The organism is Dawidia soli (assembly GCF_018598185.1).
GTDB classification, from domain to species: domain Bacteria; phylum Bacteroidota; class Bacteroidia; order Cytophagales; family Cyclobacteriaceae; genus Ohtaekwangia; species Ohtaekwangia soli.
Genome location: NZ_JAHESC010000055.1, coordinates 1 through 43,037, shown reverse-complemented (window position 1 = coordinate 43,037; position 43,037 = coordinate 1). Strand labels below are relative to the sequence as shown.

Genomic DNA, 43,037 nt, shown 5'->3' with positions numbered 1-43,037 from the left:
CGAGACTGGTGGAGATGGCGGGGGGGGAGAAGGTGGGGGCGAAGGCGGCGGTGGGGGCGGTCAGGGCTGGCAGTGCGATTGCAAGACATGCTGCGGGACGACGCTGACGGTGCCACGCATTCCATCGCGCGACGGTAGTCCGGTAGAATATCTTCTGGAACAATACCAGGGATCCATACGACAGCGTGAGCTACTCTCAGCACAGATCAACAGCAAATTGCAAGAGCTCAGGCTGAATACGATCAGCCAGGCACGCCTGGCGAATCTTTCGGCAACCTCTGCTGCGCAGCAGAACGACAACGTGCTGCAGGCAGGCAGTTATCTGTTCAAAAAGGCGACGTTGCAAAGAGACATTGTAAGCACGCAAAACAGGTTGTCGAGCCTGGATAACTATATCAACCAGCTTCAGCCGCTCGTGGCCCTTGTTAATGCAACAGGCAATAAAAACACGACAGAAGCGATCGCGTTGGCCAATAGCATTCTGAATGGCATCGGGCAGACCGCAGACTTTACTTGCAAGACCTTGTTCTTCCAGGCCTGCTACCTCTCGGTAGAAGACTATCTAAAGAATCAGGCAACGCCGACGACCGACCAGGTTATCTTCGATCTGAGCGCCATAACCGATGGATATTCAAAAACCATACACCCGTTATGGCGGCCGGATACAACCTATGCCATATCGATCAAGACAAAAGACGAGGTGACAGTACCAGAGAGGTCATCGGCTAACAGGGTCTATGAGCGTTACTTCCATTGTGGGTTCCGAACAAAAGGCCCGGTAGGCCATTTCCACTCCTATGTTCAGAAATACCAGGCGCTGAAACAGGCAGACCGTGAAGATGAATTTCAACTGGCTACACTGCGGCCCTATATCGACTATGCCAAATCGTACCCTAATGCCGACGGAAGGCTGACCAATGCCAAGCCGCTCTTTTTTGATGAGCCCAAGCTATACCTGTTCTACAAGTTCGCCTACCTCTACAACATGTATGGCAACTTTGATGGGTATAATGGCAACGCGGCAACGAATGGTAGCCTGAAGGTATTGATCAAAGACCCGGTAGAGCCACCAGGCGCTGATTCTGAACAGATCATCGAACAGACGGGCGTAGGCTTTGTGACCAACACAATATCGGTACGACAGCCGGATCTATCCTTCTTCAACAACCTTACGCGCGGCAGTACCTGTGTTCAGGTGGTGCCCATAAACCCGATCGGGATCAATACCGCTGTGGACCCGGGTCCGCTGAAACCTCAGAAACTGTATTCCGCCATTTTCCTGGCGCGGTATAACGGCAAAGACGAAGAAGTGCACCGGTTCGTATTTCAAACCTCCCGGTATGCTGATTTCGATGGACAGGTTAACAGCTACAAGCTTTATGATGACAAGGGCGTTTTCCTGCGTAACGCTGTGTATGACACCCTGGGTAAACCTTTCAGCGGATCACAACTCTCAAAAGCAGCGCAACTGCTGACCAACACATTGCCGGATACAGATCCGCTCTTCAATACGTACCAGGACCCATACGATCTGTTGATGACCGGTATTTTTGAAATGCCCGCATTGCCTCCGGCCGTAACGATGGAAGTGAATATTATACGTAACACTTCCGACAGCACAATTATGGGCCTGTTGATACGGAACCCTGAACCGCTTAACGATCCCAAAATACCGGCTTCGATTTTGGCAGGGAGCGTGACATTATCGGTGAACGGCGGTCCGGTGGCTGATCACAGGGCGATCTTCTCGAAAGACAATACCCAAGTGTTTATCAGCAACGTTCCGTTAAACCTTGTTGCAGGGCCGGTAGTCTTCACATTCCGCTATTATCAATTTAATGGTGCCGAATATCAGGAGTTGAATAGTGTATCGGTAAACCTGACTATTTGATACAGTAGAAAAGTATAGTAAAAGAGTACATAAAAATATCGATTATGACGCTGTCACAGCAAGACATTATTTCAGGAAGAGCGAGGATACAGTCGCCATACCTATACATTCAGGCGGCGGGCTCGGATGGAACTGATCATTCCGCGCCAGGTGTGCACCTGCGCTGGGACTTCCTTCGGACACTCGGCGACAACCACCTGCCCAAAGGATCGCTGGCAAATCCTGGCGGCCCTTTCGCGGCAGCCGGGGGATTCAATAAACCCAATGATTTTGTTACGGTACTTCGCGCACCTTATGATACGACGTATCCGGCAACCCTTGACCTGCGAAGTCAGGATCCCAGTACGATATTGGAGAGCGGCGCCGCACGGAGCTGGCGATTCAACACCACGGTATACAGCCTTCCGGAAGGTGAACTAGTAACAGTAGTACTCCGGTTCGCGGACGTAGCGGCGTATGACGCTGTCAGAGCTACCGTTAACCCCACCACGAATGCGCTGGATTTTATCGAAGCCTACACCGGCGTGCTGGAGGTAGAGGTGCTGAACAATCTCGCGTTTGCCATTACATGGGTCATGGAGCAACCTGAGGCTGCCCCCGTCGGACAGTTGCGGGTAGAAACCGTGTCTGCGGAAGAAAATCTGGCAACCTCTGCAGTATACCTTTCCACCAGAAAGACTTTTCCGATAACAGGCAAGCAAAACAGCGCCTCTTCTTCAAGACCCATCGCTGAGCAAGTGGTCCAGCTGGACCAGGAGGGGCTTGTGGACGCGAAGAAAGTCTACGGTGAGAACATGCGGTATGCCCGGTTTGACTACACACAGTGTTTTCCGGTGGTCATCAAGGTGGAAACCTACCGTCATTTTATACAGGGAAAAAATACCCGTGGCCAGTGGACTGCCGTTCGCGAAGATTTTGCATTGTCGCTAAATGACACCGACGTATTCCGGAGGCTGCAAGATGCTTCTTATTCCATCAATCGGGCATGGCCCAAATACGTCGGAGCCAACCCGGCGACGGGCCGTTTTACCGTGAATGTGCCCAATTACGTTGACCGTTGGATTACGAAGGGGCCGGGTGAAGAAGGCCTGAAAGATCTGGTGATGCAATATCTTGACCTGAGCCGCAACCCCAATAACCCGACCGGCATAAGAGTTATCCACCCGGAACGGGACCCGAATGATCCGTTTGACCAGGATACAGAAGAAGACTACGAGTTTGAAGCGCCACCGGCACCGGAAGAGGCCGGCGGTGTTGACGAAGGAGCAACTAGTATTGACAGTCTTTCAATGATCAAGTTGATCGCTTCCGATTATCATGTTGCCCGTATGTTTGGTTTCGGTCATATTGACGGTAGCGTGGGAGAAGGCGATGAAAAATACGTCTACCTGGCCCTGTACGAAACACGGGCTTCATTGGAGCCGGGACAGGCAGCAAGCACGGTTATTCATGCGTCTATGACATTGCCTACGGGCAGACAGGACCAGCGCCTCCCGGTAACTACCATGTTAAAGCCGCTAAGCTTTGGACTAAAATCATTGAACGGCAGCACACGGACCATCACAAATGAAGAAGGCTATATTCCCAACGCGGCGGTTCGTATCATAAACCTGCATATCGACCCGATCGTAGCGGATACGGCAGTTGGGCCTTTCTATGAAAGCGCAGAAACATTCGCGACGGCCGATACCACGCTCCCGATTTGTTATGGCGTAAAATACAAAGCTGTGGATGAGCCCGACTGGCGTGTACCCGAGCTAAGCAATGACCCCGAGTACCAGGATGAAGCGGGTGTGAACGAAACAGTACCCTTGACCATTGAGACCTCCGACTATGAAGAGGTAGACGAAGCCAAGGTATATGTGCACACCGAAGAGGAACAGGGTCGACATCAATATGCCGTCTACGGCATCAACTGGTTTTCGCGTGCCTCGGGGCTGAGCAATATAGAAGAGACCGAGACCACGTTCTCGCTGGCAGATATAGCCACGCTGCTGCCTCCCTTAAACTTCGCCGTGCAGCTTGTTCAACAGGAAGACCCGCCGGTACTGACCACGGTAAACGAGCAGGCAATGCTCCAGTCCATGATCACGGCCAATCCATCAGGTGACCATACACTCATCCGGATAACGTTTGACTGGACGCATGCGCACAGCATCGCCCATCAGTGGGCAAATAAGGTGCAATTGTTCTTTCGGCAGAATCCCGTCCGGGTCGTACGCGGCGAAATCAAGAGCATTACTGAAATCTCGGCTGATATGGTTGAGATCAGGACCATCGGGTTCTCGGCGTACAGCTCCACCGAAATACAAACCTTTAATGCGCGCGTTGTGGCGGGTGACGAACCCCGGTTTAAGGGTAGCATTTTTGTGTCTGACCAGAACCAATACATCGTAGACAAAGTAGAGCAATCCAATGTTCAGGAAGAAGGCTCTGTTTTCACCATCAGGAAAATCGTACAAGGGTCCGCACAGGATGTCGATAACAACGATGGCTTTATCATCACCGACGATTTTATCTCGCCGGCGGTGGGAGATCGTTTCTTCGTAACCGAGAATCTTGGCGAAGCCGCAAACTGGACGGATGTTGCTCCGACCACGGCACAGCCCCTGGCAAAGGAGATCAGTGTCGTAAAATTCAGTGAGCACCAGGAGCAGGTAACCGAGTATGACGGTTCGATCACCACGCTCAATATTGGTGGGATTTACGATACGGCTACTGTAACAGAGTTGCCGGACGTCGATGAAAATGGAACTCCCATACCGGGTTCGGTAACCGGCATCTATGAAATAACATTCGCCGGTTTTGTACTGGCCGACCATCCCGATGCCGATATTGATTGGTATCGTGGGGTGGCGCGGGTGCCACTGGCATCGTCGGCCAGCGAGAAAAAAGTGCTCACCGTAATTGATATCGGCGCGCAGGGCGGCTTCCTGAAGATCCTGGCCACTGACCCCGAAGGAGCGGGCGCGGCAGAGACCATCCAAACCGGTACGGGCATTCAGGTTAATTTTCACCCGGGCTACCGTGTCTATCTGAAAGCTCAGGCAGGTGTGCTCACCAAATCAACGACGTTACCCGCCACCGGGCAGCGCATAAAGCAAACGTTAATGGGCGGACGCTCGGTCGATACCACCTTGGGGGCTGTGTCATCTGTCTCTACAGCATCTGTTTTGCTCGCTCGCGAGATCATTGTTCCGGTAGCACCCGGCCAGCCTACCGGCGCGGTGTTTGCGACCCGTCCGGATTTTTATGGCAAGGCTACCTATACATTCGACACAACAGTAAACACCGAAGGAGGAAGAAAACCGCTGGCGTTGGTTTTTTACCGTGCGAATGAACGCGCCATACTCGACACACTTTATATGCCCGCCACGGTACGAGCCATTCTTACCGCGCTCGAAGCGCTGCCGCCGGAAGACGCGGCATTTTACTTCGACCGTTTCCGCGACCTTATAAAGGTTACCCTGGCGGGGGATGGAAAGTTTAAGGAATATGTACCCGGCGGCTATCGCTTTCCGAATCCCGACAATAACAACTATATAATTCCGGATCCTGATCCCACGCACCCGGCCGTGAGGCCATTCGCACAGGCTCCCAACCCGGGAACGATCGTCAGCACGGTGAGGGCCGCCATAGAAGGTTCCTTCTTTCCGCTGACCGAGCAGCCTGTACTGTATTCTGCGATCCGCTCGGGCAGAAAAACGGTTAACCGGAGACCGGTGATCCGCAATAACAACGGAGAATACCTGCTTCCCACAGATCCCTTGTATGACCCTGCGCCCATGGCCGTCGTACTGCCCGCAAGCAATACGGTACGGTTTACGGATTATACACTTGACGGATCTTCCAGGAACATCTATTTCTACTTCGTTCGTGAGCTGAATGATCTCTTTCAGTTCAGCGCTCCGAGCCCGGCGCTGGGGCCGGTACGCCTGATCAACACCTTCCCACCGGAAGCACCCGGGATAAAAAAGGTGACCACACAGGTAGAAGATGCCTTGCTACAATCCAGCACGGGCGTGCGTGTAGAGCTGAACGCGTACCTGCCTGCAGAAAATATCCGAAAGGTTCAATTGTACAGAGCAACCAGCATACAGGACGCAAGCTCGGTAAGAACCATGACCCTCGCGGCCGACGTAACAGTCGACCAGGGCAGTACAACCATTGTGGATGAGTTTAATGACCTGGACATCGTTCCGTACGGCGACCCGCTTTTTTATCGGGTAGTGGCATTGCGCGAGATCCTGAACGAAGGAGAGGACGTTGAGTATGTGCCGTCACTGCCTTCGAAAACGGTAATGGCGTCTGTTATTGATGTAGTTAATCCGGTGGCCCCTGCGTTAAACGCAGTTATAGGAGTAGATACAGGTACCACCCTGGAAGACGTAACACTAACCTGGAACAGGACAACCTACAACGGTACATACTATCTCTATAAGATGACGGAGACAGGCAACTGGTACAAGATCTATGAGACAAGCTCAAACGAAGAGACTATAGCATACGAGTTGCCGGAAAGCCTTCTTAAGATCGACAATGAGGGCAGAAGGATCTATCACCGCTTTAAGGTTGACGTAGAAAACTCCTCAGGTCTCCTGAACTTGGAAGAAGCACCTTTGACTGTATAGCAAATGAGCGTATAACGAAAATGATATATTGATTATGGCATTTATATATCCAATCCATTTTTCAGGTACACGCTGGCGGGTAACCGACGGCGATGTGTATGTGAGCTATCTGGGCAGCAACCTGTCCGGTAACGGGAGTCCGAAAAAGCCGTACAAGACCATTCAACAGGCGGTGAACGCGGCGCTTACCGGCGCCAGGATCGTAATCGGAACAGGCACCTACACCGAAGCCGTAAACGGGCAAGGCAAAGGCTGCAGGCTGGTAGCCGACGGCACAGTGCTGATGAGCGGAACAGCGTCAGCAACGGCATTCATGAATCTGGGTGCTAACGGATCGCTGCAGGATATTTCGATCTCGGGTTATCAGGCCGCGGTGAATGGCGTGGTAAAAGAGCTGGTCGGATGTTCACTCCGCTCGCCGCTGACGGCATTTACAGGTACCCTGAAACAGACCCTCCTTTTGAATACCACGCTCGCCGGCAGCGCACCGGTACGACTGATCAATTGTACATTGGTGGGTGTGAGCAACCCGTCGGCAACGGTCATCGCGCACCTGGAGAGTTGTCATCTGGGAAACACGACCAATCTTCAGCTCAACACGCCGACGCTTACGTATTTCGACTACTGTAATCAGGAGGCGGGTTCGGTTATACAGATCAATGGAACATCGTACAATACGCCGACAGCAGTGACGGCAGCATTCCCGGCGTTCCAACAGTTCGGGGTAGGCGTCGATCCGAAGTTCAACCGACCAACCGCGGGTGACTATACACTTGATCCTGCGAGTGCGCTTAAAACCGCGGGCCGCAGAAAGACGGCGATCGGTGCGTTCGCGGAAGCGATCTCCTGGGGGACTTCTCAAATCCTTTCCGGTGGCGGGTCGATCTCGGCCGTAACGATCAACGCAAGCAACTTCTTTGAGCTGCCCGTCGGGATTCATACCGGTATAATTGAAACTCCTGTGGTGGACTTAGGCTCCGTGCGGCCGGTGCGGACGCTTCGGCTGTATGCAGACCAGGTGTTCGATGAAGCCACGCTGGGCATTGTTTCGACCGATCCCAACCTGGCGTTGCCGGGCGCTATTACCGTAGAGATGCGATATGCTGATACAGCGGCAGGCATTGCCGGAGCAACCTATCAGCCCATGATCTGGGACAAAGTAGTGTCGCATGATTACAAACTTGCAGGCAACGGGCAGCTCAGCTTCGGCGTGAGGACAATGAGCTACATCACCACGCGTTGTATACAGCTTCGGATCACCCTGCGCGGTGCCGGCGACCCCGTGCTATTGGCGCAGGAGAATAATGACCTGTTGCTGCAAGAAGATGAAAGGCAAATACAGGTATAACAAAAAAGATTCGTAAAAACGTTAACAAAGAGTAAATATGGCAGTGGTATTCAAAGGTTTTAGCATAGAGGTACTGAATTTCGGGTATACCGTAAACGTACAGGACGCCTTTCGTAACCATGTTGCGGGAGCAAAGGTAGTCATTACCGACCTGGGCGACTTTCTGGAAGAAGGTTTTACAGACAAGCAGGGATGTTATTATGGAAATGCTGAAGAGGGCATAACCCATAGCATGGTAGTGTCGAAAGACGATTTCTTTACCTACACGCACCGGTTCAGAATACTTCCGGTAAGTGCATTGACATTTCCGCTGAAGAATTTTCCCGTACTAGTATATAATGCTTCAAATGCCCCCGTTTCAGCAGCACAGGTAACCATCGCATCACCCTCCCACAACAACGCTGGGACAACCAATGCCAGTGGTTTGTATGAGGGAACGATCCACGCCGACCGGGAAAATACAGTTAGTATTTCGAAGAGCGGTTTTACAACCTATCAGCAGGTGATCAGCCCCTATATAAAGATCACCTGTGCGCAGAGTAACGTTGTGGCCGTACCGGTAGTGATACTCCAATAAGTATGTCTATTATGATTATAAATGATAAACCGAAACAATAAAAAACAATAATTTTGTATGGCAGTCAAACGAATTTCAGATCTGGACAGCGCTGTAAATATACAGGAGACTGACCTGCTGGCCATTGTGAACGGAGGTGAGACACGCAAGACGACGGTCGCCGACCTGAACATTGCGATCTCATCCGGCAGCAGCCCGAATGCTGCTTGCATGGTGGCCACAACAGCCAATGTCAACCTCACGGCAGGCGGCTTGCTTACCATAGACGGGGTATTACTCCAAGCCGACAACCGGGTGCTGGTATGGCGGCAGAGCAATGCCGCACAGAATGGCATCTACCTGGCCAAATCAGGTGCCTGGGTACGGGCCACGGATGCCGATGAGACTGCCGAGATCCGTCCGGGGGCGCTCATCTCGGTTATCCGGGGCAATGCGTACAAACAATCCATCTTTCAGGTAACCAATACCGGCAGTGCAATTGTAGGGACCACCGCGATTACCTACGCCCGGCTCACGGGATGGACATTTAATGAAACCACGAACATTGTATCGCTTACCGACCGCGCTATACACATCTCGTCGCTACAGGTAAACGGTGGCCTCGCCAAGTATGATGCACAACGGCATAGCCAGTTTGACGCGCGCACGCTCGTGGATAAAGAATATGTGGATAATAAGGTCAGTACGGTAAATGCGCAATGGCTTGTTACGGGAAACGATATTTACTACCATGCAGGAAATGTCGGCATAGGCACCAGCACGCCGGCCGCAGACCTGCACGTCGAAGGCTCGTTTAAGTTTATCGACGGGAATCAGCAGAATGGAAAGGTACTGGTGTCTGACAACAGCGGAAACGCCAGCTGGCAGTCCGTTTCCAGCGATGTATTCACGTCGGATTTCACCGTCGTGCTATCGGGCTCGAAGACCCTTGGTAAATACACCAATGGTCAGGTGGTGCCTGCACAAGGCAAAACGGCGCGGCAAGTCCTGCTGGATCTGGCAGTAGAATACCTGGCGCCTGCATTCAACAGCTTTGTGCTGAGCGGGCAGAATCAAACCGTCGAGCTCGGAACGACCATTGCGGCGGGTAATAAAACGTTTACGTGGAGTACTGCGAATGCCGGAAACATTGTAGCCAACACGTTGAGTATACGCAACGAGACCGCGGGCACGAACCTCGCCACAGGATTGGCCAACGATGGCAACCAGGTAGTGAGCTTGCCCGGCGCGATAGCGCTTCTAAATGAAGGCAGCCAGGTAGTATTCAGAATTACAGGTCAAAGTACACAGGTCGGCAATTTTACCCGCGATTTTGCGATCGTCGCCGACTACCTGCGCTTTTACGGTACCGCCGCTACCGTCCCTGCTAACAGCGCGGCGGTTCGGGCGCTTGCCGGCAGCACGTTTGGCAATACCTTCTCGATCAGCATACCGCAAGGACAGACGATCATTGCATTCGCCTACGAAGCCACGCGACCGGACATTACCGACAGCGCGGTAAAGTACGTAGAAGGCTTCAACTCCAACGTGGGGAATACATTTACGAAATACACGTTTACCGTAAATGATGCTGCCGGAACCGCCCGTAGCTACAAAATTTATGTATCACAACTGGGTGCCCCTTACCCAGCATCAGCAACGTATAACATTACAATACCCTAGACTATGGCAAATACACCGTTAGGATTCCCCTTTGGCTTTTATGTAGCAGACAACTCTCCGATAGATGGAAAGTATGGTGTGCTGGACGCCGGCGCATGGAGGCCTTACACAACGATGGCGGAGGCTCTCGCAGCAATTCCCCAAGGCATACGGCACATTGGTCTAACCATTAATATTGGCGGCACCGAGTATTGGTGGGCACAGGGCCTGACCGACCAGAACCTGGTCGTGAAAAACAACGGCAGCGGTGGCGGCGGCGTTATGGCCTGGAAGAACTCCGTACGTGCCGCCACCACAGCGAACATCACATTATCCACAACACAGACGATTGATGGCATCGCCCTGGCGGCCGGCGATCGTGTGTTGGTTAAGAACCAAACCACACAAAGTGACAATGGCATCTATGTCGTGGCATCCGGAGCATGGACGCGCGCGACCGACGCCGATGCTTCCAACGAGCTGCAGAACGCCGTGGTAAGCGTAGACCAGGGCACTGTTAATGCAGATACTTCCTGGAGGCAAAACACAGATTCGGTTGTTATCGGGACCTCGGCAATCGTCTGGAGTTCCTTTGGTGCAGGTGCTGCCATTACGGCAACAAACGGGTTGACAAAAACCTTGGACAACATCAAGCTGGGGGGAAGTCTAACCGAGAACACGACCATCGCTGCGGGAACACGCAACCTGTCCATTACACGCGGAGCATCCCAGATCACGATGAATCAGGACATCCTACTGTTGTCCAGTGGTTTTATGTTCTTATCCTCGACGAATAGCATCTATATGGATGCTGGCGCAAACACCGTCAATATCAGTGGAACGAACTTAAACATAGCAGACATTGCCGGCGGAGGGGGGCGCTTTCTTCTCGCCTATACCAACACCTCTCTTTTAACGACGACCAATGCACCGGCGATCCTCTATACACTCGATATTCCAGCCGATAGGAATGTGACCATACGTGCAACTGTTACGGCACGCCGCACCGGGGGATCATCCGGTGCCAACGGTGACATTGCCTCGTTTGAGCTGGTCGCTGCATTCAAAAATCCGGGGCATGCGGCAGCGACACAAGTAGGAGCAACGTTCTATCCCTATACGTTCAAATCGCAGCCGGCGTGGGATGTTATTTTTGACACCAGCGGCAATGATGCACGTATTAGCGTAATAGGAGCCAACGGCAATAACATAACCTGGTCCTTGAATAAAGTAGAAGTATTCAGAGATAGTTAAGAACACACCAATGCATCGCCTGGGTTGCGGGGTGCTTTTGTTCCAGTGTTTTCAAGCAAGAAAGCCTTTTCCGCTGAAAGCGAAAAAGGCTTTCTTGTTGCCCCTCTGTACGATATATCTAAAAAGGCCGCCTCGTTAAACGGATCCGTTTGAAAGGCTAAAAGTTGGTATTACTTCGCCAGCAACGCCTGCCCTTCAAAAACTATCCCCGGCCAGCCATGGATCATAAATTGCCTGATATTCTGGTGATCTGTCCCTTCAGGATCCCTTAGCACCGATTGATAATGCTCCGCAAATAAATAAAGGGTATCTCCTTTGTCCAGCTTATTTAGCTGAGCGAAAGTAAAAACCTTCGCGCTGCCCTGATTTTGGTTTGCTTCATTATGGAGATCTCCATTTTTAAAGGCCGTTGGCTGATGTTGGTAATACGTTTCTATAAACTCGATCACCTCTTTAAACGAGAGTGAGTTGTCTTTTAACTTTTTTAGCAAAGTTGCCAGCTGCTCTTTCATTCAGTTTTTTCTCAAATTTAAACAGCCTGTCATAACTGCCAGCACGACAGCGGTCATTTCTTTCTTGAGACTACTTAAATAGATGCTCCTCCAGGGCGGCCAATAGTGCTATTTGTCTTTTAATTTAAAAGTACTTTTTATAACTTGGGCATTATTCACTACTCCCGCACGCGTATGCTGAATGGACTCAATCAATGGTATCAGGAAGCTAAAAGCAACAGATGGTTCCGTTACTTCACCGTCTTTTGCCGGGTAGTGCTGGCCCTGGGATTTATTCCTTCCGGCATCGTAAAAGTTTCAGGAGAACGGTTTACGGCGTTGCCGGCCACCCACCCACTCGGTCAGTATTTTGATGCTTTGCACCTCACCGGTTTCTATTACACTTTTATTGGTGTGGGGCAGCTCGTAACGGCACTCTTGCTGCTCATTCCCAGGACAGCTCTACTCGGTGCAATCTTCTACTTTCCCATTATCCTCAACATCTGTGTCCTGACCTATGCCGTGCGTTTCGAAGGCACCCGGATCACGACATTCATGCTGCTGGCAAGCCTGTATCTGCTTGCCTGGGACTTCGATCGGTTGAAGCACATTTTTTTACCCAAACAATCTCCGCCCCCGACAACCTCGAGCAACAAGTTCCCCGTGATTTTTTTTGGATGTGTTCTCGCAGCGCTGATATCGGTGGTCGTGATCAACCAGTTTATGTTTGATATTCGGCCGGGTAATTCGCAGCTCGAATGCACCAACGGCTGCGCCGGAAACGACAACCCGGCGGCATGCAATATCTTTTGTGACTGCATTTATAACCAGGGTAAATCGCTTGACGCGTGTCTTGATGAATATGAGCGCGCGAAGGTAGCAGGAAGCCGTTAGTTAGCGATAACCACCGCACACCCTTAGTTTTTCACGATCTCTACTTCTATCCGGTCGTTGGCAGCGGCCTGTTCATACACTGCCAACAAGGTTCCATAACCTTTGGTGCTGATACGTGCGGCGTCAACGCCTTTGCTGACGAGGTAGGCCTTGACGGCCTCGGCACGAAGTCTTGATAGTTCTTTACCCGAGCCGTGGCGGGTGGTGTTGGTGGCCGGGTCTGGCGCAAAGAAATTGCTTGCCGTTCCGAGGGTGGTGATGTCGGCGCTCTCATTGCTGTGGGTGTGACCATAGACGCGCACGCGGCAGCGCGGATTGCCCATGAGATTTACAAGCTGCAGAAGCTCGTTCTCAGAGGCCGGTGTGAAGATGGTCGTATGGTCAAAGAATTTGACGTTCTCGAGCTCGATATAATCGCCTTTGGCTACGGGTACCAGCTTGATGGGAACAACGGTTGCTGTTGTATCGCCGGGGTTGTCGTATGCTACGATCCGCTTAGCGAGCTTGTAACCTACCACGTTGCAAACAATTGCCAGTTTACCCGATGCCGGCGGAGGGATAAGAACCTTCTCATCAGAGACGATGCGACGGGGCGGTGTGCCGGCCTCTTGTGTGAGGTATACGGGGCCGGAAACCGCGGTGTTATCGGTTCCTGTCGTAAGCCGGAAGATAAATTCTTTGCCGGCGGGTTTAGCGGGCGCTGTTTCGATAGCCACCGTATTCGCAGCAGAGTCTGCTGTCGGTATTCCGGGCGTTGCGGCGGACTGGGCGGCAGCTATGGCGTTGTAATGGGGGTGGGGGGCACCCGTTTCTGTATCATATTCTGCGATAGCATGGGCTTCAATCGCTGCGTTTCCTTCCAGGGAGCCCTGGTAGATCCAGGCTTTCGTGAATTCAGACTCCAGGCGCAACTGATAGGCCAGCTGCCGCGCGCGTTGCCGATCAGCCGTAACCCGTACATATACATAATAAAGCTTGCGGACGGGGTTGAACGCATATCGTGCCGGATAGTTTCCGGCCAGCACATGCTCTGTAAACAGCTCTGCGTTCTTCTGAACGGCAAAGCCTCCTACAACCACATAATAGGTTCCCCCGGAATGGTTTTGGGCCTGGACTACACCCGATGTAACGAAAACAATCAGAATGAGGATATTCCGCAGGGCGGTAACGCGGGCAGGATCTGGAGACATGGGCGCGAATGTAAATCGAAAAACAGAAAAGATCGACGACACTATACGCCTTTCAAATCTTTTTTCGATAGCCTATCATCTGTTCGCCCCGCACAACCCGCCCGGTATGCTATTTCTTCATATTGCGTTAACATTATCGTGAGGATGCTCCATCGGCAGTGTTGAACAGCCCGTATACTATAAGCGCCCAGGGTACGGTAATTATTCCTTCATAAACCGTAACGTTTTTTGTTCCTCTCCCGATATGATATGTAATACATACATGCCCGGTTTCAACGCTTTGATATTCACAGACGATCGTTCAGGCAATAGGGTTGTTTTACCGATCACTTGTTCGCCGGCCAGGTCACACACGGTGATTTCAGCCTTTGCCGTGAGTCCCAATACCTTTAATTCATCGGAGCTCGGGACCGGGTAAACCGCGAGCTCATATGTTTCCGATGGTTGCGTCGTGCGTACAACGGGGGCCTGCAGGCGGCTTGCGGAAGGCGAGATACCGAATAGTTCAATTTCCGCCAGTTGCAGGATCGAGCCGCTGTTGTTGGTCATGTTAAGCCGGTAGTAGGTGTATGGCGTGCTGTTGGTAAAATTGAATGTCCTCGTCTGGAACCTGCTGGGAAAATCTTCATTTGACCGGCTGTCGAGCGTCGTCCAGCTCGTGCCATTGGTTGAGCCTTGTAACGTCCAGAGTAACGGATCCCGCTCGGGTGAATCGTTTGCCGAGGTAATGGTATAGCGGGTAACGACATAAGGCGACGCCGCCTGGTATTGTGTCCAGGCCGATGCGTGGAAGGTGAGATACTTGGTGTTGGTGTTGTTGTCGACCAGGTTTGTATACTCCTCACCGGCAGGGGAGTCTGCCTGGTATTGTGCGCTGACCGTGCCGCCCAGGTTCGTAATATCCTGACCCAGGTTGGCGCCCGGGTCAACGGGAAGGCCATTGGCTTCGCGGATCAGCTGAAAGATGTGATCGGGACGCACCACCACATAGTCTGCGCCCAGAGAATTAGCAACATTTTTAAAGCTGGTCGGGGTAACGTTCTGCCACGGTTGGGCCTGAATAATGATGAAGCGCGGCGAGGTCCCGTTCCATCCGGAAGACGCCGAGGAAATATGATCTTTCATGGCCTGCTCGTTGGTGCAATAGTTGCAGGACAGGGCCATGCCGGGCAGGCTTTGATTGTAAATGGTCAGCCCGCCCCCGGTATTCTGCGCGGTTAGGCCGAGCAGCGTCGGCGCATGGTTGGCAAAGCTCTGACCTACATTCTGATTGATACCCCCCGTAATGGTGTTCCAGATGGTCACAACCCGCAGACCCGCACGGCGATTGTAGTCTTCAGTCTTGGCGACGAACTGGTTTAACGATTGGATGGGCCAGTTGTTGGGGTATGCATAGCCGTAGCCCGAAGGCCCGGAGATCAGGTTGTCGTTATTCGTGGAGCTTTGCCAGTAGTAGTTCAGCGCCCCCGGCATGGCATCGAGCATCGCGGGCGACAACGTCCATCCGATCGGCACCGAGCCGCGGTCGGGGTTGCTCCAGAGTTTTCGCATGAGGTGCTCTACATATTGCAGATTGTCGCCGTCGCTCAGGATGAAGGCAACATAGAGCTTGTTTTGCAGCACAGGCTTGGGCGGAATGGGCTTGGTATTGACGGTTCTGGGCATGCCGCTATGCACCGTGAGGTTGGTCGCAAAGTCGCTGGCAACGGTGGCAATACCGTACGTTGACGCCCGCGTTACGCCAGGTTCCTCTTCGGGCCACCAGCCCATAAAGCAGGCTCCGGATGTCATAGACGATAAAAAGCTGTTCAGCAGTGTGCTCTCCGCCGCGACGTTCGGATCAAGCCAGATCACGGCTGCCCCCAGCGCAACAGCGTATTCGCGCGCAGCGGCTTTATGAACCTCCGGGTTCAGTCCGATCAACAGGCGATGGTCGAGGCCGGACCAATAGTTGTTATAGAGGGCTTGATATACCTGCAGCTTGCTGGTGAACTGCCCGCGCAGGTCCAGCACGACCGGTAAATTATATGGCGCTGCGGTTAACCGCGCGGCCAATGCCGGTGAAGCAATCAATGCCTGGCGATCTTTTGCGAGAACCGTGGCCAGGTTGACGGTGTGGATCTGCGCGGGATCATATACGATCAGCCCCGCCAGCTCACTCCTGTATTTGGTGATCAGCGTCCACTTGTCGGCAGGTTCGGTCCAGCTCAGGCCCAGCGATTGCAGCCAGGTGTAAGGGCCTTCGGCAAACGCATCGCCTTCGTACGAAAAGATCCGAGGCTGCGTACGGTTTACAATACCTTTTAGAGAAGCAAATAGATACATCTCGGCCGAGGAACCGTTTTGCTGAACACCCACCCAATCAACCTTGGTATACGATGTGCCGCGCCAGTATACGCGTAACTCAAGCGATTGATTGTCGGCCGGCATGTTAAACGGAAGCGTGAAGTTCGTATAGCTTCCGGCCACGGGAAATTGCTGGCGCGTCAGGGTTTGCATGGCCAGGATCTGGCCCGTAGTAGCGTTTCGCACGTCGATGTCTACAATGGGATCATTGTTGGCCGTGTTGTTGTCAATTTTCATCCGGAACTCGGCCACGTTGGGACCGGCAGGGATAGTCGTGTTATAAGGCCCGTAGATCATGTGCTGATTGGCAGCGTCGATTCCCGTTTGGCACAACCAGCCGTCGGTCTCCAAACGCCCGGTATTGTGCCCCAGCGACGAGCCCTCGGCCTCCCAATGCGTGGAAGTTTCGCGCAGGGTGATCAGATCCTGTGTCGATGCGCTTGCCGGAAAAGAGGGTAGAAGCTGACCCGACGGCCAGGTTATCTGGGCCATCGAAGGTAAGATGATCAATTGAAGCAGAAATACGACGGTGATCGTTGTGGGTAGCGTGTTTCGGGTGGTCATAGGCATCGTGGTTATTAGGGAACGAGTGAAAATGATCTCGGCTATGGAATAAAATACAGCACAGGACCACCCGTTTCAAAAACAAATTCCGTGGAGGGCAAAAACAGGGAGACCACTGCACCGTAAGCCCCACAGATGGTCTCCAGGTCTTAAGACATATTCAATAGCTACACGAATTTACACATCACTCTTAAAATGTAGGTGGGGGAGCGTTAAGATCGGCATCGAGAAAGTCATTGATCATAGGTATCAGCCAATCCATTCGCTGCATCATACCGATGTGCGTCGTGCCCGGTATGATGGCCAGACGGGATTGTGGCAACCCATGGATATCGCCCATTTTTCCACCACCCCTGGCACGGAACAGCTCCAGGGCATGCTCATACTGTACGCCGTCGGCATCACCGATCGCCAGGAATACCGGAGTCTTCATGGTCTTTACATCTTTTGACCAGTCGTAAGGCTTCAGGTCAATGCTGATCACCTTTTTTACAAACTCCGGAAAATGTGCCGGATCGTTTCCCAGGCTGTCATACTGCTTTTCGATTTGGCTGCCCTTAAACATTTCCGGCGTCATCGTAGCGAAGCTTGCTTCAACATCAGGCCACCATCCATCATGGGTATAGGTGCCGGACAGTACCACAAGCCTGCGCACCTGTTCAGGATGACGCACCGCCATCTGGAACGCAACGCCGCCACCCATGCTATACCCGAGAATGTCAGCACTATTGATCCTAAGTTGCTTGAGCAGGCCGGATACATCGTCGGCCATACCTTCGTAGCTCAGCGCGCGGTCTGTATCCCGTGTACGACCGTGACCCTGCATCTCCAGTACAATTACTTTCCGGTCTTTGGCCAGCCGGGGTATGATGTGCGACCAGTTCAACGGTATACTCATGAAAGAACCATGCAACAATACAATGGGGTTGCCATGGCCGTATACCTCATAGTACATTTTTAACCCGTTCACATCGGCATAGCCGCTTTCCGCCGGCTGTATGTTCTGGCTGGCGACCGTGTCTTGGTCGTTGGTGGATGCGTTTTGCCCATCCGTTGGGCGTGGCTGGCAGGAAATCATCACCGCCACAGCGATGATGATCAGAAGACTGGTTATAAGCTTGTTCATATCGTCAATTTGTTATGATACAAATCTCGCCAACAATGTGGAGCATCCGCAGGGCGTATGCGACAATCGCAGGGGCAAAAAGCGACAATACGGCCGAGGCGTTACCGTTCGCCGTTGAATCTCGTTTTAAAGGAGAAGTCGCGACCATGCATGGCTGTTTCGTTCTTGCTTGTTTCGAGTTGCGCTTTTGTAGCATAGACGATCATCTTTCGTTCGTAGTCGCAGATAGCAGCTTCAACAGCGCTGAATTTACCATTCGTGAGATTCTCCGAGAGCACGAGTGCATCCATCAGCCCGGTATTCACACCTTCCCCCGCAAAGGGTGGCATGATGTGGGCAGCATCGCCTACGAGCGTTACCGGCATCGGCCGATCCTTTTTCCAGGGACGACTCAGCGGGAGCCTTCTCGTTGGCAGCCCCGTGTAAAAGGACGTTGCCCGGAATAATTGCCGGTAATGCTCGTGCCAACGTGAGAACCGGGAGAGAAGGAATACGGTGATACTGCCCGGGTCCCGGAAGTTCAGGGCGGTGCTATGATCCCATCCCTCGGGTGTTCTAAACGTTACATTGTATGTCAGTGCGCCGTTGTTTCTGGGGTTGGCAACGATGTTCATGCCGTTGTCCGCCGTCATGAGAATGTTGTCGTTACATAGCTGGTAGAATGCCAGACATGTTGATTCAGGTTGAGGCACTTCACCCTGTATGATAAAGGTTCCGGTATATTCTGCTTCCGCATCGGTTACATATTTCCGTACGGCAGACAATCCTCCGTTTGCGCCGATAACAAGATCCGCGGTTACATCGGGGTTATTTTCGAAATGCAAAAGCCACTTTCCATTTTGTACTTCAAGTCCGGTAAATTTTCTGTCCCATACCACAGTGTCCTTTGTCAGGTTGTCAAGCAACAGCGTTCGGAGATCGTTCCTGTTTATTTCGGGATTGTCGTAGTGAGGTTGTACCGCGAGTAACAGGTTGCCCTGCTCGTCTGTAATGGTTCTACCCATCGGTATGGCCCTGGCAAAATAGCGGTCCAGCAGTCCGGCCATGTCCAGGGCTTTCTGTCCCGAATGTTCGTGCAGATCAAGCGTTCCGCCCCAGATCCTTGTCAGTGGGTCTTTGTCTCTTTCGTAGACTGCTACCTGTACGCCTTTTTGCTGGAGCAATGTTGCCAGGGTCAGGCCAACGGGCCCCGCGCCGATGATCGCCACGTTCTTGTCTTTCAATAACATTGATTTCTGGTTGGTTACAGTGCAAAATTGTCGATCAGGTTAGAGGTAAAATACCTACTTTAGACTCAAAAATAGCTGTAAAAGACTTTTTCAATGGAAGCTGACGGACAGCAGACGGTTCCGGACATCTTATGGAGGTTTGCACGTTTGTTGGGAACAGACGTCAAAGAAAGGCGCCTGGAGATCCCTGAAAAATTCGGTACGGGGTATTGCGAGGGGTACGTTTTTAATGATCAGATTCGGATGCTGATCCTGCACTATGAGCTCCGTGAAGATTTGATCATTGAAAATCCGGGCATCAACACCGCTGCGCGAACGATCCTCTTTAAGTTCCAGAATGTTTTTACAGAAGCCGGCACGGCCTCGATAGAAAATACATACAGGGCTGCCCCGTCCGTTTTAATTGCCACCAGTAGCATGAATACAGACGCCGTTATTCCCGTCCATACAAATACGGCGGTCATCAATATAGAAGTAGACGCCAACTACCTGAACGGGCTGCTAGGCTCATCAGAGCGGTCACCGGTTTTGCAAAGCCTGTTACAGAACGCGCAGCCGTTGTTATTCGAACAACTGCTGAATCCTTCGCTGCAGAAAATTGTGGATGAAATTGTAACCGGGTCAGTGGATGAAACTTTTAAACTGTTCTATCGGAAGATAAAAGCCGAAGAATTGATCTGTCAGCTATTGATAGCGTTGAAGAAACGGGATGAAAAACATCTTTACCCGGTAAACATCCACGACGTTCAAACAATCTACAAAGTAAGGGAACAAATGCTGGAGCATCTGGAAACTCCACCGGTGATCGACGCGCTGGCGATCCGTGCCAACATGAGTCCCACCAAGCTAAAACGGTTGTTCAAGCAAATTTTCGGCAACAGTATTTTTTCTTACTACCAGGAATTCAGAATGAAAGAAGCTGCTGTTTTACTGAAGGAGGGAAGGCTCTCGGTTTCAGATGTGGGGGCCCGGCTGGGCTTTACAAACCTAAGCCATTTCTCGAAAGTTTTTAGAGAACATATTGGCATGAAGCCGAAACAATATAGCCAACGTTGACAAGTAGATTGCTGTACCAGCGTTGCTGACGTGCTGATGAGAGCTGCAGCGGATGGACTAAACGTAATGCTCAATGGACGAAAAGCTTGTGTTGTTTTGTCGGTTGTAGCAGTGATCTGCCGTCCTGATTTAAGGTCCGGCATTCCGATTCGTCCAAAAAATCGCAAAAAATGTGGGAAAGTGAATGAATCCGGCGTAAATTAAAATCGATATTGCCCAGGTCTTTCTATTCGAGGGGCTGCCCTTCTGAGCCCCGACGACCTTCCGGCAATCCCACGGTGTTTCGCGTGCGTTTGTTGGAGCGCAGGATTATTGAAACATCGGAAAGGAGTATTTGTATTTAACGGAACGAACCCAAAACCTGTTGATGCCGATGGCAAGCAAATCACAAAAAGAGGCATTTCTGCAATACGAAGCCGATAATTACTTTAACCGGAACAAGAGCGTGGCCTATGTGCCGGAAGACGATGTAGTGATCAAACTGTTGAAAGAATATAATTATACACCCAAAAGCACGTTGGAGATCGGCTGCAACACCGGCTATCGCCTGGAGGCTATCCGCAACTTAACCGGTGCATCGGTGGTGGGTATCGAACCCTCGCAGGAAGCGATCGACGCCGGTAAACAACAATATCCGCTCGTACCCTTTGTCAAAGGTACAGCCGATAACCTCTCGGCTTTTCCGGCAGACAGCTTTGACCTGATCGTGATTGGGTTTGTGCTCTACGTAGTAGACCGCGAGCTGCTGCTACGGACCGTAGCGGAAACAGACCGGGTCTTGAAGGATGGGGGTGTACTGATGATCATCGACTTCTTTGCCGAGCGCCCGCGTCGCAATGCGTACCAGCACATCCGCGAGATGGAAGCCTATGCCTACAAACAGAATTACGACGAGATCTTTACGGCCACCCAACTGTATCAACTGCTGGACAAACGCAGCCTGAGCCACGTGAGCAAGGACTTGGACCTGACAGGCGACTATTATAACAAATATGCTATCACTGCGCTGCGCAAGGACCTGCAGGCAGCGTATAAATAACGGCAGCTGCTGTCCACCACATCGTTCCTTCCCGGGTTCAGTTAGGCCTGGGAACGTTTCGCATCGTTAACGTAAAACTGCTCACCCTCGCCGAGCTTAACTACATCGTCCAAAATGGTCCCGAAGGAAGGATCAAGCTCGGCGTGGTCTGCCCCTCCAATGCCGCCCGTGCCATTGCGCACAACGTGGTATTCCGGTCCATCATTCGGCCCTTCAAAGCGTATTTCAGCCATCGTCGCGCCAGTATCGGACGCATTGATTTCCGAATCTGCAAAAACGTTGCGTAATCGGTTGCGCATAAATACCCCGTGGTTCCGCGCACACGCGGCCTGTAAACACCGCCTTGGACCAAACGACTCCAAAATCGTTCAAATTAAGCTCTAATCGATCGTTTGCATAAATAGTGATCCTTTTGTTTGAAATGTCTGATCTGAGTCGTAAATATGCAATCGATTGCGCATAATGATGCTCATTCTGACCCAATTTCAAACCAATCTAACCTATATGAATCCATATCCACATGTTAAACGATGGGTGTCGAGAGGTTCCGGTCTTATCCTGTTTTGCCTGGCCCTGGCGCTGCACGCCGGCGCGCAAAACAAAGTCGTGACGGGAACGATCAAAGACACCGACGGGGCACAAATGCCCGGCGTTTCGATCTTTGAAAAGGGCACCAGCAACGGCACGACGTCCGACGTTGACGGTAAGTTCAGCCTCTCGGTGTCGCCCGGCGCAGTGTTGACGTTCACCTTCATCGGCATGGCCGTAAAAGAAGTGGAGGTAGGCAGTCAAACCACGCTGGATGTCGTGCTGGAACCCGACGTCAGCCAGCTGGACGAAGTGGTCGTGATCGGCTACGGTACCGCTAAGAAATCAGACCTCACGGGCTCGGTCGTGTCGATCACCGGCGACGCCCTTCGCAAGGTGCCGATCTCGAACGTAGCCGAAACGTTGACCGGTCGCCTCGCCGGGGTACAAGTAACGTCCACGGAAGGATCTCCCGATGCGGACATCCGCATCCGTGTTCGCGGCGGCGGCTCGATCACACAAGACAATAGCCCCCTCTATATTGTCGACGGCTTTCAAGTCAACTCGATATCCGACATATCGCCGTCGGATATCCAGTCGATGGACGTACTCAAAGACGCGTCGTCAACGGCCATCTACGGATCACGTGGCGCCAATGGTGTCATTATCATCACCACCAAAAGCGGAAAGCCCGGCAAGGTTTCTGTCACCTACAATACATTCTATGGCGCAAAGCGCATCGCCAAGACGTTAGATGTACTCCCCGTGGAGGACTACGTCAAGTGGCAATACGAATATGCCGTACTGGACAACGAGCCCGGCGAGCTGGAGTCGTACGAAGATTACTTCGGCACTTGGGCCGACCGCGATCTGTTCACTGGTATGAACGGTAATAACTGGCAGAAACAGGTATACGGCCGCACCGGCCATGTCTTCAGCCACGACATCAGTGTACGGGGTGGGGGCGATAAGTTCTCGTACTCCGCCAACTACGCACTATACGATGAGAAAGCCATCATGATCGGTTCGGGTTTCCGCCGCAACAACGTAACCATGAAGTTCAACAGCAAGCCCGTGGAGCCCGTCGAGATAACGTTCTCCCTGCGCTACTCGGACACCAAGATCGACGGCAGTGGCGCGAACGAACAAAACGAAGTGTCGGCGTCCGACTCACGGCTGAAACACGCTGTGACCTATGCGCCGATCCCGCTGGCCGGGTTAACCACCGACGACACCAACGAAGAGATCGCCAGCTATCTGATCAACCCCATCGTGGCCACCAACGACAACGATCGCGAGCAGTTTCGCAAGAACTATAACATGGTGGGCAGCGTGGCATGGAATATACTCGAAAACCTGCAGTTCCGCTCGGAAATAGGGTTGGACAATATACGGTCGCGCGACAATCGTTTTTACGGAATGACAACCTACTACGTACAGAACGCGCCCAGCAATGAAAACCAGAATCACCCCGCCGTCATCATGACGCAGACCGAGCAGATCCGGTTTAGAAATGCCAATACCCTGAACTATAATTTCAAAGGCATGCTGGGGCAAGAGCACAACCTCAACCTGTTGGTGGGCCACGAAACGATACGCACGGAAAATACACAGTTTACATCGGTGGTGCACGGCTTTCCCACCTTGTTTGACGCCGACCAGGCGTTTAAGCTCACCACGCAGGGCAAGTCGCAAACCACGAATAACTTCTTAAGCCCCGACGACAAACTACTCTCCTTCTTCGGGCGCGCCAACTACGAGTTCAAAGGCAAATATTTGCTCTCGGCTACCTATCGTGCCGACGGCTCCAGCCGCTTCCTCGGCGACAACCGCTGGGGATACTTTCCGTCCGCCGCCGCGGCCTGGAAGATCACGAGCGAGGAGTTTATGGCCGGCGCCAGCAACTGGCTCGACCAGTTGAAATTACGGGTGAGCTATGGGGTAGCCGGTAATAACAATATACCGGTGGGCCAGACGGTACAGTCTTTCGAGTCGAATACCAATACCTGGATCAACGGCTTTAGCAGCTATTGGTCCGCATCCAAGATCCTGGCGAACCCCGATCTGAAGTGGGAGACCACCCACACCCGCAACATCGGTTTGGATTTCAGTACCCTGCAAGGGCGCGTCAGCGGTACGTTTGATGTATATAAAAATAATACCACCGACCTGCTGGTGGAATTCCCCGTGCCGGGTACCGGCTATACCAGTCAGTTCCGCAATCTGGGCGAAACCGAAAACAAAGGTCTGGAGGCATCGCTGAAATACATCGTGCTGGAGAAACCGGACTATGGTTTTGATGTAAGCGTGAACATCAGCTTTAACCGCAATCAGATCAAGTCACTGGGTATGATGGAGAACTTCGGCCGCAACACCAACTGGGCTTCGACCGAGATCGGAAACGACTTCCTCATCGAAACGGGCAAACCCGTCGGGATGATGTATGGCTACGTAGCCGACGGCCGGTACGAAGTATCCGACTTCGAAGGCTACGATGCTGCGACCAGCACCTGGATCCCCAAGGCGGGCGTGGCAACGGCCGACGCCATCGTCGGCAAAGCGGCGCCGGGTATGATGAAGTTAAAGAACATCGCCGGCGACGAGTCTATTACGATCGACGATCGCGGCATTATCGGCAACGCCAACCCCAAACATACCGGCGGGATCATCCTGAACGGCTATGCCTACGGATTCGACCTGACCGCCGCGTTTAGCTGGAGCTATGGCAACGACATATACAACGCCAACAAGATCGAATATACCTCGTCTACGCCGCGCTACCAGTATCGCAACCTCAGCACGATCATGGCCGACGGCCAACGCTGGACAAACATCGACCCGTCTACAGGCAGCCTCGTAACCGACCCGACCGCCCTGGCGAGCCTCAATGCCAACACCACCATGTGGTCACCCTACATGGACCGGTACGTGTTCAGCAGCTGGGCGGTAGAAGATGGTTCGTTCCTGCGCCTCAATACATTGACGATGGGATATACCATTCCGTCATCCCTCACCAGCCGGCTTCACATACAAAGCCTCCGGTTGTATGCCACCGCATACAATGTATTTGTGTGGACGAACTACAGCGGATTCGACCCCGAAGTATCGACACGCCGGAACACCGCCCTCACCCCCGGCGTGGATTATTCGGCGTACCCCAGAAGCAGACAACTCGTTTTTGGTTTGAACCTTAACTTCTAAGCGCGATGAAAGCAAGTATACAAAAATTCCTATATACAGTCGCGGTGGTGGCGGCTGGCCTGCTGGCCTCTTCCTGCAGCGACTACCTGGATGCGCCCACCAAGTCGTCCCTCGACGAGTCGGTGATATTCTCAACCCCAGACCTGGCGAAGGGCGCCGTCGATGGCATCAAACTCCCCTTCGGAGAGACAAACTCCTACCGCGGCCGGTTCCTGCCCTGGTACGGTATGAACACTGACGTAGAGTGGTATAACTCGTCGCAGACGGCAGGCGACAATGCCGACCTGGCGGTATACAACGCCAAGCCTAACAACAGCAATATGAATACGGAGAACAACGCCTGGGCCATGATGTACTCCGGCATCGAGCGGGCGAACATCTGTATCCGCGGGCTGCGCCAGTATGGCGACCCGCTGCCCGGCACCGAGCTGGGCTACCTCCTGGGCGAATCGCTGACGCTTCGCGCCATTATCTATGCGGATCTGCTCAAGACCTGGGGCGATGTGGTGGCACGCTTCGAACCTATATCGACGGCAACCATCTACTTGCCCAAATCCAGCCGTGATGAAATTTACAAGCAGCTTCTGACCGACCTGGAAGAGGCAGCAACCCTGGTGCCCTGGCCCAACGAAACCAGTGCAACGTCCAGCGTCGAGCGGATCAACAAAGCATTCGTCAAAGGACTCCGTGCGCGGCTGTGCCTGGCCGCGAGTGGCTATTCGCAATACCCGGATGGGATCCGCCGGAGCAACGACCCGGCCCTGTCGGTAGCAACGCTCTATCCCGTGGCCTACCAGGAATGCCTGGATGTGATCAACAGCGGAACGGCAAAACTCGAGCCGCTGTTTGAGACCGTGTTTAAGAAAAACAACCAGGACAACGTGGCGGCTGGTGGCGAGACGTTGTGGGAGCTGCCATTTGCCGACGGCCGCGGCCGCGTGCTGTTTACATTCGCCGTGCGCCACATGAGCGCAGACCAGCACACCGACCAGGCCCGTGGCGGGCAAGGCGGCCCCTTGCCTTCGCTGTTCTACGACTATGATCTCAAGGACACGCGCCGCGACGTTACCTGTGTGCCCTACCAATACGGAACGGCCGATCAAACGAAATTCGCCAAGCAGGAACTGGTCAATCTCAACACGTGGTTCTTTGGTAAATACCGCTACGAATGGATGGCCCGGCACGTCACGTCCACGAACGACGACGGCGTGAACAAACTATACATGCGCTATGCCGAAATCCTGTTCATGGCGGCGGAGATCGCCAATGAATTGGAAGGTCCTGCCGCCGCCGCACCCTACCTCAAGCAGATCCGCCAACGGGCCTTTGCCGCCAGTGACTGGCCCGCGAAGGTAGATGCTTATGTAGATGCCCTGAATACAAAGGAGGCCATGTTTAACGCCCTCGTAGAAGAGCACAAGTTCGAGTTTGCCGGCGAAATGGAGCGCAAGCAGGCCCTGATCCGCTGGAACCTGCTGAAGACAAAACTGGACGAAGCGAAAGCCGACATGCACGCGCTCCAGGACAGAACGGGCGATTATGCAGATGTACCCAGCACCCTGTATTATACCTACGCCGAGGATAAGGAAACACTCCTCGTATACGGCTTGAACCGGGGTGAATCCGGCAGCGCTCCAGCAGGGTATACGCAAACCAAGACCTGGACAGAGCTGGCGGATACAAAGATCGAAGCCCTCTACGCCGCCAACCCTGATACGCGGCAATTCTGGCCCATCTGGCAGGTGTTCCTCGACGGCAGCAATGGCAAATTGGTAAATGATTATGGCTATTAACCCAACCGCGCAGTTTATGAAAAACAGATATATACGCAAGGCCCTTTTTGCGGGTCTCTTCTCCTGCGCTTGTATAGCGTGCGATGACCTGGCAGATCCGGTTATGGAAGAGCTGGATGTAGCGCGGGCCTATACACCCACGGCATTGACCGCCATGATCCGGAACCTGACATCGATCGAGCTGACCTGGAAGACGCGTCCGGATGTTGATCACTATGTGGTGGAGTTCAGCCAGGACAGCCTGGCTTTTAGCTCCATCATTCGTACCGTGACAGTAAAACCCGACGAATTGCCACTGCTGGAACCGTTTGGCAGCGAGACGCGGTACTCGGCCCGGGTCAAAGCGGTAAGCGCCGTGGGCGCGGCCGATTCAAAGTGGGCGGAAGTCACCATCGCTACGGCCATGGAGAATATCTTTCTGCCGATAGAAGACGGTGCCATCGATAAAGCGTCCGTCACGTTGACGTGGCCGGCCAACAGCGAAGTAACACACTTCCTGATCAACCCCGGTGCCGTACGCCGCGACATTACAGAAGAGGAAGTTACGGCAGGAACTGCCACGATCACAGACCTGTCTGAAGCGACCCGCTATACCGTTACGCTCTACAATGCAGCCAAGCAGCGCGGGCAAGTAGCATTTGAAACATTGGTGGATGGCACACCCGTACATCCCGAAGATGATTTGGCTGCTTTCATTGCGGCGGCAGCGCCGGACGAGGTATTGGTACTATATCCGGGCGAATACAAGGTGTCTACAGGCGCAATCAACATCAACAAGGCGATCTCCATACGAGGTCTCTACCCCTATGATAAGCCGGTCGTGCACGTACAGTTTGCGTTGCAACCGGGTAGCGGCAACGTGACGGTGGCCAACCTGAACATGGACGGAACCTTCACGGCAACCGAAGGCACCCCGGAAACCTCCCTCGACTATGCCTTTGTACATAGCGCATCCGGTAGCTATGGAACGCTGACAGTAACAGGCTGCGAAATTCACGACTACGTCAAGTCGCTTGCCTCCGGCGCGAGCTCTGTCGTGGCCGAGATCCCGGGCATCTCGTTTGATAATTGTGTGGTGACCAACATTCAAACAGTCTCTGCGGACTTCATTGACTTCCGGGGCGCATATGTCGCCAGCGTGACATTGACCAACAGCACCTTTAACAAATGTGCACCGGGCCGTGACTTCATCCGGCTGGATGCCAGCGGACTCTCCGGAACCGGAAAAACGTCGGCAGTAGTGATCGACCACTGCACGCTCTATGAGGTCTCTAATACACAAGACCGTATCGTCTACGTACGCTTTGTCAACAATACCCTGGACATCCGCAATACGCTGATCGCCGCTACCGACGGATACTATACAAACCAATCGGCGTCGTCGCAGCCCAACTGCAACAACAATAATTATTTTAACGCAGTCGGTTTTTATACCGATGCCTACGTAACCGCGGCAAAGATCGATCAGTCCGGAAACTATACAACGGCAGACCCCGGCTTTGCCGACGCGGCAGCGGGTGACTTCACCATCAGCAACCAGTCTCTGATCGACAGAGCTGTGGGAGATCCGCGTTGGAGAGACTAAACATGGGATAGGGGTGTGTTTGTGGGACACACCCTTCCTTCCTATAACGAAAAAAAAGCATGAGGTTTATAAAGATAGCATCCGTTGCCCTGGCCGTCATAACGTATAGTTCCGCTGCCGCACAGCAAAAGGTACTGGCGTTTCCCGGGGCAGATGGCTTTGGTAAATTTACCAGCGGTGGACGAGGGGGAAAGATCTATACCGTCACGACGCTGCAGGACGACGGCCCGGGAAGTTTCCGCGAGGCGGTCAAGGCAAAGGAGAAACGCATCATTGTGTTTGCCGTCTCCGGCAATATAGCATTGAAGTCGCCCATTACCATTCATCAAGGCGATGTGACTATCGCGGGCCAGTCGGCGCCGGGCGACGGTATTTGTATTCAGGATCAACCGGTCGCTATTCAGGCGAACAACGTTATCATTCGTTTTCTTCGTTTCCGGTTGGGCGATCTGGCCGGCGTGGAGACCGACGCGCTGGGGGGGACGAAGTATTCCGAGAACGTGATCATCGATCATTGTTCCGTCAGCTGGGCCACCGACGAATGCGCGTCCTTCTACCGTAACCGGAGCTTCACGTTGCAATGGTGTATCATTTCGGAGAGTCTCAACAAATCGGTGCACACCAAAGGTGAGCACGGCTATGGTGGTATCTGGGGCGGCATGGGGGCATCGTTTCACCACAACCTCCTGGCGCACCATACCAGCCGCCTGCCGCGCTTCAGCGGCTCGTCTACAACGCCCAACCCACCCGACGAGATCGTCGATTTCCGGAACAACGTCATTTACAACTGGGTGGGTAACAATACCTACGGCGGTGAACGCGGCCGGTACAACGTGGTCAACAATTACTACAAGGCCGGCCCCGCCACCAAGCCCAAAAATAATTGGATGCTGAATCCCAGCGCGCCATACGGTAAGTTCTATGTTCAGGGCAACATCTACCACGGCAACGAAGCCATATCGGCCGATAACTGGAAAGGCGGTGTAAAAGCGGATAATCTCGATTCCGCACGTGCCCCGGCGCCGTTTGATGTGGAGGCCATCCGGGAGCAGACAGCTCGGGCGGCGTTTGACGACGTTATAAAATATGCCGGCGCCAGCCTGCAGCGCGATGCCGTGGATAAACGCATCGTGCAGGAGGTCCGCACAGGCACCGCCTCGTTTGGACAAGCGCACAACGGGATCATTGACTCGCAGCGCGATGTCGGCGGATGGCCGGCATTACGGACGGCACCCACGCCCCAAGACTCCGACGCCGACGGCCTGCCGGACGCATGGGAAAAAAAACATCACCTCAGCGCCAACGATCCATCGGATGCGATCAGGCAATCTCCTGACTCGGAGTACACCTATATCGAGTGTTACCTCAACGAACTGGTAAAAGATGTTATCCCCTAACAAGATGCCGGTCGTGGCCATCCGGAAGTGGATATGGGTATTGGCCCTGATGAGCGCGTTCTTCCCGCTTTGTGCCCAGCAGCAAGCCGTGGTGGTCGCCCAGGATGGCACGGGCCAATACCGAACCATCCAGGAAGCTATCAACGCCGCCGCCAATCATTCGCAGACGCGTATTGTGATCACCGTAAAGAAAGGCACCTACGCGGAAAAGGTGGTGGTCCCTTCCTGGAAAACCAGGATCACGTTAAAAGGCGAGGACAAAGAAAACACCATCATTACCTGGAATGATTACTCGGGCAAGGGGGAGATCAATACCTTCACGTCGTACACCGTGCTGGTGCAGGGAAATGAGTTCCAGGCAGAGAACATTACATTCGAGAATTCGGCCGGTACGGGGGTAGGGCAGGCCGTGGCGCTGCACGTGGAGGCCGACCGTTGTATGTTCCGCAATTGCAGGATCGTCGCCAACCAGGATACGCTCTATGCCGGTGTCGACAACAGCCGGCAGTATTATAAAGATTGTTACATCGAGGGCACCACCGATTTTATCTTTGGCCCGGCGCTGGTCGTGTTTGACAACTGCCGGATCCATGGAAAGAAAAACTCCTACATCACCGCGGCCTCGACGCCACAGCGACAACGTTTTGGCTTTGTGTTCCTGAAGTGTACCCTCACAACATCGCCCGAAACGACAAAACTTTACCTCGGCCGGCCCTGGCGTCCGTATGCCCGGACGGTCTTTCTCGAATGTAACCTGAGTGCGGGCGTCCTGCCCGAAGGCTGGCATAATTGGAACAAGCCCGATGCGGAAGGCACCGCATTCTATGCCGAATATAGATCCGCCGGCGCGGGTGCCAGCCCCGCCACGCGGGTGCCCTGGTCGCACCAGCTTACCGCCCGCGAAGCCCGGGAGTACACCTTGGAAAATATCTTTGGTGATTGGGAACTGAAATAAGAAAGCGCCACGCAATACGCGCAACGCTTTCTATAGGCTCTGAAAGTCGGCAATAGTTAATTAATAGAGATACTGCAGCGCGGTCCTATCGTCTGCGTTGAACGGTCTGTCGCTGCCATCGGTGCAAGCCAGCATAAACGATCGGGCTGCCAATGTAGCGCCCGTCGGCGTATTGGGAACGTGGTTAGCGCCTACGCCGCCATTTCCCTCGTTGGACGCTGCGCCGCCGCAGCTGATCGCACGGTTAAAATAATCGGTGTGACGGAAACCAATACAGTGGCCTACTTCATGCGCAATGATGGTAGCAATGCCATTGGTAGACAGTCCATAGGCGCTCTGCAGAATACCGCTCAGCCGGATACTGCCGTAGGGGTTGCCCGCATTGGTCGGGAAACCGCCCGAACCCAGCACACCACTGTTTTCCTGCGACGACGACAACCGCGTGATACGGATCGTCGCGCCACCGCTGCTGGTGGTTCTGGAGAAAGTAAGACGCAGGCCTTCGGCATTATAACGGGCAATGGCCGTGTTCAGCGCCGTCACATAAGCCGAAGGGAAATTGGTACCGATATAGATCGATATGTTGCGTGTGCCGCTTACCAGGTTATCGGTATGATACTGCTCCGCCGTGGGCACCGGGGAGCCGGGCTTCATCTCCGCCAGATCGGCGTCCGTCAGGTAGATATCGCCCTCTACCAGATAACCGTCTTCAAACTTAAGCGGAGCTTTATCGGTAACATCAAAGCCAAGGTCGACAAGCTTGTTCAGTACTTCTTGCGACACTTCATCTCTTTTTACCGGAGCTTCGGTCTCAGATTCCTGGCAGGAATCAACGGTTATCAGCAGTGCCAATAATAATGGGGTAATTGAAAGATACTTTTTCATGGGTTTAAAAATTTAGGTTAACGAATCGTTGCGCCGACTCTGGAGCGCAATTGAAAGTATCATTATTCTCTCACTTATGAAAATAATCGGTTTGAACTCTTTGTTGATTTATAGCAATTATATAATTTTTGATATGTTATATATACTTCATACCGGATATGTAGGGTATTTCAGTGCGGGAATACCCGAGTAGTCGGGTAGGTATGATAATGTAAATACCCGATATGTAAGGTGAGGAGTTATCGGCTACAGTAATTATGAAGATTCACCAGGAAGTTTGTTTGTGTTTGATTTTTATCGCGTCGGGCGTTTTGCCGTTGTGTGCTCAAAATAAGTTGTCGCCAAAATTCATCAACCCGGGTACGCGTATCAGTGATCAGGAAATGACCTTATCGGTTACCTGTATAGACAGCACGGTCTTTAAACAGAAGTATGCGGCCCAGGGGCACTTGCTGTATCACTACCCCGCAACGCATGCTTTTCGCATCAGGACTACCTACGCAGTTGCGAGGGAAATGGCGGAGGATGCAAACATTGTATTCATAGATATCCAGCAAGCACCCAGGACAGAAGCAGGGGCCGAGTATGCAGATCAATCCTACAACAGAATAAAAAAAGCCCATCGTCATTTTCCAGACGTGCGTGGAGAAGGTGTTTCCGTTTCCATCCGAGAGCAGCGGTTTGATACAGCCAGCATCGACTTCGCAAACCGCTCGTTCGAAACCCCGCTGTCATCGTCGTTCATGTCGCAGCATGCTACAACCATGGCAACCCTCGTCGCCGGCGGCGGCAACACCGCACCCAGCGCAAAGGGTGTTGCCCCCGCCGCATCCATCACATCCGCCAACTTCGAAAACCTTCTTCCCGATCCCGACGCCGTGTTTATCGAACATAACATTCGGCTACAGAATCACTCATACGGTGTGGCGATCGAAAACTACTACGGCAATGAAGCCGCGGCGTATGATCAGCAGAGCGCGGCAAATCCCGCGCTCATGCATGTGTTCTCCGTCGGCAATCTCGGCGCGCAGTCGCCCGACCACGGCACCTACGCCGGCATGGAGCAGGCCAACCTGTCGGGGAATTTTAAGCAGGCCAAAAATCCCCTCGTCATCAACGCCGTTGATACAACCTATACCGTGAACGCGGCGAACTCGAGGGGCCCTGCGTACGATGGCCGGCTGAAGCCCGAGCTTACGGCTTTTGGCCAGGATGGAACCTCCGATGCGTGCGCGCTTGCTACCGGCGTAACGGCATTGTTACAGGATGCCTATTACCAGGTTTATGACACGTATCCATCCGCCGCGCTCCTGAAAGCGGTGCTCATAGCCAGCGCGGACGATGCCGGACAAAAGGGAATCGATTTCACATACGGCTACGGCAGCATCAACGCCGACCAGGCATTGCAAACGGTCTATGCACAACAGATCCATACCATCACGCTCAGGAGCCAGCAGCCGCAAACCGTGCCCATCACCGTACCGCCGCATACCGTCGCATTGCAGGTCGCCGTTACGTGGACAGATCCTGCCGCGCAACCGGGGAGTACGCAGGCCCTGGTGAACAACGTCGATGCCTACCTGTCATACGCAGGCAACACGTGGTACCCCTGGGTGCTGAGCACCTATCCCCACGCCGACTCGCTGGCCGCGCCGGCCACACGAAAGAAAGATTCGCTCAACACCGTAGAATACATCACACTCACGGCACCGCCCGCGGGGCAATACGATCTGGTGGTGACGGCCCCGACACATACGGAAAGCCAGACAGTAGCAGTAGCCTACTGGTTGGAAGAAACGATCGCATTTCAGTGGGACTACCCCGTGACGGCGGAAACGCTGCACGCCGGTCAGAAGATAAAGCTCCTTTGGAAATCGCAGAGCACGCTGCCGGGAATGTTATCACTACAGCTCGATAACGGTGAGTGGAATGTCGTGCAACAAAACGTCTCACTCCACGAACCTTTTTCCTGGCAAGTGCCCGATACACTCGCTACGGCACGACTTAAAATGACCCTGGGCACGGAAGAGTATCTATCCGGCGAGTTCAGGATCGCTGCCCAGCCACGCATGAAAGTAGCCTTCCATTGCACCGACGACTTCGCCCTGGCATGGAGCCCGATACCGGGAGCGCAGCAATACGAGCTCTACACCCTGGGCGAACGTTATCTTGAAAAAAAACTCGTTACCGCCGATACGCTGGTCGTGCTTTCTAAAACATCGTCCAAACGCTTCTTTGCCGTTGCCCCCGTGAAGGGCAACACATCGTTCCTGAAAAGCGAAACGATCGATTACACGCTCCAGGGTGTCCAGTGCTACATCAATCTTTTTGAAGCGATCCGATACGATGCCGGGCAGGTGAGGATCCAGCTCAACCTGAGTACATTCGCTGGAATCGATCACATCACGGTCTATAAAACAACAACAGCGGAGCCACAACGTGTATTTGCCACACACGCCATGGATCGCTCGGTTGACTTCCAGTGGTTTGACGATCAGCTCGTCGCCGGCACAATGCAGTACCAGGCGGAGGTAGTATTAAAAGACGGTACGATAATCTTGTCTGATCCATCCGCGATAACGATCGAGACAAAAGGAAAAGCAACCCTGTTTCCCAATCCTGTTCCTCCGGGGGAGCCACTTCATATACTTTCCGAAGGCGCAGGATTCAGGATTGTGATCTTTAATAATACAGGCAGCGTCATTCACAGCCAGACACTGGCAGAGATCCTGGATGTGATCAATCTGCAGGAGGTTCGTCCTGGATTATACCTGTACCAGTTTCGCGATCCGGCAGGGAAGATGGTTGATTGTGGTACGTTCGTCAGGCTCTGACCAGTGCTGAAATACCGGTTGTCACGTTCACATCGCTACCAGGGGCTGATCCCTGTCTCGGGCGCGTTGTCGTCGCTAAAGAATTGCCCTGTCGGGCCATCGGGGCCAATCATAGCGGCTTTTACGATGCGTGCCGCAGCATCAGGTACGGTACCCGGACCGGAGTGATGGTTGAAGTCAGTGGCAGTGTACCCCGGATCTACGGCGTTTACTTTAAAAGCGGTGTCGCGCAGGTCATACGCAAGAACAATAGTATATGCATTGAGGGCGGTTTTAGACGACGTATAGGCGGCACCCTTCACATGATAATACTTCCAGGCAGGATCGGTGTGTAACGTAAGCGAACCCAGGCCCGAAGTGACATTCACAATGCGCGGCGCCGGCGATTGCCGCAGCAAGTCGATGAATGCCTGCGTGGTGTTGATCACACCAAAGAAATTCGTGTCAAACACCTGCCGGAAAACATGAGGGTCTGTTTCCAGGGACGTTTGAGGAAAGCCGCCGCTGATGCCGGCGTTGTTAATCAGCACGTCCAGTGATTGGGTTTTGGCGCCCAACACCCGGCGGGCAGCGTTAATAGCGTCTGCGCTGTCGACGTCGATCATGACAGGCTCTATATGCTGCAGACCTTCCGATTTTAGCTGGTCGGCAGCTTGCCGGCCTTTTTGCATATCCCGGCTTCCCAGGTATACATAGTACCCTTGTTGTAATAACTGCCGGGCGGTTTCGAGCCCGATGCTTTTGTTTGCTCCTGTGATCAGTACTGTTTTCATAATGTTGAATTGTAACAGTACGAAGGTATCGCGAGGCGTTAGCTCGCCCGTGACACATTCAACGGTGTTAGTGGTACATTTTCCGGATGTTTGTGCGGTAGCCGGCGGGCGTCACACCGGTCTCGCGTTTAAAAAATCGGTTAAAATAAGAGGCATCCGAAAAGCCGAGGTCGAAAGCAATCTCCTTCAACGGCTGGTTGGTGTGAAGAAGCATGCGTCGTGCTTCCATCACCAGCCGGTCGTGAATGTGTTTGATGGCCGGCTTTCCGCTCTGGCCTTTCACCACGTCGCTGAGGTGACCCGCCGAAATGTTCAGGATGGAGGCATAGTCGCTTACTTCGTGCAACTGGCGAAAATGGTCGTTGATCTTTGCCTGGAAATCCGCCAGCAATTGTTTGTCGGTCGTCACGGTATCGTCCTCTTTAAATTGCTCGGCATACAGGCGGCTTAGATACGTTAGCAATACCGTGAGGTGCGCTGCCAGCATGCGTTGTTGCCATTCGCCGGGCAGCAGATACTCGGTGCGAATCTTTTGCAGCGTCTCTTCCACGACCCGCGCATCTGCCGGCGTGAGCTGCAGTTCATGCCTGTTGTAATAATTTTGAATGAGTGGCAGTGTGTTGAGCGAAGCGTTCTGCAGGGAAAGGAATTCGGCGGTGAAGGCAATGCCCGTACTCCACACGCGTTTGGATTCCTCTTTCACAATGATCTGCCCGGGGCGCAGAAAATACAGCGCGTTCTTTGTAAAAACGTAAGGCGTCATGTCCACCCAATGACGGCCGGTGCCACGCTTCACAAAGACAAGCAAGTAATGATCCTTGCGGTGTGGGATCAGAAACTCCGCCGGGTTCGGAAAATCCCCCTCGTAATTATACACCCTGAACTGTTTGTTGCCCGTGGCATCCGGTTCCAGTGGAAGCACGGGTATGGCCGGATTAACGTGGACTACTTGCATGCCTAAAACTAGGACTTTTTTAGTAGTTACCCGCGCCGGCGGACCTCGTACGTGTTCGGAAGAGATCTTATCACAAACGTATGGGGCGTGTGGATTATTTGCCAATATGCCCCAAATGGCCGGTTACTTCTGTGGAGTTTTGTGGCCGCACACCATTCCCGGTTTTGAATATCGTTCCGAACCAGACCCTTTCTGGCGGGAACAGAATTTTTGTGATCCGTTACAAACAATCTCCTTTGCTCATATGAAGCTTTTCATAAATCCCTTGCGAAAGTCACTGGCGACAATCGCCTGGACTTCTATCGTAGCCGTTGCACTGCTGGTCGCGTGTGATGAAGATGATGACGATAACGACGATGGACCGGATCGCGGAACAACGATTGCGAGCAACCTCGACACACCCTGGGAGCTGGCGTTCGCGCCCGACGGTCGCCTGTTCCTGACGGAGCGGCCTGGCACGGTAACCGTGATCGAAAACGGCACGAAAACCAATTGGCTGAAGCTCGACACCGTGGTGCAGGAAGTAGGCGAGTCGGGGTTGCTGGGATTGACGCTCGATCCTGATTTTACCAATAACGGATATATATACCTGGGCTACACCTACGCGGCCAGTAAAGGGCCGCTACAGCTCGTGAATAAACTGGTGCGCTACCGCGAAGATGCCGCTACCAGGAAGCCGGTGTTTGATAAAGTTTTGCTCGACAGGATCCCCGGTAACTATATTCATAACAGCGGCGGATTGGAATTTGGTCCCGACGAGATGTTGTATTGGGGGATGGGCGAGCGGTACGAGCCCAACCTCGCGCAAGATGTGGATGAACTGGCCGGCAAGATCCTGCGGCTGACCCGCGACGGCGCCATTCCCAACGACAATCCCTTCCCGGGTTCGTATGTATTTTCCTACGGGCATCGCAATCCGCAAGGGCTGGCCTTCCAACCCGAAACCGGCGACCTCTGGTCGACCGAACATGGCCCCTCCGACGAGCAAGGATGCTGCCGGGATGAGATCAACCGCATCTTGCCCGGACGAAATTACGGCTGGCCCGTGATCCGCGGCAGTGAGCAACAAGCGGGCATGGAAACACCGGTATATCACAGCGGCGATACCACCACATGGGCTCCCACCGGCGGCATATTTATCAGGCAGGGCGAGTGGAAAGATTCCTTTGTATTCACAGGTCTGCGCGGGCAGGCGCTGTATCGCGCTGTTTTTCATCCGGACGATCCCGCCAGGATCATGAACGTAGAACGTTATCTCTATACGCAATTGGGCCGTCTTCGCAATGTAGCCGAAGGCGCTGATGGCAGGTTATACATCGCAGTCAGCAATCAGGACGGCCGGGGGAATCCTTCATCGACCGACGATCGCATCGTGGCCTTTACGCTGGAAGAGCTGAAAGCATCGCTTTCGCCGATGTAACCGAAATTTTACGTTTGACTAACGCCGGCGGTTACTCGTCGCCAGCCTGAATTTAATGGGAAGTACGAAGCGGCTCTTGACGGCTTTGCCCCCCACCCGGGCGGGTAGCCAATGCGGCATGGCGCTGATGACGCGCAGGGACTCGTCGTTGAGGTCGTCACTCACGCCGCGTACCGTGCTCAGGTTGGAGATCTTGCCGTTCTTGTCGATGTCGAAACCCGTAAGGACAGAACCCTGGATCCCGTTCCGGCGTGCATCGGCAGGATACTTTACATGGGTTTGAAGGAACTTCATCATGGCCGTCATACCCCCCGGAAACTCGGCGGGCTTCTCTACATCGGTATATACCGTATCTCCGCCCTTTATGCAGTAGCTGTTCAGCAACAGATAATTCTTAATCTCGAGGTTGCAAACCGTTTCGCCGTCGGTAGTGCTGATGATTCCGTTGCCCTGGGTTAGCTCTTCCTTTCCGTCGGGAGTATAATGTTGGAGGATGAGCTCTTTGTCATCGGACTGATATTCCTTGCGTTGACATATAGTACCCGTTTCATAATATTCCACAAAAACGCCCGTGGCATATCCTTCCTCGTATCGGCCTTCTCGCCGCAGGATGCCGTTTTCATAATAATGTTTCACCGTACCATGATATACGATTTCCGGTTCATACTCGATACATTCGGCGATCACGCGTAGTTTGCCGGAGGGCTGGTAATATTCACGCAGGATAAATCCGTCACCTGCTTCTTCGATCGTTCGGGAAAAGGCAGCGTCACCGGCACCAAAAACTTCCTTGCGGTCCTTCGACAAATAAGCGATTCTTTTTTCCGATGACTGAGCGCACCCTACGCGGGCGATTATGACAATAACCAGGAGTAAAGCAGATGTTTTCATGGCAGGCAATTATAACAAAATTAGCAATTACCACGGCCCGGGCAACGGTCTTCCACAAACGAGGCTGCCTGCGGGCAGCCTCGTTTGTATATAGAAATGGTAGAACGGTTAATTCAACACTGTAGGATCGTCGCGGCTGGACGCTGTCGCTTACACCGTTGCGGGTTTAGGTTGGCGATTCGCAAACCAGGCTTCGAACGTAATATTACCGAGACGCGCCTGGTAGCCCGGTGTCAGCGTATTGTTTTGCAGCGTGGCACCAAAATACCGTGCTTGTGCGTCCACTTTTATTGTACGCGTGTCGCCCGTCTTTTTAAGGTACCGACTGGCGAGGTCGGCCAGGCTGAATGACTCGGGGCCGGCGATCTCGACCGTCGTGTTTGCCGGTTTTTCCAACGTCACCTGCGCCATGGCCGTCGCGACATCGTCGGAAGAGATCGGTTGGATCGCCGCCGGCGATAAATGGATCTCTGCATCTTTCGCCGCCGAGGCGACAATACTGCCGAGGAATTCAAAGAACTGGGTAGAGTGCACGATGGTATAGGGAATGCCCGATTTTTTGATCAGGTTTTCCTGCGCCTGCTTGGCGCGAAAGTATCCGCTTTCCTGTAGCCGGTCCGTACCCACCACCGACAAGGCGATGTGATGTTTTATCCCCGCGGCTGCTTCCGCGGCCAGAAGATTGCGGCCGGAAGTTTCGAAGAACTCCATCACCGCTTTGTCTTCAAACGACGGCGAGTTGGCGACGTCTACTACCACGTCCGCACCGCGGAGCGCATCGGCCAGGCCTTCGCCGGTAATGGTGTTTACGCCCGAGGCCGGCGAGGCGGCGTTTACGTCGTGTCCGAGGGTGCGCAGCTTTTCGGCCAGCTTTGATCCAATCAAACCTGAGCCACCAATAATGATAATTTTCATAGAGATGTGTGTTGTTAAAGATTCGTATGTAGAAAGAGGTTATTTTAGTATGCCTATCGACAACTGAACATGTGTGATTGGACAAAGCCTGCGGTTTTTTTACCGGAAATTATACAGGCGCGTCCCGGAACGTATGCAGACGCTTAGTGTGTTGATGGTGAGTGTGTTGATTGCTGGAATGTGGGCCGTGTGAAAAAAAGATGCCCCGAGATGTCCAATAATCGAGCTTCGATTGTACTCCCAAAAAAATATATCATATGAACTGGTTCTCCCGCGCACTCACAAGCTCTGTCGGCAAAAAGATCGTTATGGCACTGACCGGCTTGTTTCTGATCAGCTTCCTGGTCGTACACGCCTCCATCAACGCCATGATCTTTATACCCGACGGCGGCGCCACCTTTACGGTTTGGGCGCACTTCATGGCCACCAATCCCATCATCCGCACCCTGGAGATCGTCCTGGTGCTGGGCTTCCTGTTTCACATCGCGCAGGGCCTGATGCTCTGGAAACAAAACCGCGACGCACGCGGGGCCGAACGCTATCACGTGGTAAATCCACCCAGGCAAAGCACCTGGTATAGCCGGAGCATGATGTTGCTGGGCACATTGATCCTTCTTTTTCTGGTGATCCATACCTCTAACTTCTGGATCCCGAACAGGAAGCACCAATTTATGACCGGCGAGGAGCTGCCGTTATATCAAATGATCCTGGCGACCTTCCAGAATCCCATCGAGGTCATTATATATTTATTCGGATGCTTTTCGCTCTTCTGGCATTTACTCCACGGCTTTCAAAGCTCCTTCCAGTCGTTGGGCCTGAAACACAACAAGTACAACAAGCTCATCCTGGCCGGAGGTGCAATCTTTTCCATCGTCATATCGTTACTTTTCGCCATGATGCCGCTCTCGGTTTATTTCCATCTTATCTGAGGATGTGCATAGGCGGATAAAAGATATAGGCAAAAATGAATCACGCCGGGAGCCGCTCCAGCGTGATTCATTTTTTCTGAAAGCCCGAACATGGGGCTTACTCTTCGTCCTCTTCTTCCAGCATGCTCAGGGTCTGCTCGTGCATGCGCAGGGCGTCGTCCAGGAACTCGCCGCCGTCGGCCGTGTGGTCTTCGGCAAAGCCCTGAGATTGTAGCAAGGTAGGGTCTGTCGGCTCAGGTGAACGTGCGTCCTTGCGCGGTCCACCGGTGGGGGTTGGGGATTTCATTTTTTTATTTTTTGAATGGTACGATGTCGGGCATAGTGTCGCGCGTCTTGCGTTTCGACCGGAAGATCATGCGTAAGGCCTGGTCGCTGGTGAGATACGCCACGGTCCAGTTGTACAGTGTCTTTATCTTGTTGTTATAGTTCACCAGCGAGATAAGGTGTATAAACAACCAACTCAGCAATCCCGGCAGGCCGCCGATGTGCAGCTTCTTTTTAAAGAGGTCAGCCACGGCATGTGTTTTACCAATGATCGCCATGTCGCCGCGATCAAAGTATTTAAAGGGCTTCATGGGCTTACCCTTGGCCAATGCCAGAAGGTTTTTTGCCAGCGCCTTTCCCTGCTGTATGGCCGGCTGCGCCAGTTGCGGATGACCGTTCGGATAATCCGGGTCGCCAAATTGAATGCTGATGTCGCCAATGGCGTAGATGTTGTCATACCCCAACACCTTGTTATAACGATCTGTCACCATTCTCCGGCCTTTCCCCAGGCTATCGGCAGCGATGCCTTCGAACGTTTGGGCCGTAACGCCGGCCGCCCAGATCAACGTCTTCGCGTCAATAACTGTGCCGTCGGAGAGGTATACTTTGCCGTCTTCGTACAGCGAGACCTGTGTATTCAATTTCAGCTTTACTCCCAGGCCATCCAGTATGCGGTAGGCGGCTTCGTGCGTTTTATCGCTCATGGGCGCCAATAAGTACGGCAGTGCATCCACCACATAGATCTCCGGCAGGGCGGGGTCGATCTCGGGATATTCCTGCAGCACGTGGTCTTTCATTTCGGCGATCATGCCGGCCAGTTCCACACCCGTAGGGCCACCCCCCGCGATCACGATGCGCAGGAGCCGTTGTCGTGCTTCGGGATCTTTCTCACCCGCGGCTTTTTCCAGCGCCTGGATCATCTTGTTGCGGATGTAGAGCGCATCGTCCATGTCTTTTAGCGCAAAGGCTTTTCGCTGAAAAACCTCGTTGCCAAAAAAGTTCGTCTTCGCGCCCGCGGCGAACACCAGGTAGTCGTAGCGCAGCACAGCGCCGTCGCTAAGCTGTACGGTGTTCATAGTCGGGTCGACGTCGGCCACGGTCGCCATGTGAAAGGCAATACCCTTGTTTTTAAAAAGCTTCCGGAACGGGTAGCTGATGCTCGACGGTTCAAGAAAGCTCGTCGCCACCTGGTATAGTAACGGCGTGAAATAGTTATAGTTGTTCTTGTCGACCAGGGTAACGGCAAAGAATCTGTTGTTAAACAGCTGCCGGGCAAAATTTAACCCCGCAAATCCACCCCCGACGACGATGATGTGCTTCTTTTTGCGGTTCCTGTTACTCGCTTCCATATGTCATTACTTTGCTTCATGACAACCGAACCTTCGGGATTGGACAAAAACGGGCAGCTTTTTTACAACCTAACAACTCCTTTACGCTTCATTCGCCGCACCGTAATAAATCCCTGGTAATGCTCGTATTTCTGCGCAAGCTGCGTTCGTGTGCACGAATGCTCAGTCGTTTTTCAGCCGGTCTCACGGCCGGGAGTTGTTCACACGCCGGCGGATGCTGCCGGTCTTCAGGCTGTGGGGAAATGTTTGCGAATTTGCGCCGGTATTGGATCTGAATTAAAATAGAGAAGGCCTTTTTTCAGGAAACGGTGTTTACCCTACGGTTGGGGATGTCTGTACAACAGCAGGGGAACAGGAGGGAGTCCTTTGGGTAAAAAAATCGGTCTGGTCTTCATAGGTACTAAAATGGTTATAGTTGTAACGTTTATACTAACACACGATAACAGTGGCGGTAATTCGAACAATGTTATAGCAGATTAAATTTACAACGTTGTCGGAACATACAAAGTATTATACCTGAGAATTGCATTTTTTCAGGACGAATGGATGCATATTATGGCGCACCGGGATGAAGGCCGGTAGAATCAACGGATCGGTCTTTTTTGGAGTTGTTGGCAGAAGAAACAACGGGATGGGAAAAAAACGCCGGACTATGATCGTCATCGATAGGCGAAGGAGCCGGTGTTGTTTGAACCGAGGGGTGCATCGATCCATCGTTTGTCGTTTCGTTTTCGGGATGGGCATGCGCTACGTTCGTTGTCCGGTGCTCGTTGGATTTTTCGGGGCGATTATGTGTTTCCGGTTGTGCCGGTGTTACGGTTTTGGCGTTTAACGGCAGCTCAGAATGCGGTGAAACTTCCGCTGTATGAACAGACGCGGTGCAACGCCAGCCATACGTACAGGCCGCGGCAGCCTGTACCGGTATTGTCGTTTGCTCCAGCTCCTGTCTTTTCGTTTCTGTTACCGTGAAAGCTTCGGCCGGCGGCTCGTCCGTCGATAGATCACCTTCGGGACGCCCCGCCACAGCGACCACCTTGCCTACACCCGCTCGTTTAACTTCTTTCACAACGTCATCTTCCATGGGCG

Annotated in this window: 31 protein-coding genes; 17 read left to right on the top strand and 14 right to left on the bottom strand. The window is 53.1% G+C overall.

Going from position 1 to position 43,037, the window contains the following annotated elements:
* From KK078_RS26350 to KK078_RS26325, 6 genes are all read left to right on the top strand, one after another.
* Window positions 1-1,891 (top strand): hypothetical protein (locus KK078_RS26350; protein ID WP_254093333.1); only part of this gene is annotated, 1,891 nt, incomplete at its 5' end.
* 44 nt (window positions 1,892-1,935) lie between these two features.
* Window positions 1,936-6,522: a hypothetical protein gene (locus KK078_RS26345; protein ID WP_254093332.1), complete on the top strand. Its 4,587-nt coding sequence runs from the start codon at window positions 1,936-1,938 to the stop codon at window positions 6,520-6,522.
* 34 nt (window positions 6,523-6,556) lie between these two features.
* Window positions 6,557-7,870 (top strand): hypothetical protein, encoded by a 1,314-nt coding sequence (locus tag KK078_RS26340; protein ID WP_254093331.1) that lies wholly within the window; start codon window positions 6,557-6,559, stop codon window positions 7,868-7,870.
* Between the two features lie 37 nt (window positions 7,871-7,907).
* Window positions 7,908-8,447: a hypothetical protein gene (locus tag KK078_RS26335; protein ID WP_254093330.1), complete on the top strand. Its 540-nt coding sequence runs from the start codon at window positions 7,908-7,910 to the stop codon at window positions 8,445-8,447.
* 57 nt (window positions 8,448-8,504) lie between these two features.
* Window positions 8,505-10,109: a hypothetical protein gene (locus KK078_RS26330; RefSeq protein ID WP_254093329.1), complete on the top strand. Its 1,605-nt coding sequence runs from the start codon at window positions 8,505-8,507 to the stop codon at window positions 10,107-10,109.
* 3 nt (window positions 10,110-10,112) lie between these two features.
* Window positions 10,113-11,342, top strand: a complete 1,230-nt coding sequence (locus tag KK078_RS26325) for a hypothetical protein (protein WP_254093328.1) — start codon at window positions 10,113-10,115, stop codon at window positions 11,340-11,342.
* Between the two features lie 170 nt (window positions 11,343-11,512).
* On the opposite strand, the gene KK078_RS26320 is transcribed toward KK078_RS26325, so the two are convergent.
* A complete protein-coding gene (locus KK078_RS26320; RefSeq protein ID WP_254093327.1) occupies window positions 11,513-11,854 on the bottom strand; it encodes a HopJ type III effector protein in 342 nt (113 codons plus the stop codon).
* A gap of 174 nt (window positions 11,855-12,028) precedes the next feature.
* Here KK078_RS26320 and KK078_RS26315 point away from each other — a divergent pair, with 174 nt between their 5' ends.
* The gene (locus KK078_RS26315; protein WP_254093326.1) at window positions 12,029-12,727 is read left to right on the top strand and encodes a DoxX family protein; all 699 of its coding nucleotides are present in this window, start codon (window positions 12,029-12,031) and stop codon (window positions 12,725-12,727) included.
* Window positions 12,728-12,750: 23 nt separating this feature from the next.
* Here KK078_RS26315 and KK078_RS26310 read toward each other — a convergent pair whose 3' ends face one another.
* The 4 genes from KK078_RS26310 to KK078_RS26295 all read right to left on the bottom strand — a co-directional run bounded on the left by KK078_RS26310 (window position 12,751) and on the right by KK078_RS26295 (window position 19,182).
* Window positions 12,751-13,917, bottom strand: a complete 1,167-nt coding sequence (locus KK078_RS26310) for an OmpA family protein (RefSeq protein WP_254093325.1) — start codon at window positions 13,915-13,917, stop codon at window positions 12,751-12,753.
* 201 nt (window positions 13,918-14,118) lie between these two features.
* A complete protein-coding gene (locus KK078_RS26305) occupies window positions 14,119-16,827 on the bottom strand; it encodes a T9SS type A sorting domain-containing protein (protein WP_254093324.1) in 2,709 nt (902 codons plus the stop codon).
* Window positions 16,828-17,017: 190 nt separating this feature from the next.
* Window positions 17,018-17,953, bottom strand: coding sequence for an alpha/beta fold hydrolase (locus KK078_RS26300; protein WP_254093323.1), 936 nt, complete (start codon window positions 17,951-17,953; stop codon window positions 17,018-17,020).
* A 101-nt stretch (window positions 17,954-18,054) separates the two neighbouring features.
* Window positions 18,055-19,182 carry an FAD-dependent oxidoreductase gene (locus KK078_RS26295; RefSeq protein WP_254093322.1) on the bottom strand — a complete coding sequence of 376 codons (1,128 nt, stop codon included), beginning with the start codon at window positions 19,180-19,182 and terminating at the stop codon, window positions 18,055-18,057.
* Between the two features lie 93 nt (window positions 19,183-19,275).
* Here KK078_RS26295 and KK078_RS26290 point away from each other — a divergent pair, with 93 nt between their 5' ends.
* Window positions 19,276-20,238, top strand: coding sequence for a helix-turn-helix domain-containing protein (locus KK078_RS26290; protein WP_254093321.1), 963 nt, complete (start codon window positions 19,276-19,278; stop codon window positions 20,236-20,238).
* A gap of 373 nt (window positions 20,239-20,611) precedes the next feature.
* Window positions 20,612-21,277, top strand: a complete 666-nt coding sequence (locus tag KK078_RS26285; protein ID WP_254093320.1) for a class I SAM-dependent methyltransferase — start codon at window positions 20,612-20,614, stop codon at window positions 21,275-21,277.
* A gap of 41 nt (window positions 21,278-21,318) precedes the next feature.
* Here the strand turns inward: KK078_RS26285 and KK078_RS26280 are convergent, their stop codons facing one another.
* The gene (locus KK078_RS26280) at window positions 21,319-21,576 is read right to left on the bottom strand and encodes a hypothetical protein (RefSeq protein ID WP_254093319.1); all 258 of its coding nucleotides are present in this window, start codon (window positions 21,574-21,576) and stop codon (window positions 21,319-21,321) included.
* Window positions 21,577-21,781: 205 nt separating this feature from the next.
* Here KK078_RS26280 and KK078_RS26275 point away from each other — a divergent pair, with 205 nt between their 5' ends.
* The 5 genes from KK078_RS26275 to KK078_RS26255 are packed head-to-tail and all read left to right on the top strand — an operon-like array spanning window position 21,782 to window position 30,736.
* Window positions 21,782-25,006, top strand: coding sequence for a SusC/RagA family TonB-linked outer membrane protein (locus tag KK078_RS26275; RefSeq protein ID WP_254093318.1), 3,225 nt, complete (start codon window positions 21,782-21,784; stop codon window positions 25,004-25,006).
* A 5-nt stretch (window positions 25,007-25,011) separates the two neighbouring features.
* Window positions 25,012-26,799, top strand: a complete 1,788-nt coding sequence (locus KK078_RS26270; RefSeq protein ID WP_254093317.1) for a RagB/SusD family nutrient uptake outer membrane protein — start codon at window positions 25,012-25,014, stop codon at window positions 26,797-26,799.
* A gap of 16 nt (window positions 26,800-26,815) precedes the next feature.
* Complete coding sequence (locus KK078_RS26265) at window positions 26,816-28,384, top strand: DUF5123 domain-containing protein (protein ID WP_254093316.1); 1,569 nt, start codon at window positions 26,816-26,818, stop codon at window positions 28,382-28,384.
* 59 nt (window positions 28,385-28,443) lie between these two features.
* A complete protein-coding gene (locus tag KK078_RS26260; RefSeq protein ID WP_254093315.1) occupies window positions 28,444-29,781 on the top strand; it encodes a pectate lyase family protein in 1,338 nt (445 codons plus the stop codon).
* Window positions 29,768-30,736 carry a pectinesterase family protein gene (locus KK078_RS26255; protein ID WP_254093314.1) on the top strand — a complete coding sequence of 323 codons (969 nt, stop codon included), beginning with the start codon at window positions 29,768-29,770 and terminating at the stop codon, window positions 30,734-30,736. Before KK078_RS26260 ends, KK078_RS26255 begins: the two co-directional genes overlap by 14 nt.
* Before the next feature lie 60 nt (window positions 30,737-30,796).
* Here the strand turns inward: KK078_RS26255 and KK078_RS26250 are convergent, their stop codons facing one another.
* Window positions 30,797-31,621: a M57 family metalloprotease gene (locus KK078_RS26250; RefSeq protein ID WP_254093313.1), complete on the bottom strand. Its 825-nt coding sequence runs from the start codon at window positions 31,619-31,621 to the stop codon at window positions 30,797-30,799.
* A gap of 383 nt (window positions 31,622-32,004) precedes the next feature.
* On the opposite strand from KK078_RS26250, the gene KK078_RS26245 reads away from it, so the two are divergent.
* Window positions 32,005-34,455, top strand: coding sequence for a S8 family serine peptidase (locus tag KK078_RS26245; protein ID WP_254093312.1), 2,451 nt, complete (start codon window positions 32,005-32,007; stop codon window positions 34,453-34,455).
* A gap of 35 nt (window positions 34,456-34,490) precedes the next feature.
* On the opposite strand, the gene KK078_RS26240 is transcribed toward KK078_RS26245, so the two are convergent.
* Window positions 34,491-35,228 carry an SDR family oxidoreductase gene (locus KK078_RS26240; protein ID WP_254093311.1) on the bottom strand — a complete coding sequence of 246 codons (738 nt, stop codon included), beginning with the start codon at window positions 35,226-35,228 and terminating at the stop codon, window positions 34,491-34,493.
* Between the two features lie 67 nt (window positions 35,229-35,295).
* Window positions 35,296-36,183: a helix-turn-helix domain-containing protein gene (locus KK078_RS26235; protein ID WP_254093310.1), complete on the bottom strand. Its 888-nt coding sequence runs from the start codon at window positions 36,181-36,183 to the stop codon at window positions 35,296-35,298.
* 244 nt (window positions 36,184-36,427) lie between these two features.
* Here KK078_RS26235 and KK078_RS26230 point away from each other — a divergent pair, with 244 nt between their 5' ends.
* Window positions 36,428-37,603 (top strand): PQQ-dependent sugar dehydrogenase, encoded by a 1,176-nt coding sequence (locus KK078_RS26230; protein WP_254093309.1) that lies wholly within the window; start codon window positions 36,428-36,430, stop codon window positions 37,601-37,603.
* An 18-nt stretch (window positions 37,604-37,621) separates the two neighbouring features.
* Here the strand turns inward: KK078_RS26230 and KK078_RS26225 are convergent, their stop codons facing one another.
* Both KK078_RS26225 and KK078_RS26220 read right to left on the bottom strand, forming a co-directional pair.
* Window positions 37,622-38,494, bottom strand: a complete 873-nt coding sequence (locus KK078_RS26225; RefSeq protein WP_254093308.1) for an energy transducer TonB — start codon at window positions 38,492-38,494, stop codon at window positions 37,622-37,624.
* A 150-nt stretch (window positions 38,495-38,644) separates the two neighbouring features.
* Entirely contained in the window at window positions 38,645-39,409 is a 765-nt protein-coding gene (locus KK078_RS26220) for an SDR family oxidoreductase (protein ID WP_254093307.1), read from the bottom strand.
* Between the two features lie 257 nt (window positions 39,410-39,666).
* On the opposite strand from KK078_RS26220, the gene KK078_RS26215 reads away from it, so the two are divergent.
* A complete protein-coding gene (locus KK078_RS26215; RefSeq protein WP_254093306.1) occupies window positions 39,667-40,338 on the top strand; it encodes a succinate dehydrogenase cytochrome b subunit in 672 nt (223 codons plus the stop codon).
* Between the two features lie 97 nt (window positions 40,339-40,435).
* Here KK078_RS26215 and KK078_RS26210 read toward each other — a convergent pair whose 3' ends face one another.
* The 3 genes from KK078_RS26210 to KK078_RS26200 all read right to left on the bottom strand — a co-directional run.
* Window positions 40,436-40,624 (bottom strand): hypothetical protein, encoded by a 189-nt coding sequence (locus tag KK078_RS26210; RefSeq protein ID WP_254093305.1) that lies wholly within the window; start codon window positions 40,622-40,624, stop codon window positions 40,436-40,438.
* A 4-nt stretch (window positions 40,625-40,628) separates the two neighbouring features.
* Window positions 40,629-41,951 carry an NAD(P)/FAD-dependent oxidoreductase gene (locus tag KK078_RS26205; RefSeq protein ID WP_254093304.1) on the bottom strand — a complete coding sequence of 441 codons (1,323 nt, stop codon included), beginning with the start codon at window positions 41,949-41,951 and terminating at the stop codon, window positions 40,629-40,631.
* A gap of 553 nt (window positions 41,952-42,504) precedes the next feature.
* Window positions 42,505-43,037, bottom strand: a 533-nt coding sequence (locus tag KK078_RS26200) for a hypothetical protein (protein ID WP_254093303.1), incomplete at its 5' end; no start/stop codon positions are given.

Coding starts and splice junctions, on each gene's coding strand:
- KK078_RS26345 (WP_254093332.1), top strand. CDS start 1,936: ATGACGCTGTCACAGCAAGACATTATTTCAGGAAGAGCGAGGATACAG.
- KK078_RS26340 (WP_254093331.1), top strand. CDS start 6,557: ATGGCATTTATATATCCAATCCATTTTTCAGGTACACGCTGGCGGGTA.
- KK078_RS26335 (WP_254093330.1), top strand. CDS start 7,908: ATGGCAGTGGTATTCAAAGGTTTTAGCATAGAGGTACTGAATTTCGGG.
- KK078_RS26330 (WP_254093329.1), top strand. CDS start 8,505: ATGGCAGTCAAACGAATTTCAGATCTGGACAGCGCTGTAAATATACAG.
- KK078_RS26325 (WP_254093328.1), top strand. CDS start 10,113: ATGGCAAATACACCGTTAGGATTCCCCTTTGGCTTTTATGTAGCAGAC.
- KK078_RS26320 (WP_254093327.1), bottom strand. CDS start 11,854: ATGAAAGAGCAGCTGGCAACTTTGCTAAAAAAGTTAAAAGACAACTCA.
- KK078_RS26315 (WP_254093326.1), top strand. CDS start 12,029: ATGCTGAATGGACTCAATCAATGGTATCAGGAAGCTAAAAGCAACAGA.
- KK078_RS26310 (WP_254093325.1), bottom strand. CDS start 13,917: ATGTCTCCAGATCCTGCCCGCGTTACCGCCCTGCGGAATATCCTCATT.
- KK078_RS26305 (WP_254093324.1), bottom strand. CDS start 16,827: ATGACCACCCGAAACACGCTACCCACAACGATCACCGTCGTATTTCTG.
- KK078_RS26300 (WP_254093323.1), bottom strand. CDS start 17,953: ATGAACAAGCTTATAACCAGTCTTCTGATCATCATCGCTGTGGCGGTG.
- KK078_RS26295 (WP_254093322.1), bottom strand. CDS start 19,182: ATGTTATTGAAAGACAAGAACGTGGCGATCATCGGCGCGGGGCCCGTT.
- KK078_RS26290 (WP_254093321.1), top strand. CDS start 19,276: ATGGAAGCTGACGGACAGCAGACGGTTCCGGACATCTTATGGAGGTTT.
- KK078_RS26285 (WP_254093320.1), top strand. CDS start 20,612: ATGGCAAGCAAATCACAAAAAGAGGCATTTCTGCAATACGAAGCCGAT.
- KK078_RS26280 (WP_254093319.1), bottom strand. CDS start 21,576: ATGCGCAACCGATTACGCAACGTTTTTGCAGATTCGGAAATCAATGCG.
- KK078_RS26275 (WP_254093318.1), top strand. CDS start 21,782: ATGAATCCATATCCACATGTTAAACGATGGGTGTCGAGAGGTTCCGGT.
- KK078_RS26270 (WP_254093317.1), top strand. CDS start 25,012: ATGAAAGCAAGTATACAAAAATTCCTATATACAGTCGCGGTGGTGGCG.
- KK078_RS26265 (WP_254093316.1), top strand. CDS start 26,816: ATGAAAAACAGATATATACGCAAGGCCCTTTTTGCGGGTCTCTTCTCC.
- KK078_RS26260 (WP_254093315.1), top strand. CDS start 28,444: ATGAGGTTTATAAAGATAGCATCCGTTGCCCTGGCCGTCATAACGTAT.
- KK078_RS26255 (WP_254093314.1), top strand. CDS start 29,768: ATGTTATCCCCTAACAAGATGCCGGTCGTGGCCATCCGGAAGTGGATA.
- KK078_RS26250 (WP_254093313.1), bottom strand. CDS start 31,621: ATGAAAAAGTATCTTTCAATTACCCCATTATTATTGGCACTGCTGATA.
- KK078_RS26245 (WP_254093312.1), top strand. CDS start 32,005: ATGACCTTATCGGTTACCTGTATAGACAGCACGGTCTTTAAACAGAAG.
- KK078_RS26240 (WP_254093311.1), bottom strand. CDS start 35,228: ATGAAAACAGTACTGATCACAGGAGCAAACAAAAGCATCGGGCTCGAA.
- KK078_RS26235 (WP_254093310.1), bottom strand. CDS start 36,183: ATGCAAGTAGTCCACGTTAATCCGGCCATACCCGTGCTTCCACTGGAA.
- KK078_RS26230 (WP_254093309.1), top strand. CDS start 36,428: ATGAAGCTTTTCATAAATCCCTTGCGAAAGTCACTGGCGACAATCGCC.
- KK078_RS26225 (WP_254093308.1), bottom strand. CDS start 38,494: ATGAAAACATCTGCTTTACTCCTGGTTATTGTCATAATCGCCCGCGTA.
- KK078_RS26220 (WP_254093307.1), bottom strand. CDS start 39,409: ATGAAAATTATCATTATTGGTGGCTCAGGTTTGATTGGATCAAAGCTG.
- KK078_RS26215 (WP_254093306.1), top strand. CDS start 39,667: ATGAACTGGTTCTCCCGCGCACTCACAAGCTCTGTCGGCAAAAAGATC.
- KK078_RS26210 (WP_254093305.1), bottom strand. CDS start 40,624: ATGAAATCCCCAACCCCCACCGGTGGACCGCGCAAGGACGCACGTTCA.
- KK078_RS26205 (WP_254093304.1), bottom strand. CDS start 41,951: ATGGAAGCGAGTAACAGGAACCGCAAAAAGAAGCACATCATCGTCGTC.